Annotated in this window: 54 protein-coding genes and 3 tRNA genes (2 of these 57 cut by a window edge); 31 read left to right on the top strand and 26 right to left on the bottom strand. The window is 55.9% G+C overall.

Annotation, left to right across the window (positions count from 1 at the left end; translation table 11 throughout):
• The 4 genes from MWU64_RS07525 to MWU64_RS07510 form a co-directional block, all read left to right on the top strand.
• Positions 1-300, top strand: the 3' end of a protein-coding gene (locus tag MWU64_RS07525) for a D-alanyl-D-alanine carboxypeptidase family protein (RefSeq protein WP_247063238.1). The gene continues 852 nt to the left of window position 1, outside the view; the window shows 300 of its 1,152 coding nt (coding positions 853-1,152); the start codon falls outside the window, past its left edge; the stop codon is at positions 298-300.
• 43 nt (positions 301-343) lie between these two features.
• A complete protein-coding gene (locus MWU64_RS07520; RefSeq protein WP_247063055.1) occupies positions 344-613 on the top strand; it encodes a DUF493 domain-containing protein in 270 nt (89 codons plus the stop codon).
• Positions 613-1,251, top strand: a complete 639-nt coding sequence (gene lipB, locus MWU64_RS07515) for a lipoyl(octanoyl) transferase LipB (RefSeq protein WP_247063053.1) — start codon at positions 613-615, stop codon at positions 1,249-1,251. The genes MWU64_RS07520 and lipB overlap by 1 nt, the downstream gene beginning before the upstream one ends.
• 151 nt (positions 1,252-1,402) lie before the next feature.
• On the top strand, positions 1,403-2,800 hold the full coding sequence (locus MWU64_RS07510; protein WP_247063051.1) for an AarF/ABC1/UbiB kinase family protein: 1,398 nt from the start codon (positions 1,403-1,405) through the stop codon (positions 2,798-2,800).
• A gap of 2 nt (positions 2,801-2,802) precedes the next feature.
• On the opposite strand, the gene MWU64_RS07505 is transcribed toward MWU64_RS07510, so the two are convergent.
• A complete protein-coding gene (locus tag MWU64_RS07505) occupies positions 2,803-3,228 on the bottom strand; it encodes a YqaA family protein (RefSeq protein WP_247063047.1) in 426 nt (141 codons plus the stop codon).
• 57 nt (positions 3,229-3,285) lie between these two features.
• Between MWU64_RS07505 and MWU64_RS07500 the strand changes: the two genes are divergently transcribed.
• Positions 3,286-5,412: a methyl-accepting chemotaxis protein gene (locus MWU64_RS07500; RefSeq protein WP_247063046.1), complete on the top strand. Its 2,127-nt coding sequence runs from the start codon at positions 3,286-3,288 to the stop codon at positions 5,410-5,412.
• 148 nt (positions 5,413-5,560) lie between these two features.
• Positions 5,561-5,803, top strand: coding sequence for a GrxA family glutaredoxin (locus tag MWU64_RS07495; protein WP_114332937.1), 243 nt, complete (start codon positions 5,561-5,563; stop codon positions 5,801-5,803).
• A gap of 85 nt (positions 5,804-5,888) precedes the next feature.
• On the opposite strand, the gene MWU64_RS07490 is transcribed toward MWU64_RS07495, so the two are convergent.
• The gene (locus tag MWU64_RS07490; protein WP_114332938.1) at positions 5,889-7,151 is read right to left on the bottom strand and encodes a 6-phosphofructokinase; all 1,263 of its coding nucleotides are present in this window, start codon (positions 7,149-7,151) and stop codon (positions 5,889-5,891) included.
• Positions 7,152-7,295: 144 nt separating this feature from the next.
• On the opposite strand from MWU64_RS07490, the gene mpl reads away from it, so the two are divergent.
• The 4 genes from mpl (at position 7,296) to MWU64_RS07470 (ending at position 12,647) form a co-directional block, all read left to right on the top strand.
• On the top strand, positions 7,296-8,690 hold the full coding sequence (gene mpl / locus MWU64_RS07485) for a UDP-N-acetylmuramate:L-alanyl-gamma-D-glutamyl-meso-diaminopimelate ligase (RefSeq protein WP_247063045.1): 1,395 nt from the start codon (positions 7,296-7,298) through the stop codon (positions 8,688-8,690).
• Positions 8,683-9,294 carry a flavin prenyltransferase UbiX gene (locus tag MWU64_RS07480; protein ID WP_247063044.1) on the top strand — a complete coding sequence of 204 codons (612 nt, stop codon included), beginning with the start codon at positions 8,683-8,685 and terminating at the stop codon, positions 9,292-9,294. Before mpl ends, MWU64_RS07480 begins: the two co-directional genes overlap by 8 nt.
• A 133-nt stretch (positions 9,295-9,427) precedes the next feature.
• Positions 9,428-10,567 (top strand): acyl-CoA dehydrogenase family protein, encoded by a 1,140-nt coding sequence (locus MWU64_RS07475; RefSeq protein WP_247063042.1) that lies wholly within the window; start codon positions 9,428-9,430, stop codon positions 10,565-10,567.
• A gap of 142 nt (positions 10,568-10,709) precedes the next feature.
• Complete coding sequence (locus MWU64_RS07470) at positions 10,710-12,647, top strand: hypothetical protein (protein ID WP_247063236.1); 1,938 nt, start codon at positions 10,710-10,712, stop codon at positions 12,645-12,647.
• Positions 12,648-12,787: 140 nt separating this feature from the next.
• Here the strand turns inward: MWU64_RS07470 and MWU64_RS07465 are convergent.
• A tRNA-Leu gene (locus MWU64_RS07465) sits at positions 12,788-12,874 on the bottom strand.
• 253 nt (positions 12,875-13,127) lie between these two features.
• Between MWU64_RS07465 and rnr the strand changes: the two genes are divergently transcribed.
• The 8 genes from rnr to alr all read left to right on the top strand — a co-directional run bounded on the left by rnr (position 13,128) and on the right by alr (position 21,230).
• Positions 13,128-15,575, top strand: a complete 2,448-nt coding sequence (gene rnr / locus MWU64_RS07460) for a ribonuclease R (RefSeq protein WP_247063041.1) — start codon at positions 13,128-13,130, stop codon at positions 15,573-15,575.
• 25 nt (positions 15,576-15,600) lie between these two features.
• Complete coding sequence (gene rlmB / locus MWU64_RS07455; protein ID WP_247063039.1) at positions 15,601-16,338, top strand: 23S rRNA (guanosine(2251)-2'-O)-methyltransferase RlmB; 738 nt, start codon at positions 15,601-15,603, stop codon at positions 16,336-16,338.
• Between the two features lie 233 nt (positions 16,339-16,571).
• On the top strand, positions 16,572-16,988 hold the full coding sequence (rpsF, locus tag MWU64_RS07450) for a 30S ribosomal protein S6 (RefSeq protein WP_199007621.1): 417 nt from the start codon (positions 16,572-16,574) through the stop codon (positions 16,986-16,988).
• Between the two features lie 24 nt (positions 16,989-17,012).
• On the top strand, positions 17,013-17,243 hold the full coding sequence (gene rpsR, locus MWU64_RS07445) for a 30S ribosomal protein S18 (protein ID WP_008937282.1): 231 nt from the start codon (positions 17,013-17,015) through the stop codon (positions 17,241-17,243).
• 25 nt (positions 17,244-17,268) lie between these two features.
• Positions 17,269-18,135 carry a hypothetical protein gene (locus tag MWU64_RS07440; protein WP_247063037.1) on the top strand — a complete coding sequence of 289 codons (867 nt, stop codon included), beginning with the start codon at positions 17,269-17,271 and terminating at the stop codon, positions 18,133-18,135.
• A 20-nt stretch (positions 18,136-18,155) separates the two neighbouring features.
• Complete coding sequence (rplI, locus tag MWU64_RS07435) at positions 18,156-18,602, top strand: 50S ribosomal protein L9 (RefSeq protein WP_199007619.1); 447 nt, start codon at positions 18,156-18,158, stop codon at positions 18,600-18,602.
• 148 nt (positions 18,603-18,750) lie between these two features.
• Positions 18,751-20,157, top strand: coding sequence for a replicative DNA helicase (dnaB, locus tag MWU64_RS07430; protein ID WP_247063035.1), 1,407 nt, complete (start codon positions 18,751-18,753; stop codon positions 20,155-20,157).
• The gene (alr, locus tag MWU64_RS07425) at positions 20,157-21,230 is read left to right on the top strand and encodes an alanine racemase (RefSeq protein ID WP_247063033.1); all 1,074 of its coding nucleotides are present in this window, start codon (positions 20,157-20,159) and stop codon (positions 21,228-21,230) included. The genes dnaB and alr overlap by 1 nt, the downstream gene beginning before the upstream one ends.
• 29 nt (positions 21,231-21,259) lie before the next feature.
• On the opposite strand, the gene MWU64_RS07420 is transcribed toward alr, so the two are convergent.
• Positions 21,260-21,616 carry a hypothetical protein gene (locus MWU64_RS07420; RefSeq protein WP_247063031.1) on the bottom strand — a complete coding sequence of 119 codons (357 nt, stop codon included), beginning with the start codon at positions 21,614-21,616 and terminating at the stop codon, positions 21,260-21,262.
• A 188-nt stretch (positions 21,617-21,804) separates the two neighbouring features.
• On the opposite strand from MWU64_RS07420, the gene MWU64_RS07415 reads away from it, so the two are divergent.
• Positions 21,805-22,677: a sugar nucleotide-binding protein gene (locus MWU64_RS07415; protein WP_247063029.1), complete on the top strand. Its 873-nt coding sequence runs from the start codon at positions 21,805-21,807 to the stop codon at positions 22,675-22,677.
• Positions 22,678-22,696: 19 nt separating this feature from the next.
• Here the strand turns inward: MWU64_RS07415 and fnr are convergent, their stop codons facing one another.
• Together fnr and ylqF are read right to left on the bottom strand one after the other, a co-directional pair.
• A complete protein-coding gene (gene fnr / locus MWU64_RS07410; RefSeq protein ID WP_247063027.1) occupies positions 22,697-23,458 on the bottom strand; it encodes a fumarate/nitrate reduction transcriptional regulator Fnr in 762 nt (253 codons plus the stop codon).
• Positions 23,459-23,597: 139 nt separating this feature from the next.
• A complete protein-coding gene (ylqF, locus tag MWU64_RS07405) occupies positions 23,598-24,527 on the bottom strand; it encodes a ribosome biogenesis GTPase YlqF (RefSeq protein WP_247063025.1) in 930 nt (309 codons plus the stop codon).
• 231 nt (positions 24,528-24,758) lie between these two features.
• On the opposite strand from ylqF, the gene MWU64_RS07400 reads away from it, so the two are divergent.
• Together MWU64_RS07400 and MWU64_RS07395 are read left to right on the top strand one after the other, a co-directional pair.
• Positions 24,759-25,199, top strand: coding sequence for a Spy/CpxP family protein refolding chaperone (locus MWU64_RS07400; RefSeq protein ID WP_247063024.1), 441 nt, complete (start codon positions 24,759-24,761; stop codon positions 25,197-25,199).
• Positions 25,200-25,414: 215 nt separating this feature from the next.
• A complete protein-coding gene (locus tag MWU64_RS07395; RefSeq protein ID WP_247063023.1) occupies positions 25,415-27,466 on the top strand; it encodes a BCCT family transporter in 2,052 nt (683 codons plus the stop codon).
• A 73-nt stretch (positions 27,467-27,539) separates the two neighbouring features.
• Here MWU64_RS07395 and lipA read toward each other — a convergent pair whose 3' ends face one another.
• The 13 genes from lipA to MWU64_RS07330 form a co-directional block, all read right to left on the bottom strand.
• Positions 27,540-28,586, bottom strand: a complete 1,047-nt coding sequence (gene lipA, locus MWU64_RS07390) for a lipoyl synthase (protein WP_247063021.1) — start codon at positions 28,584-28,586, stop codon at positions 27,540-27,542.
• 130 nt (positions 28,587-28,716) lie between these two features.
• Positions 28,717-29,994 carry an aminotransferase class I/II-fold pyridoxal phosphate-dependent enzyme gene (locus MWU64_RS07385; RefSeq protein WP_247063019.1) on the bottom strand — a complete coding sequence of 426 codons (1,278 nt, stop codon included), beginning with the start codon at positions 29,992-29,994 and terminating at the stop codon, positions 28,717-28,719.
• 111 nt (positions 29,995-30,105) lie between these two features.
• Positions 30,106-31,317 (bottom strand): serine hydrolase domain-containing protein, encoded by a 1,212-nt coding sequence (locus MWU64_RS07380; protein ID WP_247063017.1) that lies wholly within the window; start codon positions 31,315-31,317, stop codon positions 30,106-30,108.
• Positions 31,318-31,410: 93 nt separating this feature from the next.
• Positions 31,411-31,845, bottom strand: a complete 435-nt coding sequence (locus MWU64_RS07375; protein ID WP_247063016.1) for a PACE efflux transporter — start codon at positions 31,843-31,845, stop codon at positions 31,411-31,413.
• 109 nt (positions 31,846-31,954) lie between these two features.
• Positions 31,955-32,031, bottom strand: a tRNA-Met gene (locus tag MWU64_RS07370).
• Positions 32,032-32,122: 91 nt separating this feature from the next.
• Positions 32,123-33,214, bottom strand: coding sequence for a redox-regulated ATPase YchF (gene ychF / locus MWU64_RS07365; protein WP_247063014.1), 1,092 nt, complete (start codon positions 33,212-33,214; stop codon positions 32,123-32,125).
• 82 nt (positions 33,215-33,296) lie between these two features.
• A complete protein-coding gene (gene pth, locus MWU64_RS07360; RefSeq protein WP_199007606.1) occupies positions 33,297-33,887 on the bottom strand; it encodes an aminoacyl-tRNA hydrolase in 591 nt (196 codons plus the stop codon).
• A 21-nt stretch (positions 33,888-33,908) separates the two neighbouring features.
• Positions 33,909-34,550 carry a 50S ribosomal protein L25/general stress protein Ctc gene (locus MWU64_RS07355; protein ID WP_247063235.1) on the bottom strand — a complete coding sequence of 214 codons (642 nt, stop codon included), beginning with the start codon at positions 34,548-34,550 and terminating at the stop codon, positions 33,909-33,911.
• Between the two features lie 174 nt (positions 34,551-34,724).
• A complete protein-coding gene (locus MWU64_RS07350; RefSeq protein WP_247063006.1) occupies positions 34,725-35,675 on the bottom strand; it encodes a ribose-phosphate diphosphokinase in 951 nt (316 codons plus the stop codon).
• A gap of 52 nt (positions 35,676-35,727) precedes the next feature.
• A tRNA-Gln gene (locus MWU64_RS07345) sits at positions 35,728-35,802 on the bottom strand.
• A 19-nt stretch (positions 35,803-35,821) separates the two neighbouring features.
• Complete coding sequence (ispE, locus tag MWU64_RS07340) at positions 35,822-36,685, bottom strand: 4-(cytidine 5'-diphospho)-2-C-methyl-D-erythritol kinase (protein ID WP_247063004.1); 864 nt, start codon at positions 36,683-36,685, stop codon at positions 35,822-35,824.
• Between the two features lie 4 nt (positions 36,686-36,689).
• A complete protein-coding gene (gene lolB, locus MWU64_RS07335) occupies positions 36,690-37,316 on the bottom strand; it encodes a lipoprotein insertase outer membrane protein LolB (RefSeq protein ID WP_247063002.1) in 627 nt (208 codons plus the stop codon).
• A complete protein-coding gene (locus tag MWU64_RS07330) occupies positions 37,313-39,061 on the bottom strand; it encodes a tetratricopeptide repeat protein (protein WP_247063000.1) in 1,749 nt (582 codons plus the stop codon). The genes lolB and MWU64_RS07330 overlap by 4 nt, the downstream gene beginning before the upstream one ends.
• Positions 39,062-39,296: 235 nt before the next feature.
• Here MWU64_RS07330 and hemA point away from each other — a divergent pair, with 235 nt between their 5' ends.
• The 4 genes from hemA to MWU64_RS07310 are packed head-to-tail and all read left to right on the top strand — an operon-like array spanning position 39,297 to position 43,273.
• The gene (hemA, locus tag MWU64_RS07325; RefSeq protein WP_247062999.1) at positions 39,297-40,586 is read left to right on the top strand and encodes a glutamyl-tRNA reductase; all 1,290 of its coding nucleotides are present in this window, start codon (positions 39,297-39,299) and stop codon (positions 40,584-40,586) included.
• Entirely contained in the window at positions 40,583-41,671 is a 1,089-nt protein-coding gene (prfA, locus tag MWU64_RS07320; RefSeq protein WP_247062998.1) for a peptide chain release factor 1, read from the top strand. The genes hemA and prfA overlap by 4 nt, the downstream gene beginning before the upstream one ends.
• A gap of 7 nt (positions 41,672-41,678) precedes the next feature.
• The gene (gene prmC, locus MWU64_RS07315; protein WP_281496297.1) at positions 41,679-42,512 is read left to right on the top strand and encodes a peptide chain release factor N(5)-glutamine methyltransferase; all 834 of its coding nucleotides are present in this window, start codon (positions 41,679-41,681) and stop codon (positions 42,510-42,512) included.
• Between the two features lie 14 nt (positions 42,513-42,526).
• On the top strand, positions 42,527-43,273 hold the full coding sequence (locus MWU64_RS07310) for a molybdopterin-synthase adenylyltransferase MoeB (RefSeq protein WP_247062996.1): 747 nt from the start codon (positions 42,527-42,529) through the stop codon (positions 43,271-43,273).
• Between the two features lie 181 nt (positions 43,274-43,454).
• Here the strand turns inward: MWU64_RS07310 and phrB are convergent, their stop codons facing one another.
• On the bottom strand, positions 43,455-44,846 hold the full coding sequence (gene phrB, locus MWU64_RS07305) for a deoxyribodipyrimidine photo-lyase (RefSeq protein WP_247062995.1): 1,392 nt from the start codon (positions 44,844-44,846) through the stop codon (positions 43,455-43,457).
• A gap of 137 nt (positions 44,847-44,983) precedes the next feature.
• Here phrB and MWU64_RS07300 point away from each other — a divergent pair, with 137 nt between their 5' ends.
• The 6 genes from MWU64_RS07300 to MWU64_RS07275 are packed head-to-tail and all read left to right on the top strand — an operon-like array spanning position 44,984 to position 49,599.
• Positions 44,984-45,796, top strand: coding sequence for a hypothetical protein (locus tag MWU64_RS07300; protein ID WP_247062994.1), 813 nt, complete (start codon positions 44,984-44,986; stop codon positions 45,794-45,796).
• A gap of 21 nt (positions 45,797-45,817) precedes the next feature.
• Positions 45,818-46,705 carry a mechanosensitive ion channel family protein gene (locus MWU64_RS07295; RefSeq protein ID WP_247062993.1) on the top strand — a complete coding sequence of 296 codons (888 nt, stop codon included), beginning with the start codon at positions 45,818-45,820 and terminating at the stop codon, positions 46,703-46,705.
• Positions 46,686-47,177 carry a RimK/LysX family protein gene (locus tag MWU64_RS07290; protein ID WP_247062992.1) on the top strand — a complete coding sequence of 164 codons (492 nt, stop codon included), beginning with the start codon at positions 46,686-46,688 and terminating at the stop codon, positions 47,175-47,177. The genes MWU64_RS07295 and MWU64_RS07290 overlap by 20 nt, the downstream gene beginning before the upstream one ends.
• A 2-nt stretch (positions 47,178-47,179) precedes the next feature.
• A complete protein-coding gene (rimK, locus tag MWU64_RS07285; RefSeq protein ID WP_247062991.1) occupies positions 47,180-48,085 on the top strand; it encodes a 30S ribosomal protein S6--L-glutamate ligase in 906 nt (301 codons plus the stop codon).
• 6 nt (positions 48,086-48,091) lie between these two features.
• Positions 48,092-49,159: a succinylglutamate desuccinylase/aspartoacylase family protein gene (locus MWU64_RS07280; RefSeq protein WP_247062990.1), complete on the top strand. Its 1,068-nt coding sequence runs from the start codon at positions 48,092-48,094 to the stop codon at positions 49,157-49,159.
• 14 nt (positions 49,160-49,173) lie between these two features.
• Positions 49,174-49,599 carry a secondary thiamine-phosphate synthase enzyme YjbQ gene (locus MWU64_RS07275; protein WP_247062989.1) on the top strand — a complete coding sequence of 142 codons (426 nt, stop codon included), beginning with the start codon at positions 49,174-49,176 and terminating at the stop codon, positions 49,597-49,599.
• Positions 49,600-49,688: 89 nt separating this feature from the next.
• Here MWU64_RS07275 and MWU64_RS07270 read toward each other — a convergent pair whose 3' ends face one another.
• The 6 genes from MWU64_RS07270 to betB form a co-directional block, all read right to left on the bottom strand.
• Complete coding sequence (locus MWU64_RS07270) at positions 49,689-51,308, bottom strand: alkaline phosphatase (protein ID WP_247062988.1); 1,620 nt, start codon at positions 51,306-51,308, stop codon at positions 49,689-49,691.
• A gap of 56 nt (positions 51,309-51,364) precedes the next feature.
• The gene (gene choV / locus MWU64_RS07265; RefSeq protein WP_247062987.1) at positions 51,365-52,546 is read right to left on the bottom strand and encodes a choline ABC transporter ATP-binding protein; all 1,182 of its coding nucleotides are present in this window, start codon (positions 52,544-52,546) and stop codon (positions 51,365-51,367) included.
• Positions 52,543-53,391, bottom strand: a complete 849-nt coding sequence (choW, locus tag MWU64_RS07260; RefSeq protein WP_247062985.1) for a choline ABC transporter permease subunit — start codon at positions 53,389-53,391, stop codon at positions 52,543-52,545. The genes choV and choW overlap by 4 nt, the downstream gene beginning before the upstream one ends.
• Positions 53,392-53,530: 139 nt before the next feature.
• Complete coding sequence (locus tag MWU64_RS07255) at positions 53,531-54,463, bottom strand: choline ABC transporter substrate-binding protein (RefSeq protein WP_247062983.1); 933 nt, start codon at positions 54,461-54,463, stop codon at positions 53,531-53,533.
• 34 nt (positions 54,464-54,497) lie between these two features.
• Positions 54,498-56,165, bottom strand: a complete 1,668-nt coding sequence (betA, locus tag MWU64_RS07250; protein WP_348645551.1) for a choline dehydrogenase — start codon at positions 56,163-56,165, stop codon at positions 54,498-54,500.
• Between the two features lie 63 nt (positions 56,166-56,228).
• A protein-coding gene (betB, locus tag MWU64_RS07245) for a betaine-aldehyde dehydrogenase (protein ID WP_247062978.1) crosses the window boundary here: on the bottom strand, positions 56,229-56,752 show its 3' end. The gene runs 940 nt beyond the window's last position; 524 of the gene's 1,464 nt are visible here — the last part of the coding sequence; the start codon falls outside the window, past its right edge; the stop codon is at positions 56,229-56,231.

The following is a 56,752-nucleotide window of genomic DNA, read 5'->3' as shown; positions in this document are numbered from 1 at the left end:
CTGATGGCGGCAGATGTCTGGGGCGGTGTGGCTGACCAGGTTTCGGTTGGTATGGCTGAGGATGTCTACGTGACCATTCCACGCGGTTCCCGCGATAAACTGGAATCGACGGTGGACCTTGATTCCGTGATTAAAGCGCCCATTAAGATGGGTCAGGAACTGGGTCAAGTGCGGGTGATGCTTGACGGTGAAACCGTGGTCGAGCAACCGGTTCTGGCGCTGACTGAGGTAGAGCAGGGCGGTCTGTTCAAACGTCTGTGGGATTCCATCAAGCTCTTCTTCATTCAATTATTCAATTAACACCGTGCGGATAGTCCGCAACGACGTGGGAGTACAGGGCGGCATGACTGAGCCGAAAGCACCGAAAATAGAGTTTCCATGCGATTACGTGATCAAGGTGATCGGAGACTCTGCCCCCGATTTCATTGATGTGGTTGCCGCCATTGTCGAGAAACATTCGCCGGGCATTGATAGGGCTGATATAACCGTCAATGACAGCCGCAATGGTCGGTTTTGTTCGGTTCGGGTAAAGATCGTGGCGACCGGGGAACCTCAGCTCAAAGCATTGTTCGAAGAACTGAAGGCTACTGGCCGCGTTCATATGGTGCTGTGATGACAGATCTTATCATCCGCTCTCTGGGGCAACAGCCGTACATGGAAGCGTGGGAGGCAATGAAATCCTTCACCGCCTCACGCGACGAAAACACGGTTGATGAGCTTTGGTGCCTCGAGCATCCGCGAGTGTTTACCCAGGGGCAGGCTGGTAAGGCTGAACATATTCTTTTGCCGGGTGATATTCCGGTAATCCAGGTGGACCGGGGCGGACAGGTTACCTACCACGGTCCCGGTCAGTTGGTTGTCTACCTGCTGATTGATCTGACCCGTCGCAAGTTGGGTGTCCGGGCACTGGTTGATGAGATTGAGCAGGCGATCGTTCGTACTTTGGCTCACTATGACATCGACGCGGCCCCCCGATCTGACGCACCGGGTGTTTATGTCAACGGCGCAAAAATTGCCTCGCTGGGTCTAAGGGTTCGTAAAGGCTGTTCGTTTCACGGCTTGGCTTTGAACGTAAACATGGATATGGAGCCGTTCTCTCGCATCAACCCGTGTGGGTATGCCGGCATGTCGATGTCACAGGTCAGCCATTTTGTGCCGGGTGTGTCGGTGTACGACGTGGAGCAGCATCTGGTTAAAACCCTGATCGCGGGGCTAGACGGGCAGAGCGTCGAGTTCAAACAGGGCTGGTAAAGCGGCACACATTGGCCCGTATAGCCTTCCTGGCGGGGCGGACGGGATAAGCCGTCTGCGCGCAGTGTCGATATAATGTAGCGTGAGAGTTGTTGGGCGGTGCCTTTCACTGACCACAAGTTCGAACACCCCACATTAAGACAGGTTCTTCATGTCTACCAAAAAGCCCGCAAAATCCGTGTCTCGCATCAAGACCGGCAGCTTTGAACGCCGACTGTCGCTGACCAAGGCCGGCTTGTTCGCCGGGACCCGCATGGCCTCCCACATGGCCACTAACTGGTTCAGCAGCAAAGAAAACCGTGATCAGCGCCACCGTGCCATGTTGTCGAGCCAGTCCCGATTTCTGGTAGACGAGCTGGGTAAGCTCAAAGGCAGTGTGGTGAAAATTGGCCAGGTGATGGCGCTGTACGGTGAACATTTTTTGCCGGACGAAGTCACTGAAGCGCTGCACACTCTGGAAGATCAGACTACCTCGCTGGAGTGGCCAGCCATAGAGCGTGTGCTTAAGGCTGAAATGGGCGCTGGCCGGTTGGCAGAGCTGGACGTAGACCCCGAGCCTATCGGGGCCGCGTCTTTAGGGCAGGTACACCGCGCGGTTCGAAAAAGCGACGGGCTGGAGTTGGTGTTGAAAGTGCAATACCCCGGTGTTGCGGATGCCGTAGACAGCGATTTGAACGCCGTGGCCCAGCTATTGAGAGTTGCCCGCCTGGTCAGCTTTGGCCCGGAGTTTAACGACTGGCTGGAAGAAGTCCGGGAGATGATGCACCGCGAGGTGGATTATCGGCTGGAAGCACGCACCACCGAAAAATTCCGTGCCATGCTCGGCGAGGACCCGCGGTTCGTGGTACCCCGGGTGTTGCAGGAATATTCGACCGACCATATCATCGCATCCACCTACGAACACGGCCATTCTGTGAGTTCGCCGGAAGTTGCCGCCTTGCCACAGGCGCGGCGCAGCGAACTGGGCAAAGCGGCTCTGGAACTGTTCTTCAGCGAACTGTTCGATTGGGGCGAAATTCAGACCGACCCGAACTTTGGGAATTATCGAATTCGAATTGCCAACGAGCCGGGTGAAGACAGCGGGCAGGACAAAATCGTATTGCTCGATTTTGGTGCCGTGCAAAGCTATTCCGATGAATTCCTCGCGCCGGTGATTCAGATGATCAAGGCCTCCTATGAGGGTGATCTCGAAGCAGTCATTGATGGTGGTGTCACACTGAACTTCATGAGCCGCGAGTGGCCGGAAGCTGTGCTGGAAAAGTTTGGTTCCGTGTGTATGTCGGTACTGGAACCTCTGGCCCGGGATCGAAGCCAGTGGCCGGATTACGCGGTAAACGACCAAGGTGAATACCGCTGGCGGCAAAGCGACTTGCCGTCGCGGGTTGCCAAGCAAGCCGCTCGTTCAGCCATCAGCCGGTACTTCCGAGTGCCGCCCAAGGAATTTGTATTCCTGAATCGGAAGCTGATTGGCGTTTATACCTTCATCGCGGTGCTGTATTCGGAGTTTAACGGGGAAGATATTCTCCGGCGTTACCTTTACCCTGAGTAGCGTTAGCCGAAGGCTTTCTCAACCGCCCAGATGACGAGGGCGTAGCGGAGGCCTTTGCCGATGCCTACCAAAACGATAAAGTTCAGCCAGGGCACTCGCATCACGCCCCCGATGAGTGTCAGGGCATCCCCGCCCAGTGGTAACCAGCCGAGCAGCAGTGACCACTGCCCGTACCGGTTAAAGCGGTTTCGGGCTTTGTGCAGTTGCATCTCACTAATCGGGAACCAGCGTTTGTCTTTAAAGCGATCGACTTGCCGGCCGATAATTCCGTTAACAACAGAACCCAGTGTGTTCCCAAGGGTGGCTGCGAGCCAAAGCCAGAACAGTGGCAGCCCTTGCTTGGCCAAAGTGCCAAGCAGTATCTCGGAATACGCGGGTAGCAGCGTGGCGGCCGCAAAGGATGTCAAAAACAGGGTGAGGTACGCCATGGGCGCTCCATGTTCTACTATGGGTTTTAACGCTTACTTTAATAGGTTTTGGGTTCTATGAAACACCTTTCGCTCCGTTTCAAGCTATACGGCCTGGTGATCGCACTGCTATTGCTGCTCAGCCTCAGTATCGTATTGACCGCGCAATGGTCACTGGGCGATATGAAGGAACGTCTATCTGCGGATACGCGGGATACCGTGCAGGGTATTGTGATGGACCAACTGGGTGCAACCGCTGGCCAGTACGGGGAGCTGGTGGCCGGGAAGTTTGACGCCGCGTACCAAACACCGGAAACACTCCGGGTTCTGATCAGTCAAAATCTGGAAGACGACAAGTTTGGACGTATGAGCAGGTGGGCGCTGCAAGATACGCTTCGCGCCGTTCTGGCGGAGCAGTCCCAGGTTAGCGCCATTTACGCTCACTTTGAGCCCGACGCCTACGATGGGTTGGATGAGTTTTTCAAAGACGGAGCCGCGGAACACAGCAGTGACGAAGGCACACTGGATATTTCGTATTTCCGGGACCCGCAGGGAGACATTGAGTTCAGCCGCACAGAAGATCCGGCTGAAAAATATTTGGACGCGCGCAACGAGTTTGGTGAGCGCGAATCGGAGTGGTATCTGTGCGCGATGGACGCTCTCCGGCCCTGCCTGCTGGAGCCCTACGATTACGAAATCGAGGACGGGTATTCAGAGCTGATGACCAGCCTGATCGTACCGGTGTTAAGCGAGGGGCAGTTCGCCGGAGTCGTCGGCATCGACATCAACCTCACCACGTTACAGGCCATGGTGAAGCAGGTGAGCAAGGGCCTGTATGACGGCGAGTCGAGAGTGACGCTGTTGAGTGAGCGAGGTCTGATTGCTGCCTCCAGCCATTATCAACAGCATTTGGGGCGGCCGCTTCGGGAGGCCTTGCCCGAACTGGCCGCGACGTTCACCAAACTGCATCAATCGGATGGGCATTTCGATGACGGGCATACGCTTGCGGTTGCGCATCCGGTTAAGGTCACGCTGCCGGGTAGCGAGTGGTCATTGTTGATCGAGCTACCTCGACAGGTGGCCCTTGCCAGTGTGAACGATATCACTGACTTATTGTCGGCAGAGGTGGCGAGTACCGCTGCGCGTCAGGCGGTAGTGGCCGCGATCGTGGTGTTGATGGCCATCGTGTTGTTGGTTCTGTTGGTGCGTTCGGTAACCCGACCGCTGAATGAAATCCGCGACAGAATGCAGAATCTGGCCAGTGCAGAGGGTGATCTGACGCGCGAGCTGGATATTGATACCCATGCGGAACTCATCGATCTCGCGGGCGGGTTTAACCAATTCCTCGCCCGCCTGAGAGAAATGATCAGTGACCTGAAAGAGGTCAATGTCAAAGTGCGAGCCCAGGCCACGGATATGGGGGCGGTCAGTCGCGACATTGATGATCAGACCGGCCAGCAGCACGGGGATATCGATAGTGTGGTTACCGCAATGAATGAAATGTCCGCCGCGGCAGGCGAAGTAGCCGGTTTTGCGGGTGAAGCGGCCGACAATGCCCGTGCTGCCCGTGATGGCATTCAGTTTACTCAGGACACCTTGGGCTCAGCGGTCAAAGAAGTGGATGCGCTGGCCAATGATATGGGGCAGGCTAGCTCGGCGATTGGGCAGGTGGAGCAGCGCAGTGAAGAAATTAACCGGATTATTGAGGTAATTCGGGGCATTGCCGAACAGACCAATTTACTGGCGCTGAACGCGGCCATTGAGGCTGCCCGGGCTGGTGAGCAAGGGCGAGGGTTTGCGGTGGTGGCAGACGAAGTGCGTAGCCTTGCCTCGAAAACCCGAGAATCCACCGATGAGATCAGCGATATGATCGCCGCGTTGAAAGGCGATGTCACGGGCGCTGTGTCGGTGATTCAGTATGGCGTAGACCGGGCTTCTGGCGCGGTGGACGGCACCCGAGAAGCCGCCCATTCTCTGGCTACGGTTGTTGAGCGTATCGGTGGCATCGTGGAGCACGTTACCCAGGTGGCCACGGCGGCGGAGGAACAAAGCTCGGTGAGCGAAGAGATCAACCGCAACCTGACCCAAATCGGGGATGCGGCCACGGACCTGCGCGAGTTGGCACAGCGGGTACGTCAAAGTGGTGAAGCACTCGACGACCAAGTTCAGGTGTTGGATGGCGAGCTGAAACGCCTGAAAACCTGAGCCCGGGCTCTTGCCAGGTATCGGTACTTACTATGAGCACTATGCGCAGGATCAATTTTTAATTTTTTCTGCGCGTGTCATTATTTGTGGCAATTACAGTTTTTGTCTTATTCACCACAAGGCGTAGCCCTTGATGCAGGAGGTTGTTATGGAACAGGTCACGATATACGGTCGCGCAAGTTGTGGTTTTTGTTTGCGAGCCAAAGACCTGTGTGAATCTCAGAGCATTCCCTATACCTGGATTGATATGGTCGAGCAGGGTTTGAGCAAGCAAGATGTGGCTGAGCGGATCGGTCAGCCCGTGCATACGGTACCCCAAATTCTGGTGGGGTCTGAATACGTCGGTGGTTGTGATGAGTTTTTCGCGTACGTGCGTCGTCACGGCGTGTAAAAACAGACTCCGCAGATACGCCTCAGCGGCACAAAAAAGCCCGGTTACTTCTCAGTAGCCGGGCTTTTGCTTTCAGGTCCGCTGATCAGAGTTTGAATTCTGTCTTCAGCTTTTTCTCGACCAATTGGTTTTTCAGCTTGGCAACCTTCGGCAGGCCATTTTCAAAAGGCGGGAAGTTTTCCCCTTCGATCAGCGGCTGAAGGTAGTCGCGGCAGTCCTGAGTAATGCCGAAGCCGTCATCCGTAATGTAATGGATGGGCATTTTCTTTTCCTGGTTCGCCACTTCGCTCAGATTGGCTTCGCCGATCGACCAGCGGTAAGGTTTGGCCTGATCACGCACGATGGTGGGCATCAGGGCCTGCTTGCCAGCGAGGGCCATTTCTACGGCTGCTTCACCCACTGCGTAAGCCTGCTCTACGTCTGTGGCGGATGCAATGTGACGGGCGGAACGCTGCAGGTAATCAGCAACGGCCCAGTGGTACTTGTGGCCCAGAGCTTGTCTGACCATGTTCGCCAGAGCCGGAGCGACACCGCCCAGCTGGGTGTGGCCGAAGGCATCTTTAGCGCCGGCGTCGGCAACAAAGCGGCCGTCGTCGTACTGGGCACCTTCAGAGGCTACAACCACGCAGTAACCGTAGTCTTTCACGCACTGATCAACACGGGCCAGGAACTTCTCGCGGTCGAACGGGATTTCCGGGAACAGGATGATGTGAGGTGGTTCACCTTCTTCCTGACCCGCCAAGCCACCCGCAGCGGCGATCCAGCCAGCGTGACGGCCCATCACTTCCAGAATGAACACCTTGGTGGAGGTTTCGCACATGGACTTGATGTCCAGGCTGGCTTCCAGGGTAGAGGTGGCAATATATTTGCCGACAGAGCCGAAACCCGGGCAGCAGTCAGTGAACGGCAGATCGTTATCGACCGTTTTCGGCACGCCAATACAGGTAATGGGGTAGCCCATTTTGTCGGCCAGCTGTGACACTTTGTAAGCCGTATCCTGGGAATCGCCACCGCCGTTATAGAAGAAGTAGCCGATGTTGTGGGCACGGAAGACTTCGATCAGACGCTCGTATTCGCGCTGGTTTTCAGAAAAGTTCTTCAGCTTGTAGCGGCAAGAGCCGAACGCACCGCCCGGGGTGTGGATCAGCGCCTGAATGTCTTCATCTGATTCCAGGCTGGTATCGATCAGTTCTTCGGTGAGGGCACCGATGATGCCGTTGCGGCCGGCGTATACTTTGCCAATCAGATCCGGGTACTTACGTGCGGTCTGGATAACGCCGCATGCGCTAGCATTGATGACGGCGGTTACTCCGCCAGATTGGGCATAAAATGCGTTTTTGATCGCCATCGCGGGCTCAAGCCTCCTGCTGGTTCAAAGTTGCCGCGAATGATACGCCAAACACGGTCGTTTTTCATGAGGGGATGCCGACTCTTGACCCCGCAGAAAGTATGGTAGAGGCTTGGCAGGATTCAAATCGGAGGCAATACCCTAATGCATATACATATTTTGGGCATCTGTGGCACGTTCATGGGTAGTTTGGCCGTGATCGCGCGGGAATTGGGGCATACCGTGACCGGTTCCGACCAAGGTGTTTACCCCCCTATGAGCACCCAGCTTGAGGCCCAAGGTATCGCGCTGATGGAAGGCTACCGGGTAGAGAATCTGGAGCCGAAGCCTGATTTGGTGCTGATAGGCAATGCCATGTCCCGGGGCAATGTCGAGGTTGAAACGGTGCTTAATCGCGGCATTGATTACATGTCTGGCCCCGAATGGTTGTCTCGGGAAGTGCTGAAGCACCGCTGGGTGATGGCGGTTGCTGGCACCCATGGCAAAACCACAACCACCTCGATGCTGTTGTGGATTCTGGATCAGGCCGGTTTTGATGCCGGTTATCTGGTCGGGGGTGTGCCGCAGGATTTTCCGGTGTCGGCGCGGTTGGGCACCAGTGATTTCTTTGTGATTGAAGCCGATGAATACGACAGCGCGTTTTTCGACAAGCGCTCCAAGTTTATTCACTACCGCCCGAATACCTTGATTCTAAATAATCTGGAATACGATCACGCGGACATTTTCGACAGCGTTGAAGCCATCGAGCGCCAATTCCACCATGTGGTACGCACGGTGCCGTCGCAAGGGCTGATCATTCGCCCCGCCGTGGATAAGCATTTAGACAAGGCGTTGGATATGGGGTGTTGGAGCCCCGTCCAGGACACCGCCATTGGCAGCGAAATATCCCGTACTACCGACTGGCGCGCGGAACTGCTTCGGGAAGACGGTAGCCAGTTTATGGTGATTCACCACGAACAACCGGTGGCAGTGTTGAAGTGGGGGCTGACCGGCCAACACAACGTGCGCAACGCGCTCTCGGCCATTGCCGCAGCGCGCCATGTGGGCGTGACGCCGGATCATGCAGTAGCGGCCCTGTGCCGGTTCTCCGGTGTGAAGCGCCGCATGGAGTTGGTGGGAAAGGTTGGCGGCGTGACCGTCTATGACGATTTTGCCCATCATCCCACCGCGATTACGTCCACTTTGGAAGGGCTGCGGAATCAGGTAGGCGACGAACCCATTCTGGCGATCATCGAACCGCGTTCCAACACCATGAAGCAAGGCGTGCATCAACAAACCCTGATCCCAAGCGCTGAAGCAGCAGACCGGGTGTTGTGGGGTAACCTCAGTGATATGGATTGGTTGCCGGAGCTGGTTGAAAGCTGGCGGGCAGAACACGGCGAATTGGATCACCACAGCGTCGAGAATTCTGTGGAGGCGCTGATCGCCCGAGCATTGGAACAACTGCCGGAAACCTGCCACATTGTCATCATGAGCAACGGTGGTTTTGGTGGTATTCACCGCAAACTGGTCGCCGAATTGGAGAAAGTGCGTGGCTGAGTCACCTCAGGTCGTTAATCTTGCTATCACCGGCGCTTCTGGCGCCCAGTATGCGCTGCGATTGATTCAGTGTCTGGTGGCCAATGGTTGCCGGGTGAACGTGATGGTCAGCCGCGCAGCGCAGGTGGTGATTGCCACTGAAACCGACTTCCGCCTGCCGGGCTCGCCGCCTGCTATGGCCGACGCGTTTACCGCATACGCCGGTGCCGACGAGGGCCAGATTCAGGTGTTTGGCCGCGAAGACTGGTTCTCGGCTCCGGCCTCGGGGTCGGGTGAAAAAGCGCCGCTGGTGATTTGCCCCTGTAGCACCGGGACACTATCGGCGTTAGCCACCGGTGCCAGCAACAATCTCATTGAGCGTGCCGGTGATGTCGCTCTGAAAGAGCGCCGGCCGCTGATTTTGGTGCTGCGGGAATCCCCTTATTCAGAAGTGCACCTCGATAATATGCTCAAGCTTACCCGCATGGGCGCTGTCATCATGCCGGCGAGCCCCGGGTTCTATCACAAACCGCAATCGATTGAAGACTTGGTGGATTTCATGGTGGCGCGGATTCTTGATCATCTGGGTTTTCCGCAAACGTTGGTTCCGCGCTGGGGAGAATAGAAAGCAGAGTAGGGCCATTGCATGCGTTGGTTTTGGCCAAAGCGATTGATGGTTTTCACCATTGAGTGCGCGGCGCCCTCGTCACAGACTGGTTGAAGATAAAAACAAGCCACTCGACACGCGAGGCTCTGCCATGATTCCACGTACTTTGTTTGATGCCGATCTTGAAGGTTTTCGGGATTCCGTTCGTAAGTTTCTCGAGCAAGAGGCGGCGCCTCACCATGAACAATGGGAGAAAGACGGCCAGGTCAGCCGGGAAATCTGGCACAAAGCCGGCGAGCTGGGCTTTCTATGCCCGACATTGCCCGAAGAATACGGTGGTGTTGGGGCAGACTTCCGCTATTCTGCGGTGGTCATGGAAGAAGTGGCGAAAGCCGGTTTGACGGGGATTGGTTGGAGCCTTCACTCAGACATCGTCGCCCCCTACATCTACAACTATGGCACCGATGAGCAAAAAGCCCATTACCTGCCCAAGCTGGCTTCCGGTGAAATGGTAGGGGCGATTGCCATGACAGAGCCGGGTGCCGGTTCCGACCTTCAGGGCGTGAAAACCACCGCCATCCAAGACGGCGATCACTACCTTCTGAACGGTTCCAAAACCTTCATCACCAACGGTCAGTTAGCGGATCTGGTTGTCGTCGTTGCTAAAACCGATCCCAAAGAGGGCGCCAAAGGCACCAGCTTGTTCATTGTAGAATCTGCTTCTGAAGGGTTCGAAAAAGGGCAGAACCTGAACAAAGTGGGCATGAAAGCGCAGGATACCTCCGAGCTTTTCTTTCAGGACGTGAAAGTACCCGCAGAGAATCTGTTGGGTGGCCGAGAAGGGCAGGGCTTTATTCAATTGATGAGCGAGTTGCCGGCTGAGCGCCTGCAAGTGGCGCTCACGGCGGTGGCGGCTTCGGAAGCCGCTTGGCAGTGGACTCTGGATTACGTGAAAGAGCGGAAGGCGTTTGGTAAACCGGTAGTGGCGTTCCAGAATACCCGTTTCAAACTGGCGGAACTGAAAGCGGAGATCACGGCTGCTCGCGTGTTCACGGATCGCTGCCTGGAGCTGCACCTGGAGAAGAAGTTGGACATTCCAACGGCGGCCATGCTCAAACAGCACACCACTGACCTGCAGTGTAAAGTCATGGACGAGTGCGTGCAGCTGCACGGTGGTTACGGTTATATGTGGGAGTACCCGATTGCTCGCGCCTGGGCCGACTCACGTGTACAGCGCATCTATGCCGGCACCAACGAAATCATGAAAGAAATCGTCGCCCGCTCGTTCTAATATCCCTCCAGACGACAGGCTTTGAGTAATCAGGCCTGTCGTTTACCAAACTTTACAATTTGCCAAGCCGGTCAAGGTCTCCGGCTTCGGTATTCCCTACAGTAACGGCACAACCTTCTAACAAGGATAAATGGTTGCCGTGATGAAACCCCTGCTCAGTCTTTCCGTTCCCCTGCTAACACTAGCGCTCGCTGGTTGTGGTGAAGAGTCCGACCAACTACCGGTTGATGGTCGCGAATTTGATGGTGTGAGTTACAGCAAGCCTGCACCTTACTCAGGGCGGGTTATTGACGGCTACCTTCGCAACGCTCGCGTCTGGTTGGATCTGGATGGCGACGGCCAATACAGCAAGGGCCCGCTCGAAATTCTGTTAGCAAACGGTGAAACTTACACGCTGGCAAATGGCGAGCCCACGGCCATGACCGTTGCCGGCGGGCACTTTGATCTCGATATCTCGGAATTCGATGTCCCTAGTGCTTTAGGCAAGGATTTAGACCCCCGGGATTACCCCTTGTATGCGCTGGCGTTGCCCGGCAAAACTCTGGAAGAAACCCGTAACGGTGAGGTTGCCGTTGCGCGGGCTTACCTGATGTCGGCCAGCCCCGGTGTGACCAACGTAACCCCGCTGACGACACTGGCTCGCTACCGCGCTGTGGTGGGTAGCTCGATCAGCCCGGGGCTTGGTGCCGTTTCGTCGGAGCGCTTCGCCGACCTGAACGGGCTGAACTTGCTGAAGGATTACGTGCTCGCCAGCGATGACCGGGCGCATGCCTATGCCCGGGCGTTGGCCCGGTTTATGGCGAGCCAGATCCCGGATGACTACAACGCGTTGCTGGCGGAAGGTGGCAGCGATGGTACAGAGCGCTTTTTGTCAGCCGAGTCAGTGCAACTGCTCGGGATATCGCTGGTTCAGAATGCCGCAGAGGTGATGCAGCTGGTGGATGCAGCAGCATCGGGAGGGAATTACGCCAACGTGGACCCGAATGCACTGGAGTTACCGGTTGTTCCCATTGAGTTAAGTAATCCGGTGCTTGTGACAGGAGTGAATGTTTCGGCACACTCCGATCGTTCCAGCACGTTGCCCGCGAGAGATCTGAGCCCCTCCGCCGAGCTGATGTTTGACTACTCGGAAAGCGGGCGGTTGTTATCCGTTTCGAGTCAGGGCTGTATGGAGCCGTCGTTGCCCGAGGTGATGCGACTGGTGCAAGCCGATGGTTACATGGCGGCACTGAATACGCAGTGGTTGCCGGCTGTGTCTTTGTCCGATCAGGGGCAGGAACTATACGGCCAAGGCGGTATTCATGAGCGTATCGTGTTCGATTGGCCAAATAAACGGGCTTACTTTGACACCGTTACCCAGTGTCATAAGGCGACACAAGGCATTGAGCCTGACAGCACGGAACTGGGCGGAAGTCCGGAGATTGTATGGAGCTGGGCGGATAAAAGTGCCGTGGTTGAAGTTGTTTCTGGGCGAGCAGACCGAGTCCTTTCTCTGGTGGTTGAGAATTCTCCCGCCGAGATGGGAGGTGGCAGTCAGGTTAGTGGATACCGGATTGAACGTGGTGAAACGGTTGAGCGCTCGGTTATCTTCAAAGACGCCGGGGCCGGTGATAGCTGCGCCCCGGTTGGTACCGACGATGAGCCGGTCATTCCAGAAAATGCGTATGTCACGCGGTTGTTTGGAGCCACTCTCTCCGAGGGTGCTAATGAGTACGATCGCGTCTTTGAGTACGACTATCGCAGTTACACCAAACCGGAGGAGCCGTCAGTCGAGTTGGTAGTTCAGCGGCTTGTTAAATACCCGGTACAAAACTCAGTCGTCGCCAACCTGGACCGTGTCGATTCTGTGGATGGCGCGTTCCAATGGCATTTGTCCTACCCGGCACTGAATCAGGCCGATGTGACCGCGGAAACCGTGAACTACCCCCAGCAAGCCGAGTTAAAGCGGGCGGGGGCAACCACGGTATGCGGAGAACCGGTTCAAGAGCGGAACGGCGTCGCGTTCGCGCAGGTGACTTATGCGTATAAGACCCTTACGGAGTATTTGATCGAAGGGTTAGAAGATGAAGTCTCTGACTAGATAGAAAACCGCTGATGTCACAAGCGGTATGTCTGCAAGGCTGCCGCTTTTTTTATCAATGCGAAGAAAGATCAAGCATAAATGCTTGTTAGAGGCTTAATAAATAAGGTATTTGATAAGCCATTTCCTGGGGGAGGAAATGGTGCCGAGGAGAGGACTTGAACCTCCACGGGGTTGCCCCCACTAGCACCTGAAGCTAGCGTGTCTACCAATTTCACCACCTCGGCAGGTGATTTGCAGTTGCGCTGTTTGTTCAGTAAGAATAAGCGTTTCTGCCAAGATTGAAGGGTGCCCCTCAACCGATGGCGCGTACTTTAATAATTCCTTTCTGGCCTGTCAAATGTTTTAGTGAAAAAAGTTTTCACGGTATTTGTGCCTATTAATGTCCCCCTTGTCATGCAGGTTTCAAATGCCAACGTTATACTGTGTGAGTTGATGAATTTTGCCGCAGTGTTTGCGGCCTGAATAACAAGGACCCGAATGGTTTCCAAGAAAAAAAATACACGGGATCCTCACGCGGAACGTGAGGCCCAGAAATACGACAATCCCATCCAAAGCCGGGAGTTTATCCTCAATCACCTGAAAGAGCGTGGTGCCCCTGCCACTCACGAAACCCTGTGCCAGGAATTAGGGCAGGCCTCCGAGGAAGGTATCGAAGCTTTGCGGCGGCGCTTGATTGCCATGTGCCGTGATGGACAGTTGATCTGTAACCGCCGGAATGCATTCTTGCCTATTGAAGAAGCCGCATTGGTGACTGGCAAAATCTCCGGTCATCGAGATGGGTTTGGTTTTTTGATTCCCGACGACGGCAGTTCCGATCTGTTTCTGACTGCCCGCCAGATGCGACAGGTGTTCCATGGCGATCGAGTGGCAGCGCGCGTGGATCGGGTTGATGACCGTGGCCGTCGAGAAGGCGTGATCGTTGAAGTGCTCGAACACCGCACCGAACAGACCGTAGGGCGGTTCTTCAAAGAGAGCGGTATTGCTTTTGTTGTGCCTGAAAATGCGCGCATCAATCACGAGATTTTAGTACCGGATGAAAACATTGGCTCAGCGGTGCACGGCCAGTATGTGGTGGTTGAGATCTTGCGTCAGCCAACGATTCGAACCCAGCCCACCGGGCGGGTCGTTGAGGTATTAGGTGAACACATGGCGCCGGGCATGGAAATCGATGTAGCCATCCGCTCTTATGAAATACCGCACAGCTGGTCCGATGCTGTCGGCGAGCAAGCAGCAGCGATCCCAGCGGAAGTTGAGGAAAAAGACAAAGTAAACCGTGTCGATATTCGAAACATGCGGTTGGTCACCATCGATGATGAGTCCGCTCGAGACTTTGATGATGCGATTTATTGCGAGCCTCGCCCTCGGGGTGGTTATCGCCTGGTCGTAGCGATTGCCGACGTGTCTCATTATGTGCGCGCAGGCTCTCCGCTCGACGAAGAAGCGTTCGAGCGTGGCAATTCGGTGTACTTCCCCGATCACGTTGTGCCAATGCTTCCGGAGAAGCTGTCAAACGGACTGTGTTCCCTGAACCCGGATGTTGACCGTTTGTGTATGGTCGCCGACATGACCATCAGTGCGGCCGGTAACATCAGTGGTTATACCTTCTATCAGGCGGTTATGCGCAGCCATGCGCGGCTGACGTACAACAAAGTCAGTACCATGCTTGAGCACCCGGATACCGAGCAAGGGTATAAACTCAGTGCGCATTACGCCGACTTATTGCCGCATTTGCATAACTTGTACGAGCTCTACAAGCTGCTGCGAAAGGCACGCACCGAACGCGGCGCGATCGATTTTGAAACCACTGAAACCAAAATTGTTTTCGATGCGCAGCGCAAGATTGAAGAGATTGTTCCGGTGCACCGGAACGATGCTCATAAGATTGTGGAAGAGTGCATGCTGTGCGCAAACGTGGCCACGGCCCGTTTCCTGAAAAAGCACAAAATACCGGCTCTGTACCGGGTGCATGAAGGCCCGTCCGAAGAACGGTTGGCGAAATTGCGTCTGTTCCTTGGTGAGCTGGGCTTGCAGTTGGGCGGCGGTGATCGGCCAACATCTGCGGATTATCAGCAGTTGCTTTCCGAAGTCGCTGACCGCTCAGATGCTCACGTCATTCAGACGGTGATGCTACGCTCATTGAGCCAGGCAGTGTATAGCCCGGAAGAAAGTGGCCACTTCGGCCTTGGCTTTGCCAGCTATGCGCACTTTACATCGCCCATTCGCCGGTACCCGGATCTGGTGGTGCATCGGGCTATCAAGTCCTGCATTCACAGCCCGGACGTGCAGAAAGATGTGGTGTCGCCGAAAGAGTTGGACTTGGAACTGGCCGCCTACCCATACGATTACGCGAAAGTTGAACAGCTCGGCGAACATTGTTCGATGACTGAGCGTCGGGCTGACGATGCCACTCGTGACGTAATGGCTTGGCTCAAGTGTGAGTTTCTCAAGGATCACGTGGGCGAGGAATACGAAGGCGTAATTGCAGCGGTGGTGCCGTTCGGTTTCTTTGTTGAACTGGCCGATATTTATATTGAAGGGTTGGTGCACGTCTCGACATTGAGTGGCGACTACTTCCACCATGATGCGGCCAAGCACCGGCTGATCGGCGAGCGCACAGCGGTGAGCTTCCGGTTGGGGGATGAGGTTAAGGTGAAAGTAGTGCGGGTGGGTCTGGAAGATCGCAAGATTGACCTAGAGCTCACCAGCAAACCGCAAAAGCGTACCGCTGACCGGGATGCCCTGGATGTCGCCAAGCGTGAACCGCGCGGTAAAGGTGATCGGGCTGGTAAGGGAGGCAAGCGTGGCAAGTCCGGAAAGCCTGCCAGCGCGAAAGAGCGTCTGGCCAGCGAAGCTGCGCGCGAAGCCTCAAAGAAAGGCGCGAAAAAATCGGCACCGGCCGGTAAAAAGCGGAAAAGCCGCAAGTAATCAGTAACACAGGAATGAATCGCTAGTGTCTCAGGAATATGTATTTGGCTGGCACGCCGTGGATGCAGTGCTGAAGCGGGAGCCGGAGCGTTTGCTGCGCGTGTGGATCCAGACCGGTCGGCAGGACAAACGAGTAAAGTCGGTAACCGAGGCGCTGGATGGTTTGGGTGTGCGCTGGAGTGTTGTCCATCGCCGTGAACTGGATGAGCGCGTGTCTGGCGTGCATCAGGGCGTGGTGGCCGAGGTTGCCGAAAGCCGCGAATGGACCGAGGCGGATTTGTTGGCGCAATTGGCGTCGAGCCACAAGCCTCCGTTTTTGTTGGTGCTGGATGGCGTGACCGACCCCCACAATTTGGGGGCGTGCATGCGTACCGCTGATGCCGTTGGGATTCAGGCCGTCATTGTGCCGAAAGACAAGTCTGCAAGCCTGACCCCCGTGGCGCGTAAGGTGGCCTGTGGTGCGGCTGAAACCGTCCCGTTTGTCCGGGTGACCAATCTGGCCCGCTTTCTGCGCGAGTTGAAAGATCAGGGGGTTTGGCTCATCGGCACGGCGGGCGAGTCCGATGCCAACTTGTTTCAGGCAGACTTTAAAGGGCCGGTGGCGCTGGTGATGGGTGCAGAAGGCAAGGGCATGCGACGCCTGACCCGTGAGCACTGCGATCAGTTGGTGAACATCCCGATGCTCGGCCACGTTGATAGCCTGAATGTCTCGGTCGCAACCGGGGTTTGTCTGTACGAAGCGTTGCGCCAACGAACCGGTTAATCCTTGCACGATACCCCTTGTAGGCATAGAATACGTCACCCCTTTTAGAAGGGGTGGTTTTGTATTGCCTGAATTCAGGGGATCGAAATCTCGCTTTTGATCAGGCGGTTTTATACAAGGCCTTGTCGATAAAGCAAAAAGAAGCCGGCAGCCTAGCTGTCACCTCCTTGCTTTCCATGTTTGGGATCGGTTCGGTCCGAAGCAGAAAGCTGTTTAACCCGTAGGGAGAACTCATGCGTCACTACGAAATCGTATTTATGGTACATCCGGATCAGAGCGAGCAAGTGCCCGCGATGATCGAGCGTTATACCGGCCTCATCACTGAAGATGGCGGTCAGGTACATCGCCTGGAAGATTGGGGCCGTCGTCACCTGGCATACCCGATCAACAAGATTCACAAAGCTCACTACGTGCTGATGAACGTTGAATGTTCACAGGCTGCGATGGACGAGCTGACTCATAACTTCCGCTTCAACGATGCGATCATCCGTGAGCTGATCCTGCGTCGCGACGAGGCTGTTACTGACCTGTCTCCGATGAAAGCCGCTGAGTCCCGTGAGGACCGTCGTTCCGGCGGAGATGATCGTCCACGCCGTTCGGCTGAGTCTGGCGAAAGCCAGAGCACTGAGTCCAAAGGCGAAGAAGAGTAATTCACCGGAGTTAGGAGTTAAGTTATGGCTCGTTTTTTCAGACGTCGTAAGTTCTGCCGCTTCACGGCAGAAGGTGTTAAAGAGATCGATTACAAGGATCTGGACACCCTGAAAGGCTACATCACTGAAACCGGCAAAATCGTGCCCAGCCGTATTACCGGCACCAAAGCACGTTATCAGCGTCAGCTGGCTACCGCTATCAAGCGTGCCCGCTACCTGGCACTGCTGCCGTATACGGACAGTCACGACCACTAAGCACAGATAGACAGGACCCGGGACCATGCGTGCACTCGCACAGTATGTAATGCGCGGTCCCATGCAGGCCGGCGGAGTAGCAGTAGTAGCAACTATTGTTCCTTTGTTGTTCTGGATAGGCGCAGCAGTTACGGCCCTTGTCATCATGAGACAAGGGGTTCGGCAAGGGCTCACTATTGGCCTTTGGGCAGTTTTGCCTGCGTTGGGATGGGCCGTATACGGTCAAAACCCGACAGCGCTGATTGTATTGCTGCAAACGATGCTGGTTGCATCGGTCTTCCGGGCATCGCTGTCCTGGGAAAACGCGCTGTTATCAGGCGCCTTTCTGACGATACTGACGGGCCTTATGTTGCCGGTCATGTATCCGACACTGTTAAACGAACTTGTTCGAATCGGTGTCGAATTTTACGACCAATACAACGCCGAAGTGGTTCAGGCTCTGGGCGGCGATCTGGAGCGGATCATTCGAAGCGCGATGAGCGCCAGCATGGCGGGCTCGGCTTTCGCAATAGCGATTGCCATGGCCATGTTGGCGAGATCCTGGCAGGCAGGGCTGGATAACCCCGGTGGTTTTCAGCGCGAGTTTCATGCCATCCGGTTGTCGCCGGCCATCGCGGTTGTATGCGCTGTATCCATGATATCGGGCCCGTTGTTAGGGCTGAATCCGGTACTCTTGGCATGGGCTGCAGGCACGCCACTTCTGGTGGCAGGTTTGGCTTTGGTTCATGGGGTGGTTGGTCGTAAACAGTGGGGCGGGCAGGCACTGTTCGCGTTTTACATTGTGTTGGGGCTGTTGGGTCTGAATCTAATGATGCTGTTGTTGGTTCTGGCTTTTGTGGATAGCTGGCTGGATATTCGGGAGCGCATCGCGCCAACCGGACCGGCTGAATAAAGCACGAAGAGGTTAACGAGATGGAAGTTATTCTGCTCGAGAAAGTTGCAAACCTTGGCACTTTGGGCGACAAGGTAAACGTTAAGGCCGGTTACGGTCGTAATTTCCTGCTGCCGTACGGCAAGGCTGTGCCTGCCACGGAAGCAAACGTAAAGGCGTTCGAAGAGCGTCGCGCTGAGCTGGAAAAAGCCGCTGCTGAAAAGCTGTCTGCTGCCCAGTCCCGTGCAGAAGCTCTGGAAGGCGCATCCTTCACCATCACCTCCAAGGCTGGTGACGAAGGTAAGCTGTTCGGCTCTATCGGTGTTCGCGACATTGCAGAAGTTGTTTCTGCTGGCGGCACTGAAGTTGAGAAGAGCGAAGTTCGTCTGCCGGAAGGCCCTCTGCGGACCACTGGCGAGTACGACATCGAGCTGCAGCTGCACTCTGACGTTGAAGTTACCATCAAGCTGGCGGTTGTTGCCGAGTAATCGGTTGGCCACAGCAGGTAAGTTCAGCGACCGCTGAGGCTCAGGCTTTTCGCGGTCCATAACAAGCCCGATCCGGAAACGGTTTCGGGCTTGTTTGTTTCTGGTATTCTTGTAGGTCTGTTTTTCATTCCTTACGTGTCTGGTGTCTATGGCAACTCCTTCTCCCCAATCTGTGTCTATTGATTCAGAAACCAGTCGTATCAAAGTCCCACCCCATTCGGTGGAAGCAGAGCAGGCCGTATTGGGTGGTCTGATGCTGGATAATCGACGGTTCGACGAGATTTCAGAAATGATTTCGGCGGCTGATTTCTATCGCCAGGATCATCGTCTGATTTTTGGTGCTGTTGAGCGGCTGGCCAGCGAAAGCGAGCCTTTGGATGTCGTCACCCTGGCGGAGTTTCTCGAACGGGCCGGGGATATAGAAGACGCAGGCGGTCTTGCCTATCTGGCTGAGTTGGCAGAAAAAACCCCGGGTGCAGCGAACATAGCGGCCTATGCAGACATCGTGCGCGAGCGTTCGGTCCTACGTCAGCTTGTTGAAGTGTCCGGTAAGATCTCCGATTCCGCGTTTAATCCGCTGGGTCGAAAAAGTAGCGAAATACTGGATGAGGCCGAGCGCAGCGTGTTTCAGATTGCCGAAGCGCGCACCAAAGAGGGCTCGGGCCCTAAAGCCATCAACCCGATTCTGGCCACCACCCTCAGCCGCATCGAGGAACTATTCGAGTCGGGTGAGCAGACCACCGGTTTGACCACCGGTTTCCGTGATCTGGATGACCAGACCTCCGGTATGCAGCCGGCCGATTTGATTATCGTGGCTGGTCGTCCGTCGATGGGTAAAACCACCTTTGCCATGAACATCGTGGAAAACGCGTTGATCAGTACCGGCACACCGATCCTGGTGTTCAGTATGGAGATGCCCGCGGATGCTCTGGCTATGCGTATGCTCTCCTCGCTCGGGCGAATTGACCAGACCAAGGTCCGGGGCGGTAAGCTTGAGGAAGACGACTGGCCGCGCCTGACATCGGCGGTCAGTTTGCTGAAAGACAAGCCGCTGTATATCGACGATACGCCGGGGTTGAGCCCCACAGAAATGCGGTCACGAGCACGCCGGATTGCCCGGGAAAATGGCGGCAAAATCGGTCTGATCATGGTGGATTACCTTCAGTTGATGCGGGTGCCCGGTAACACCGAAGGGCGAACGGCAGAAATCTCCGAGATTTCTCGATCGTTGAAAGGTATCGCCAAGGAACTGAGTTGCCCGGTGGTGGCACTGTCCCAGCTGAACCGCAGTCTTGAGCAGCGTCCCAACAAACGCCCTGTAAACTCCGACCTCCGGGAATCCGGTGCGATCGAGCAGGACGCCGACGTGATTATGTTCGTGTATCGGGATGAGGTTTATAACGAAGACACTCAGGACAAAGGCATCGCCGAAATTATTATCGGTAAGCAGCGGAACGGGCCGATCGGCACAATCCGGCTGGCCTTTATTGGTAAGTACACCAAGTTCGAAGACTTGGCGCACGGGGATTACGGTGATTACGGTGGTGACTATTAATGCCTCGCGCAACTGTTGCCAGAATTGATCTGGATGCTCTGAAGTACAACTATCAAGTGGCCCGGGCCAAAGCAGGCTCGGCCCAGGCTATGGCTGTGGTCAAGGCAGATGGTTACGGCCATGGCATACAAACTGTTGCAAAGGCGCTGGCCACCGACGCCCGAAAATTTGCAGTGGCGTGTTTGGAAGAAGCGCTTGAAATACGGTCGGCGGGGTTGAGCCAGTCGGTGGTGATGCTTCAAGGCGTGCACAGCCGCGAGGATATGGCGCTGTGTTCACAGCAGGGCTTCGAACCGGTGTTGCACAACAACCAGCAGCTGCAATGGCTGGCCGCCGGCCGCGCTCCGGCGTATTGGCTGAAAGTGAATACCGGCATGAACCGGTTGGGTTTCAGGCCCTCGGAACTCCCTGCTGTCATGGCAAAACTGGAAGAAGGGGGGCAGCGAGCGGAGCTGCAAGGCTTCGTGACTCATTTTGCCTGTGCTGACGACACCTCCAGTCCCATGACTGCCGAGCAAACCCGCATCTTCGAGCAGGCCACACAGGCCTGGCCGACACTGATGCGAAGTGTCGGCAACTCCGCCGCTCACTTCCTGCCTGAGCAGCCGCTTTACGACTGGAGTCGGCCCGGCATCATGCTTTACGGGGCATCTCCCATGATTGGCAAAACCGGGTCTGATTTGGGGTTAAAGCCGGTGATGACGCTCGAAGCACCTTTAATCACTACGAGAACCGTCAAGCCGGGAGAGTCGATCGGCTACGGTTCAACCTGGGTGGCCGAATCGGAAACTCGCATGGGAATGGTGGCGATCGGTTATGGCGATGGCTATCCGCGCCATGCAGGTACGGGAACGCCTGCGGCTGTTCTTGGGCAGCGTATCGGGCTTCTGGGCCGGGTATCGATGGACATGCTGGCCGTTGATCTGACCGGCGTGCCGGAGGCTCAGGAGGGCGACATGGTGGAGCTGTGGGGCAAAACCGTCAGCGTGGACGAGGTGGCTGCCTGTGCGGGGACCATAGGGTATGAGCTGCTGACCGGCGTAACGGCCCGGGTGCCCCGGGACTGCTACTGATGGTCAGTCCCGGGAAGCGGTGATCACTTTTACTGGGCTTCCGGCTCGTGAATGATTTCTTCGATGAACTCCAGGATAGAAGTCAGGCTTCGGTCGTTCAGTTTTTTAAGTACTTTGTGAACCACCATTTTACTGCCCTTGAGCATGCTGCTGATGCCCACTTTGGCCATGCTCATGGTCACGTTGCCGGCATTCAGGCGTCGTAGCGGTTCCAGAAAAAAGAAATCAAGGCCGTTCTCGGTCAGGTCCACAATCAGGTTGTGCAACTGGTCGATGGCTTCCTTGTCGGCTTTGCCGCGCGCTTTCAGCTCGGATACTGTATAAAGCGCACGGGTGCGAAGTTCATCGGGGATAGGAGCAACAATGTGGCTTTGTTGTTTCAGCATGATCAGTCCTGGTGTTGTATGCTCATGGTTGCAGCGCCAAGGTGTTGCTGCGAAGAGCGTGGTTCGTACTGACTAAAGTCAGCGTTTATACGGTGTGATGAATGGTGCAGCAAAACCATTGTTCAGGCCATTGGCCTGAACGTGGATTAGCCTGTCAGATCAGCGAAATTCGGAGGTAGTGAATTCCCGTGCATGTCTTAGTTGTTCACGATTATGGCCCATTAGGCCGGGTGCTTCTTGACCGCTTGCGAGCCTCGCACCTGCGGGTCAGCCCGTTGCTGATAAGCGACCCTGCGCGGGTGGATTTGCATGCACTGGCAAGCTGGATTCCGGACGATACCGATCTGATCGTTAACGCGCTGTGGTTGGGCGATCCCGAACAGGCTGAAGCCGATCGTGAAGCGACTCATGAGGCCGCATTCTCACTGCCTTTGGCGCTTGCCGGTCATGCGCTGGAGCGCGGCATGGCCATGCTCCAGTTGTCGTCGTGCTATGTGTTTGATGGCCGCAAACAAGATGCCTATATCGCGTCTAATCCCGGCCAGCCCATTAATGAATTGGGGCGCTGGCAGTGGGAGTGCGAGCAAGCGTTGCGGAGTCAGTTACCTCGACACATTATTTTGCGTACCGGATGGAGCCTGGCGCGGATTGCAAAGAAGGTTTATCAAAACAGTGCCAACGCAGAGGCACTACCGTTGCCTGATCGTTGTCACGGCCAACCGGTGGCGGTGAAGGATCTGGCACGAGTCATGGCGGCAATCATCATGCAGCTGGATTGCGGCGCAGAAGTCTGGGGAACTTACCAATATGCCGGGGCGGAAGAGATATCCCTTTACGAATTAGGGCTGGCTATCGTCGAGATGCCGGGGATACCGGAAGGCATTAGAGTGGTCGACGAAACGCCAGACTGGGGCCATCTGGAGCCGGTAAACACAACCATGGTGTGCACGAAGATACGCAACACCTTTGGAATTAAACAGTTGCCTTGGCGGCGTTGGCTGGAAGAAGAGTTCTTGATGGCGACTGCAGCCGATACATCCGAGAACGAGCCGGCTCAATAAGCCCGGCTCGCCAAATCGTTCAGGCTTGCGAGGATCGGCAGGCCTGCTTGCTCACTTCGTGAGTGACAGTCTGCAAGGCTTCAACATCCAGAATTTCAACCTCACGCCCTTTTGCCCTCAAAATGCCCTGGCTCTGGAAACGCGTAAATACGCGACTGACGGTTTCAACCGCCAAGCCCAGGAAGTTGGCAATGTCGTTTCTCGGCATGGGCAGGGTAAAGGTTGTGCCTGACATCCGGCGACGGCGGAAGCGGCTGGAAAGAGAAAGCAGCAGCGCAGCGATGCGTTCTTCAGCCGTGTTTTTGCTGAGCAGCATCGCCAGTTGGTGGCTGCTTTGGATTTCTTTGCTCATCAGCTGATACATGTGGTGCTGAAGTTCCGGCAATTTAATGGTCAGCTCTTCCAGTTTGTCCATGGGGAACTCGCACAAGCTGGTGCGCTCCAAAGCTTTCGCTGTGCAGGCGTAATGATCGCTGCCCAAACTGTCTAAACCAACAAGCTCGCCCGGCATGAAAAAGCCTGTGACCTGCTCTTCACCGCTTTCCGTAATGATGGATGTTTTGATCGAACCGCTCTTTACCGCGAAGCAGGATTTAACCGGCGTGCTTTGGTCAAAAATGTGTTCGCCACGGTTGTAGATCTTTCCCTGCTGAACAATGTCCTCCAAGCTATCGAGATCGTTTTCCTCGACCGCAAGGGGCAGGCAAAGATTGCTGAGGCTGCACTGATTGCACGAGGCCTTGAGCGGAGAAACGGAGCGAAGCGGAATTGCCTTAGCCATAACCAAAAAACCTGAAATAAATGGTGTAAACAAGCTGACCAGCGATCGCAGCTTATTGAGCGTTAAACGAGTATACCAAAACAAGATAGCTGTATAACGAATCTTCGAGCTAGCGGTATTTATGCTTAATTTTTAACGCTTAGCGTTTTCGGCCCTTTTGTTTGCGTTCCAGTTCCTCTGCTTCTTTTTGTGCGGCTTCAATTTCCGCCAGCGCTCGGGCCTCTGCCAGTTCTTTTTCGACCATCGCCGGTGTCTCCAGTGAAATTCGCCCAATGGTGCCAGCCCGAAACTCATTGATGAGCACTTCGGAAACCTTGTACAAGTCGGGAACACCGCCACGGCCGAGGAAACGGCGTTTAGCAGCAATCGCGTCCATTAACGCCAGTCCGTCCTGTGGGCGCTCATTCAGGCCGTAACGGGACATGGCCAGTTCCGGGTAGGCGTCGACCAGATAATCCGCCTCAAACATGGCAACGTCTTCAAAATCGAGTACAGCGCTGCGAATGGCGCCACTAACGGCAAGACGGTAGCCGCATTGCTCGGGCGACAGTTTGGGCCAAAGAAAACCCGGCGTGTCGTACAGCAGAACATTGTCCGGGAGTTTGATGGCTTGTTGGGCACGTGTTACTGCCGGTTCGTTACCGGTTTTCGCTGCTGGCCGGCCCGCTAAAGTGTTAATCAAGGTGGACTTACCAACGTTCGGAATGCCCAGAATCATCACCCGCAGTGCACTTTTCTGGCGGTCGTGTTCGGGGGTCATTTCCTCGGCTAGCTTGAGAATGTTCAAGGCTTCCTGGCGCTGGTTATGGGTCAGGGTGATGGCGCGCACCCCTCGTTCCTGTTCAATCCATTCCAGCCATTGGTCGGTAATTGCCGGGTCTGCCAGATCGCGTTTGTTCAACACTTTGATCAGAGGTGTATCGCCACGCAACGATGGCACCAGCGGGTTTTCGCTGCTGAAAGGGAGTCGTGCGTCAACCACCTCGATGATGAGATCCATCTGGGGCATGACTTTTTTGATCTCCTTTCGGGCCTTGTGCATGTGCCCGGGAAACCAGTTAATGGCCATGATGTCTGCTCCGTATGGTGGGTAAAGCCGCCATTATGCAGTGGAATGACTAAATTTTCACATTGTCAAAATGCCGGAGTGGCGCGGGGTGTGGGCCGGTGCCCCCAAAAACTGTACAAAAAGCAGGGGGATCGGGGTGAAATCGCCTGCGGGAATGATTTAGGGTGTAAAGCACTGAAACTTAAATTGACCCTATTGTGGTGAAGTTACCACTCACGTTTGGAGCGTTTTATGAAACTGAAAAAAATTATTGGATCGGCCCTGGTAGCCATTAGTTTGTCGATGCCGGCATTTGCCCAGCAGGGCCAGACAGATCAGGTTGCCCAATTGGCGCAGATGGTGGGCTTGTCGGATGACCAGCAGGCCGAGATTCGCGACATCATCAGCGAGATGGAAGGTGAGTTGGGTGAGCTGCGTCAGGACGCTCAGGGGCTTCAGCGTGAGCTGCAAGGCGAAATCAAAGCGGATTACGACGAAGACAGCATTCGTTCCCACGCCGAGGAGTTGGGCGAAGTGACCGGCAAAATCGCCGCGATTTCTGCCTTGATGCAGGCCAAGGTGGATGCGGTGTTTACCGAAGAGCAGCGGAACGAGCTTGACCAAAAGATGCAGCAAATGCAGCAACAGATGCAGCAGCAAATGCAACAGCGCCAGATGCAACAGCCGCAGTAAGCGCTCGTAATGCTCAGACGCCCCGCCAGAGGGCGTCTGACCCCTTCGTTTTGCTTCATGATTTCTCTCTCACATTTGCCATTCTGAATTCGTTCGAAAATACCATGAATGGACTATTAGCCTTTAGCTTCTATAGTGGTGCTAGGTGCTTCTGTACCTGCATGGACAATCGAAAATCGGAATTCAATATCTAACAGAAGGATGGGTGTCGGTTTATGGCTTCTGACAAGAAAGCGATGCGGTCGACCATACTGGTGCCGGTGTTCATACCGGCCGTCGTGGTGGCGTTGTTACTCGTTATCGGAACAATCAGCAACCCGGAAATGGCTGGCGAGGCGTTCAGCGCCACGCTGAGTTGGATCACGGAGACATTCGGTTGGTTCTACATGCTCTCTGTCGCCATATTTCTGGTGTTTATTGTGTCGGTGGGAGCCTCCAAGTGGGGCAATATCAAGCTTGGCCCGGACCATGCCGAGCCGCAATACACGTTCCCTGAGTGGTTCGCGATGCTGTTCTCGGCGGGTTACGGCATCGCTTTGTTGTTCTTCGGGGTGGCGGAGCCGGTCTTGCATTATGCGGCACCGCCCGCAGGTGCCGCGGAAACCGTCAATTCCGCGAAGCAAGCCATGCAGATCGCGTTCTTCCATTGGGGCTTCCACATCTGGGCTATTTACGGTTTGGTGGGCCTTGTTCTGGCGTACTTTGCCTTCCGTCATGGCTTGCCGCTCTCGATTCGTTCGGCACTCTATCCCTTAATTGGCGAGAAGATCTATGGCCCCATCGGGCATGTGGTGGACGTGTTTGCCATTCTCGGAACCATGTTCGGTATCGCCACAACCCTTGGATTGTCCGTCACTCAAATTAATGCGGGGATTAACTACCTCTGGTCTGACGTCCCGATCAACACCACTGTGCAGATTATCGCGATTGCGGTCATTACCGCTGCAGCCACTGTGTCCGTTGTCGCGGGCATGGACAAGGGGGTAAAACGGCTGTCCATTCTCAATATGGTTCTGGCCATTTCCCTGATGCTGTTCGTGTTTATCGTAGGGCCGACCATCCACATTCTGGAAACCTTCCTGCAGAACACCGGCAGTTACCTGAGTGGCATTGTTGAGCGCACCTTTAACTTGCAAGCCTATACCCGCAGCGACTGGATCGGTAACTGGACGTTGTTCATCTTCGGCTGGACCATCGCCTGGGCCCCGTTTGTCGGGATGTTTATTGCGAAGATCAGTCGCGGACGAACCATCCGGCAGTTTGTGTTTGGCGTAATGCTGGTCCCTTCGGTATTTACCTTCCTGTGGTTCTCCGTCTTTGGCGACACGGCGTTGACGCTCATTATGAATGAGGGGTTGGATACGCTGATTAATGATGTCCAGGCAGATCATGCCGTGGCCTTGTTCAAGTTGTTTGATGTGTTGCCTTGGTCTTTCTTTATCTCATTACTGACAGTGCTGTTGATCGTGACATTCTTCGTAACCTCATCGGACTCCGGTTCGTTGGTGATCGACTCACTCGCGTCCGGTGGTGTGATTGAAACTCCCGCCTGGCAGCGTGTGTTTTGGGCGGTATTGGAAGGTGCGGTTGCGTCGGTCTTGTTGTTGGCGGGTGGCTTGAGCGCCTTGCAGACTATGACCATTGCCAGCGCCTTGCCGTTCGCCATCATCATGCTGATTGCTGCTGTAGGTATGTGGCGGGCCCTGGTGATCGAAGGACACCGTGAAACCAGTCTGCAGGCCCATATGATGACTAACCGGCATATGACCGGCTCCCAGTGGAAGCATCGCCTGGCGGCCATTGTGGAATTCCCGGGCAAGAAGGAAGTGGAAATGTTCATCAAGAACACGGCCATGAATGCTATGCGGGAAGTAGAGCAGGAGCTGAAGGCCAAGGGCTGGGATGCGACCGCCGAGTTTGATTCTGAAAACCAGCGCTCTCACTTGCAGGTGCACCGGGAGCACCACGTCGACTTCATCTACGATGTGCGTCTGACCGAGCACCCGATGCCGGGCTTTGTTTATGGTGAGCTCAAGCGCGACCCGGACAAGCCGGAAGTCTATTATCGGGCCGAGGTGTACATGCGCCGGGGCGGTCGTTCCTACGATGTGTTCGGCTACGATGAGCATGACATCATCAAGGACATTCTCGACCAGTTTGAGAACTACCTGCACTTCCTGGATATCTCGCCGGGCAAACTGCCCTGGGAGATGGATGAGCATGATGACATGATCAACACCGACGACCCGGAGCCAGGCAAGGCCTGATCCGGAATACCATCAAAAAACCCCGCCTGACATCGTCAGGCGGGGTTTTTTTAGTGCCGGCAGCAGTTCCGGATCAGTCGATAGCCTTGACTGGAATCTGCATGGCCTGGTCTGGCGTGGGCACTTCCGGCACGGCCAGCCCGAGGTTGTTCTTGTCGAACACCCGGTCAGCGCGGTAGCTGGAACGCACCATGGGGCCGGAGGGCACTTCCATAAAGCCCTTTTCGAGGCCGATTTCACGGTAGCGGTTGAACTCTTCCGGAGTCACATAGCGTTCCACCGGCAGGTGGTTCGGGGTGGGGCGCAGGTACTGGCCGATGGTGAGGATGTCTACGCCGATGGCGCGCAGGTCATCCATGGTTTCCAGGATTTCTTCTTCGGTTTCACCCAGGCCGACCATCAGGCTGGTCTTGGTGAGCACGTCTGGCCGGTGTTTCTTGGCGTGGGCCAGGACGCTCAGGGTTTTCTCGTATCCGGCGCGGGGGTCGCGGACACGGCTGGTCAGGCGTTTGACGGTTTCCACGTTCTGGGCGAATACATCCAGGCCGGAATCCACGACTTTTTCCACATCGCTCATCACCGCATCAAAGTCCGGAGTCAGGGCTTCAACGGCCACTTCCGGGGTGCGCTGTTTGATGGCAGATACGCAGGCGGCGTAGTGAGCGGCGCCGCCGTCGTCCAGGTCATCCCGGTCGACCGAGGTCAGTACGATGTAACGCAGGCCCATCAGCTCAACAGACTTGGCGGTGTTTTCCGGTTCTTCCGGATCCAGCCAGCCTTTCGGGTTGCCGGTATCAACCGCGCAGAATTTACAGGCGCGGGTGCAAACCGAACCCATGACCATGATGGTGGCGGTGCCGTTGGTCCAGCATTCACCGATGTTCGGGCAGTGAGATTCCTGGCAAACCGTGCTTAAGCGATGCTCTGACACGTTGCGACGTACCGCTTCGAAACGTTCCCCGCCGGGCATGCGCGCTCTCAGCCATTTTGGCTTGCGCTCCAGAGGTTTGTCTTCCGCATTTGAGACTGTTCGCTTTACGCCATCTTTGATGGCGGCGAAACCGTGTTCGTTGCGGAATTTGGAACCACTGGTAATGCGGGGTTTTGCGCTGTCGCTCATGGCGTCGGGAGCTCTCGAATCAGATAAGGTGAGCTCTAAAGGTTAAAGGGCGGGGCGTGCAGTTACAAGGAGGATACGGGCAATCACGAGGGTACCGGGCACGACTTTGGTCGTACCCGGTTGATGAAGATCAGGCCTGGGACTTGTCCAGCGCCTGAGCTACGTCGACAATGATGTCTTCAACATCTTCAATGCCGATGGACAAGCGCACCAAGTCTTCACTCACACCTGCACTCTTCAGTTCGTCTGCATCGAGCTGACGGTGTGTGGTGGTGGCGGGGTGGCATGCCAGGGACTTGGCATCACCAATGTTGACCAGGCGCAGAATCAGGTCCAGCGCGTCGATGAACTTGGCGCCGGCTTCGCGGCCGCCTTTGATGCCGAAGCTCAGAATGCCGCTTGCTTTGCCACCGCAGATCTTTTCGCAGGTGGCTTTGAATGGGCTGTTTGCCAGGCCCGCGTAGTTTACCCATTCAACGGACGGGTGATCCTGCAGGAACTGGGCGACTTTCTCGGCGTTGGAACAATGGCGCTCCATGCGCAGAGCCAAGGTTTCCATGCCCTGCATGATCAGGAAGGAGTTGAACGGCGATAACGCAGAACCAGTGTTACGCAGCGGTACCACGCGGCAGCGACCGATAAAGGCGGCTTCGCCCAGCGCTTCGGTGTAAACCACACCGTGGTAGGACGGGTCTGGCTCATTCATCATCGGGAACTTGTCGGCGTTGCCTTTCCAGTCAAACTTGCCGGAATCCACAACAACGCCCGCTACGGTTGTTCCGTGGCCACCAATGTACTTGGTCAGTGAGTGAATCACGATGTCGGCACCGTGTTCGAACGGACGGCACAGAACCGGTGTGGCGACGGTGTTATCCACAATCAGCGGAATGCCGTGTTTATGAGCAATTTCGGCCCACTTCTGGATATCGACAATGTTACCCGCAGGGTTGCCGATTGATTCGCAGAACAGCGCGCGAGTCTGGTCGTCGATGGCGTTTTCCAGAGCGTCGTAATCGTCGTGAGCCACCATCTTACAGGTGATGCCCTGGTTTGGCAGCGAGTGCGCGAACAGGTTATAGGTGCCGCCGTAAAGCTGACCGGTACTGACGATGTTGTTGCCAACCCGGCAAATAGTTTGCAGGGCGTAGGTGATGGCGGCCATGCCGGACGCAACGGCCAGCGCGCCGATGCCACCTTCGAGGGCGGCCATGCGCTCCTCAAGAACCGAGTTGGTCGGGTTCATGATGCGGGTGTAAATATTGCCCTGAACCTTTAGGTCAAACAGGTCAGCCCCGTGCTGGGTATCGTCAAAGGTGTATGACGTGGTTTGATAAATCGGCGTGGTTGCGGCCTTGGTGGTCGGGTCGCTTTTGAAGCCGGCGTGCAGGGCGAGAGTTGCTGGTTTCATGACAACAGTCCTTGCTGATGATTTGTTCGTTATGGGCTAAAGAAGCCGAGTATGCCACAGGCCGCAATGATCGAATAGGTAGTGTTACGTAATGCGGGCCAGCCGTGTGTTTCAGGTTACGGCGCCATAGACCAGGGCTCTCAATTCTTGCCGGATCGGGTAAGACGATGACGGCATCAGTTGCGTCATAAAGATAACCACCAAGTCCTCGTCGGGGTCCACGAAAAAGCTGGTGCTGGCCAGCCCACCCCAACCAAATTCACCCTCAGACCCGACGGTGTGAGACGCGGCGACATCGGTTTTTACTGAAAAGCCCAAACCGAACCCGCTGCCTTGGTAAGGCGTTTCGCTGAATCCGCCTATCGATAGCGCGGGTAGGTCCTGATTTCCGGGCAGATGGTTCCGGCGCATGAATTCGAGCGTTTTGCGTCCAATAATGCGCTGGCCCTGAAATTCACCGCCCTGACACAGCGCCTGAGCGAATCTGTGGTAATCGTCGACGGTAGACACCAGTCCTCCGCCACCGGACAGAAAACGCGGTGGCTTTAGATACTTTGATCGTTCCGGGTCGTCCTGAAGTTTCATGGTGTCGCCCGGTTGGTACAGGTAGCAGGCGGCAAACCGGTGTTGCTGATCGGCGCGAACGTGAAAGCCCGTATCGGTCATGCCCAGTGGCTTGAAGATGTGATCGTCGAAGTAGTCATCCAGCGACTGGCCAGAGAGCAGCTCTACCAAATACCCGAGCACATCGGTGGATACCGAGTAATTCCAAGCGGTTCCGGGTGAGAATTCCAGAGGCAATTCCGCCAGCCGGTTGACCAGCTTGTCCAGTGTGAGAATGGAGCTGCCATCCAGCTTCAGCTTTCGGTAGGCCGCGTCTACCTCGGTTCTTTCGGTGAACCCGTAGGTCAAGCCGGAGGTGTGGGTCATCAAATCCCGAATGGTCATGGCCCTGCTGGCGGGTTCGGTTTCGAAATCGGGATAGCAGCCGCTTTTATAGACCCGCAAATTGCGCCAGGAAGGAATGTACTTGTGTACCGGATCGTTCATAAGGAATTTGCCTTGCTCGTAGAGCTGCATCATGGCGATCGAGGTCACCGGTTTGGTCATGGAATAAATGCGGAATAGGGTGTCGCGCTGCATCGGGCGGTTGCGTTCAACGTCCATCAGCCCCTGAGCTTGTGCCCAGACCACTTTGCCGTGACGGGCCACGAGGGTGACCGCACCGGCCAGTTTGCCGGGCTGAATGTAGCGTTCATCGAAATGGCGTGTGAGTCGCTCGAGGGCGTTAATGGATAAGCCGGACGCGATGTGTTCAGACATAGCAGCAGATTCCAGAAGGTATAAAACGAAAAAGCCCGATCCAGGAAGGTCGGGCTATACAGAATACTGCGCGCGGAGGTTGGAGTCGAACCGCTATTCGGGGAGGCCCGCCGGTTGATCGTTATCCGGGAAAACGGTGTCATAGCACCACGTGAACACAAAAGCGTAGACTAAGTAGAACACCACAAACGCGATATCAACGATCAAGGCCTCGAGTAGTTCGATGTTCATCCACCAGGCGATGATGGGCAAAAACACCAGCATCAAACCGAACTCAAAACAAATCGCGTGCAGGGCGCGGATTTTCAGAGTTTTTCGGGTGGAGCCAGTGATGTGCTTCAGGCTGTGGTCAAACATCAGGTTGTAGAGGTAGTTCCAGGCTGTGGCGATGGTCGCGCCGATCGCGGCAAGTACGCCGGTCTGCCCGAGATCAAAGTCAAAAACGAAAGCGGCGAGAGGTGTCGATATCAGCAGGCCAATAACTTCAAAGGAGATGGCTTGGCGGATTCTGTCTCTGGTGGTTCTCATAGCAAGGCTGCCATGCAAAGCGGGTCGTCCCGCACGAATCTCCCGGGATGGGTGAGGTCGTCCTCAAAACAGAAAAGGGCCACCGCGTGAACGGTGGCCCTTCGAATACTGGTAGCAAGGGGCGGAGTCGAACCGCCGACCCCAGCATTATGAGTGCTGTGCTCTAACCAACTGAGCTACCTTGCCAAATCGTTTCGGGGATCACCCCAAACGAGGCGCGTATTTTCGGCATTTGGCTTCAAGCTGTCAAGGCTTCCGGGCCAAAATTTCCGAAAAATTACACGTTAAAGCGGAAGTGGATGACATCGCCGTCTTGAACGATGTATTCCTTGCCTTCCAAACGCCATTTGCCGGCTTCTTTTGCACCGGCTTCGCCGTTGTATTGCACGAAATCGTCGTAGCTGATCACTTCGGCACGGATGAAGCCGCGCTCGAAATCGGTGTGAATAACGCCAGCGCCTTGAGGAGCCGTTGCGCCAACGCGAACGGTCCAGGCGCGCACTTCTTTCACGCCAGCGGTGAAGTAGGTCTGCAAGTCCAGCAGCGCGTAGCCGGCGCGGATAACGCGGTCGAGGCCCGGTTCTTCCATGCCCATTTCATCAAGGAACATGGCTTTTTCGTCGTCTTCCAGCTCGGAGATTTCAGCTTCGATCTTGTTGCAGATGGGTACGACCACCGCATTTTCAGACGCAGCAATGTCACGGACAACGTCAAGGTGAGGGTTGTTCTCGAAACCGTCTTCGCTGACGTTGGCGATGTACATGGTCGGTTTGATGGTGAGCAGGCACAGCTCACGAATCAGCGCCAATTGATCGTCATCGAGGTTCATGCTGCGAACCGGCTTGCCTTCGTTCAGCACCGGCAGCAGTTGTTCGAACATCTCGAGTTGGGCTTTGGCTTCTTTGTCGCCGCTTTTGGCAACACGCTGCACACGTTTGATGGCTTTCTCAACGGTGTCGAGGTCGGCAAGGGCGAGCTCGGTGTTGATAATTTCAATGTCAGAAGCCGGGTCAACTTTGTTGGCAACGTGGATGACGTTGCTGTCTTCAAAGCAACGAACAACGTGTGCGATGGCGTCAGTCTGGCGGATGTTGGCCAGAAACTGGTTACCCAGGCCTTCGCCTTTGGATGCGCCGGCAACCAGGCCGGCAATGTCTACGAACTCCATGGTGGTTGGCACCACGCGTTCAGGTTTGACGATCTCGGCCAGTTTGGTCAGGCGCGGGTCGGGCATGGCGACTACGCCAGCGTTCGGCTCGATGGTGCAGAACGGGAAGTTCTCGGCGCCAATACCGGCTTTGGTGAGTGCGTTGAACAAAGTTGATTTGCCGACGTTTGGTAGGCCGACAATGCCGCAGTTAAATCCCATGGAATGCCTCTGCTGGAACTGATAATTTGCGCGGATTATACCGGTGTATCGGTATAGGTGCGAGTAAGGGGTTGTGACCTGTTCAGGCCGTAGGCTTGAAGCTGTGCAGGCGGTTCATAGCCGCTGCAAGTTTGCCGGTGGCGGCGTCGGGCAGTACGCGCATGATTTCTGCGGTGACGGCATTGAGTTCTTCGGTTTCTTTTTTACCGAGACGGCCGAGCACGTAGCCGGTTACCTTGCGACTGTCGCCGGGATGGCCGATGCCGATGCGAAGGCGTTGGAAGTCTTTGGTGCCCAGATGTGCGATAGCGTCGCGCAACCCGTTGTGGCCGCCGTGGCCGCCGCCTTTTTTAAGCTTGGCTGTGCCGGGGGCGATATCGAGCTCGTCGTGGGCAATCAGGATGTTTTCAGGCGCGATCTTGAAGAAGTCTGCGAGCGCCTTGATGGCCAGGCCGCTGCGATTCATGAACGTGCTGGGGTTGAGCAGGTGCAGGTCGAGGCCCTGCCAATGGATGCGAGCGTAAAGCCCGTGGTACTTCTTTTCGGGGCGGAGCGTCTGACCCGCATCGCGGGCCAGCGCTTCGACGAACAGGGCGCCGGCATTGTGGCGGGTATTCTCGTAGTCGGCACCGGGATTACCCAAGCCAACCACCATGACAATATCCTGTGCCATATGCCAGTCCCTCCGGAGTAATTACTCCTCGCCGCCTTCCTCGGCTTCTTCCGCGTCTTCGGCGTCATCAGCCTTGGCGCCTTTCGGCTTCTGGATAGACACAACAGCCTGGTCGTGCTCAGAATCGTGCTGCAGAGCCGGGATACGAACGCCTTCTGGCAGTTTCAGGTCGCTCAGGTGAACAACTTGATCCAGTTCCACGTCGGTCAGATCGATCTCGATGAACTCTGGCAGATCTTTAGGCAGACACGCTACTTCAACTTCAGTCAGCAGGCGGAAAGCCACGCCACCAAAGGTCTTGATCGCAGGAGCGGTGTCTTCGTTCACCAAGTGAACCGGAACCTGAACAACGATTTCGTGGTCTTTGTCTACACGCAGGAAGTCAGCGTGGATCAGGCGCAGCTTGTACGCGTGACGCTGCAGATCCTTCAGGATAACGCTTTCTTTCTTGCCTTCCAGATCGATGGTCAGGATCTGAGAGAAGAAAGATTCGTTTTCCAGAGCTTTTTTCAGCTCGTTTTCCCAGATGGAGATGGAAACGGCATCTTTGCCTTCGCCATAGATGATTGCTGGGATTTTCTTTTCCTCACGACGCAGGCGGCGGCTCGCACCTCTCCCCTGATCGTCACGAGGAAATGCTTCAATAACAAATTCCTGGGACATGATATGTACCTCAATCGTCATCTGAACCGCCCGCGACCAGGCTTTTGGACAGATGATGTTTTTTGAATAGCCGGAGAATTATTTCTCAGGCTGACTAAAAGAGTCGGGAGCCTTGTTAGGCTCCCGACTCTGATACGGTATCAGCGTGATAAAACGTTTTTCGGGGGTTCCGAATTACACGTTCTCAAACAGCGCGCTGATTGATTCTTCGTTGCTGACGCGGCGAATAGATTCCGCAAGCAGGCCAGCCATACTGAGGACGCGGATTTTATCACAATTCTTCGCTTTGTCACTCAGCGGGATCGTGTCGCAGACGATCAGTTCGTCCAGCTCAGATCCGTTAATATTCTCGATTGCCGGGCCAGACAGTACCGGGTGGGTAATGTAGGCAACAACGCGTGAAGCACCACGATTTTTCAGCGCTTCAGCGGCTTTGCACAGAGTGCCGGCGGTATCCACGATGTCGTCTACCAAGATGCAGGTCTTATCGGCAACATCACCAATGATGTGCATAACCTGGGATACATTGGCTTTCGGGCGACGTTTGTCGATGATGGCCAGGTCGGCATCGTCCATGCGCTTGGCAACAGCACGTGCGCGAACTACACCGCCAACGTCGGGGGATACCACAACAAAGTTTTCGAAACGTTGCTTCTCAATGTCTTCCAGCATCACAGGTGTTGCGTAGATGTTGTCTACCGGAATATCGAAGAAGCCTTGAATCTGGTCAGCGTGCAGGTCAAGCGTCAATACACGATCCACGCCGATGCTGGAGATCATGTCGGCGACGACTTTAGCGCTGATGGCGACTCGTGTTGAACGAACACGACGGTCCTGGCGTGCATACCCGTAATAAGGCACAACCGCGGTGATTCGTGATGCAGAGGCGCGACGCAGGGCGTCAGCCATCACGATCAGTTCCATCAGGTTGTCATTGGTTGGGTAGCAGGTGGGCTGAATGATGAAAACATCATGGCCACGTACATTCTCATTGATTTCAACGGTGGTTTCGCCATCGCTGAAGCGGCCAACAGTGGCTTCGCCCATGGGAATGTGGAGTTTCTTTGCGATTGCTTCGGCAAGCTCAGGATTGGCGTTGCCAGCGAAGATCATCAGTTTTGACACGACGGCATCCTTCTCGGTATCGGCGGTTGATTCAGAAGAAGCGGGAGAAAGGTGGCTGGGGTGGCAGGATTCGAACCTGCGCATGACGGGATCAAAACCCGTTGCCTTACCACTTGGCGACACCCCAGTATCGTGCTTTTTTGGCATCATCTTAGCTCTGTTAGCTTTGTGTGAAGTGGTGAAATGTTCACCCCTTTAGCTACGAACCCCTTGATGCCGGAGGGTTTGCTTTCCCAGATGATCCGCGCTGCGGATTCTGTAGGGAAACGTCCAAAAATGCAAGCCCCGGTTCCGGTTAATCTTGCAGGTCCGAATTGTGCAAGCCATTCCAGGCTTCGGTCAACCTCAGGATACAGTTCACGAACTACATCCTCGCAGTCATTTCGGTACCTCGAGGCGTCTCCCTCAAAAGCGGGGCGTATTTTCAATTTTGGGGTGTCTCTTGTCAACCCTTTTTCTGAAAAAATCTTTCCGGTATTAATTTTACAGTTTGGTTTTAGTACCAGAAACCAGTCCTGGGGCGGGTTTGCGGGGGTCAGGATTTCTCCCACACCTTCACCGATGGCTGCCTTGCCGCGAACGAAAACGGGCACGTCGGCACCCAGTGTCAGGCCGATGTCGGCCAGTTCGTCTTCACTCAGGTTCAAATTCCAAAGATAGTTCAAACCGAGAAGGGTGGTGGCGGCATTGGAGCTGCCTCCGCCCAACCCGCCACCCATAGGTAGGCGTTTGTTCAAATGAATGCTTACACCGGGCAGGGGTTCTGAACTGCGCGGCGCCAGTGCCCGGGCGGCCCGGATGATGAGGTTCTGGTCGTCCGGGACGCTTTCGATGGAGTTTTCCAGGCGCACCCCCGGCTGCTGCGGGGTCAGTGTGAAAGTTAACTCGTCGCCGTAGTCCAGGAACTGGAACAGGGTTTGAAGTTCGTGATAGCCGTCCGGGCGCTGGCCGGTGATGTGCAAAAACAGGTTTAGCTTGGCCGGCGAGGGCAGGGTAATGCGGGTTGTCACTGGGTTAGTCCTCACGTTGCCAGCGGCTGATGACCACGCGCACGCGTTTGTCGCCTTTCAGGGCGGTGATTCGGGCGGGTAGTTCGGGCAGGGTTTCTATGAACGGTTGCCAGCGGTCGTACCGGATTTCCCAGCCGTCTTGTTCAAGAATGGCCAGTTTGTTCTGCTCATCGAACAGCAGGCGAAAGTCGCCGTCAGGGGCGGGCAGGCCTTTGATCCACCAGGTCAGATTGTCGATGGGCAGTTGCCAGCCCGTGGCTGCCTGAATCAGTTTCTCCGGTTCTGAGGACTGGTAGTGGTCGCCGTTCGGCATCGTTAGCTGGATGTATCCCGGCACCCCTTTTAGCTGGGTGCTGCCCATGCCCAGAAACGACGACGACAACGCCAGTTCGTAGCTTTCGTTGCGCTGTTGCCAGCGGTTGATCACGGCAGTCCCGCTGTCAGAGGGTTGTTTCACCGCCAGCTTGCCCGACAGCAACCAGTGGTTGAATCGGGTTAGTTTATCCGAGTGGGCCGCCCACTCGGCGGGTGGTTGTTCAGTCATGCCCTCGGGCAGCGGTTCGAGCTGTATGGTGGTACAGCCCGTTATCGAGAAAAGCAGTGCCAACAAGGGGAGCGTTCCGCGAATCATTCTTCGTTCCCTTCGTTGGTCAGGCGCTCAATGGTTTCGAGCAGAATCTCGTGATCGGGGTCTTTGTCGAGACCTTCTTCCCAGATAATGCGAGCTTGTTCTTCTTCGCCGATGCTCCACAGTGCTTCGCCGTAATGGGCCGACACTTCAGGATCTGAATAGGCGCCCCAGGCTTCTGACAGGTACTCCAGCGCTTCCATCGTGCGCCCTTGTTTGAATAAGACCCAGCCCATGCTGTCCAGAATGGCAGGGTTGTCGGGGTCGAGGGCTAGGGCGCGCTCGATATAGCCCTGTGCTTCCTGCAGGCGATCGGTTCGTTCGGTCAGGATGTAGCCGAGCGCGTTGAGAGTGATCGAGCTGGCGGGCTCTATGTCGAGAATGGCTTTAAGGTCTTGTTCCGCCTGCTCCGGATTACCCTTCGCATCATGCAGCATGGCGCGTGCATAGCGAGCTTCAACGTTGTCGGGATGTTCTTCAAGAGCCCGATTGGTGGCAGTCAGAGCACTGGCTTTCTGGTCTTGATCAATCAGCAGGTTGATTTCCAGTAGCCAGAACTTTTCGGCTTGTTCCGGGTTGTTGGCTCTCAGCGATTGGATATGGCTGAGCGCTTCATTCAGCTCGCCTGCCTGAGCTTGCAGTTCACTGGCGCGGGATAGGGCAGGGAAGTAGTAATTGCCCGATTCCACGCTCTGGTAGTGATTGATGGCCAGCTCGGTGTTTCCGGCTTCTTCTTCAATGCGGCCAAGGTAATACCTGGCTTCGTTCGTGTGGTGGCCCTGCTCAACTAGCGCGTTAAGATCGGCGCGGGCGGTATCGAGTTGCTGGTTTTCCAGTGCCACCAGAGCGTGGGACAGTTTCAGTCCCGGTGTGTCCGGATGGCGTTTGACCAGTCGCTGGAACTCGTCCTGAGCCGCTTGCAGCTTTTTCTCGTTAATGAGGATTCGGCCGTAAAGTGTGCCCATCTGGCGATTGTCAGGGAACCGGCGGGTATTGCTGGTGAGGTGATTTAGTGCCGCTTTCGTCTGCCCGGTTTGATACAGCAAATCGCCTTTAAGTGTAATGGCCGGCTGAAAGTTCGGGTGCGCGCTGATTAACGGTTCCAGTCGCTCCAGGCCAGATTGAGGGTCGCCGGAGACTTTCATCAGCAGCGCAATGCCGTATTCCAGATCCGGGGTGTTCGGGTGGCGTTCGGCTAACTGCAGGTACAGAGTCAGTAACTCTTGTTGCTGGGCAGGCGGTAGTTGGGTCGCCATGGCGGCGAGGCTGTCAAAATCAGCGTCTTCGCCCTGATCCATGATCTTTTCCATGTGATACAGCGCCGTTTTCAGGTTTTGCCGTTTGACGGCCTGAATGGCTGCTACACGGTGGGCCTGAATGTTTTCCGGCGACTTCTCGAGCCACAAATCGGCCAGTTGTTGTTGGGCATTGTCGGCATTCAGGGTTTGGGCAATGCGCATGGCTCGTTCGATCACGCCATCGTCTTCGGAGGTTTTTGCCGCCTGAATATAGTTCACCAGAGTCACATCGTAGCGACCCCGTTGCGCCGCGATTTCTGCCGACAAGAGCTGATAAAGCACTTCGGGTTCGAAGTCTGCGTACTCAATCTCTGTTTGCTCGGGTGCCGGGGTGGCAATGGGTTCGGGGGCCGGTTGTGTTGATGACCCTGAAAAACTTGAGCAGCCGGATAAGGTGGCGAAGCTAATTCCCAGCAGGCAGGTGGCCAGGTATGGTGCGTTTCTTTGCATGCAGCGTCCTGTGAGCTCGAGGCTGTGTTTCAGAATGACCGTTCTTTACCTGAAAAAAATTGAGGCAGATCGGATCGTGGTCAAGGCCGAGCGCCTATAATGGCATAAGCGCTTGAAGTTGCCCAACATGTCCGCAGTTGCCGAAGCCCGGGTGTTTTCAGGTGGCAGGCGCGAGCGGGCGCCGGTAGAATGAGGCTGCTTATCTTTTACTGGACTGAGGTGTTTTGAGCTCACCATGGCATTGCTGACACTGGGAATTAATCACCGCACTGCGCCCGTGGAAATCCGCGAGCGGGTCGCGTTTACGCCTGAGCGGATGGCCGAGGCCTTCTCCGAACTGCGGGCGGCGACGGGTGCCAGTGAAGCCGGCATCTTATCGACCTGTAACCGCACGGAACTCTATCTGGCGGGCGACGACGATTGCGCGCCAGCGCTGTTGCGCTGGTTGGCCGGGTTCCACGATCTGGACGCGGCGGATCTGGAAAACGTGATCTACGTGCACCGAGATTCCGATGCCGTGCGGCATATGATGCGTGTGGCGGCTGGCCTTGATTCCATGGTGCTGGGTGAACCCCAGATTCTTGGCCAGCTGAAAGATGCCTACGCTCTGGCGCGGGAACACAACGCCACTGGCGCTTTCTTGTCTCGCCTGTTTGAACACACCTTTTCCGTTGCCAAGCGGGTCCGGACAGAAACGGCGATCGGCGAAAACCCGGTGTCGGTTGCTTACGCGTCAGTCAGCATGGCGCATCAGATTTTCGCGGACATGTCCCGCAACAAAGCACTGTTGATTGGTGCCGGTAAAACCATCGAACTGGTGTCTCGCCATTTGGCCGATGCCGGTGTGCGTGATTTTCTGGTCGCCAACCGGACGCTGGAGCGTGCCCAAACGCTGGCTGAGATCCACGGCGGAAAAGGCATTGTCCTTTCCGAAATTCCGGATCATTTGGCCGATGTTGATATCGTCATCTCCTCAACCGCCAGCCCGCTGCCGATTCTTGGCAAAGGCGCTGTCGAGCGCGCTTTGAAAAAACGTAAACATCGCCCCTATTTCATGGTGGATATTGCCGTACCCCGTGATATTGAGCCGGAAGTGGGCGCTTTGGCGGATGTATACCTCTATACCGTTGACGATTTGCGCCAAGTGATAGAAGAAAACGTACGCTCCCGGGAAGGCGCTGCCCGCGAGGCCGAAAACCTGATTGCCAGCGGCGTTCAGGATTTTCTGGACCAGCTGCGCGCGCTAGATGCCGTGTCGACATTGAAAGTGTTCCGTTCACGGGCGGAATCGCTGCGCGACGCGGAAACCGAGAAAGCGCTCAGGGCGCTGCGCAATGGTGCCGACCCGGAAACCGCTCTCCGAAGCCTGGCGCGGGGCCTCACAAACAAACTTCTGCACCAACCATCTACTCAGGTTCGTAAAGCCATGGCGGAAGGGCGTACCGAAGTTGCGGACTTCCTGCGTGAGCTTTATCAACTTGAAATGTTGGATGCTGACGAGCCCACCACCACGGAAAAACTATGAAGTCATCGATTAAATCCCGCCTTGAACAATTAGTAGAGCGGTTCGAGGAGGTGAATGCGCTGTTAAGCGATGCCTCAGTGATTGCCGACCAGAACAAGTTTCGTGATCTTTCCAAAGAGTACGCAGAGATCGAACCTGTGGTGAAGTGCTTTCAGGCATGGCAGCAGTCTCTGGATGATATCAGCGAGGCGAAAGAGTTGGCCAAAGACGGCGATGCCGACATGCGCGCCATGGCCGAAGAAGAGCTGGCCGACGCCCAATCTCGCAGCGAAGAACTGGATGCGGAACTGCAACGGTTGATGTTGCCGAAAGACCCGAACGACACCAAAAACGTGTTTCTGGAAGTCCGTGCCGGTACCGGTGGTGATGAAGCCGCTATTTTTGCCGGTGACCTGTTCCGCATGTATTCCCGTTACGCAGAAAAGCGCCGCTGGCAGGTTGAAATACTCAACGAGAACGAAGGCGAACACGGCGGTTATAAAGAAGTCATTGCCCGTTTGTCGGGTGAGGGCGTGTACGGCGCCCTTAAATTCGAATCCGGTGCACACCGGGTTCAGCGAGTGCCGGAAACTGAATCTCAGGGCCGTATTCATACCTCGGCGTGTACTGTGGCCGTCATTCCTGAAGCAGACGAAGCAGAAGCCGTTGATATCAACAAAGGCGATTTGCGCGTCGATACTTTCCGGGCCTCCGGTGCCGGTGGGCAGCACGTAAACAAGACCGACTCGGCTATCCGCATCACTCACCTGCCCACAGGGTTGGTGGTGGAGTGCCAGGAAGAACGGTCGCAGCACAAAAACCGCGCCAAAGCCATGAGTTTGCTGGCCTCGCGGCTGCAGAATGCCGAGCTGGAAAAACAGCAGCAAAGCATGGCCGAAACCCGGAAAAGTCTGGTGGGTAGCGGTGATCGCTCAGAGCGCATCCGCACCTACAACTTCCCGCAAGGCCGGGTGACCGATCACCGCATCAACCTTACGCTGTATAAGCTGGATGAAGTGGTTGGTGGTGATCTGGATGCGGTGGTGGTGCCGCTGCAACAGGAACACCAGGCGGAATTGCTGGCCGAACTGTCACAGGATCAGTAACCCCTTGTTGACCTGCGAAGCTCTGATAAAAGAAGCCGCGGCCCGAATCGGTGGTGATTCACCCAAGCTGGATGCCGAATTGCTGCTAAGCCACATCAGTGGCCTGAGCCGCACCAGCTTTCGGGCCTGGCCCGAGCGGGAAATCCCGGCGGCGCAGGCGGAACAGTTTTTCGAACTGGTCGCCGAGCGGGTTGAGGGCAAGCCCGTTGCGTACCTGCTCGGCCAGCAGGAATTCTGGTCGTTGCCTCTGACAGTGTCCACGTCCACCCTGATACCTCGCCCCGACACCGAATGCCTTGTAGAAACCGCTTTATCGCTTGAGTTGCCTGAAACCGCGAAAGTTCTGGATTTGGGCACCGGCACGGGCGCGATTGCCTTGGCGCTCGCCAGCGAGAAGCCCGATTGGCAGGTCACCGCCACCGACCGCATTGCCGAAGCGGTCGAACTGGCCCGCGAGAACAGCCAGAATCTGAACCTTCCCATCACCGTGCTTCAGAGCCACTGGTTCGACGACATCCCGGCCGACACCTTTGATTTACTCATTTCCAACCCACCCTATATCCCGGCCAGCGACCGCCATCTCAGCGAGGGCGATGTGCGCTTTGAACCGGCATCCGCTTTGGTTGCCGGCGACGACGGGCTGGATGATATTCGCTTGTTGGTTACCCAAGGGCTGGCGTGGTTGAACGGCGATGGTTGGATGATGCTGGAACACGGCTACGACCAAGGTGAGGCGGTTCGGGAGTTGTTTGCCTGTGCCGGTTGGCGCAACATAGAAACCCGCAAAGATTACGGCGGTAACGACCGCATGACCCTGGCCCGCAAGCCAGCCAGTGACTAACTGCGAGATTTCCTATGCTCAGCGATGACGAACTGCTCCGCTACAGCCGCCAAATTCTGATTCCTCAATTTGATATCGCCGGCCAGCAAAAGCTGAAAGAGGCCCGGGTGATGATTCTGGGCTCCGGCGGCTTGGGTTGCCCGGTTGCGTTGTATCTGGGTTCGGCTGGCGTGGGGCAGTTAACGCTGGTGGATGACGACCAGATCGAATTGGCTAATCTTCAGCGCCAAATCGGTTTCCAGCAAAGCTGGCTTGGCGACTCCAAAGCCGAACGCTTGGCCGAGCGTGTTCGCGCGATTAATCCCGAAATTACCGTGACTGCCGTTAATCGCCGTGTGGATGGTGATGATCTTCAACAGCTGGTCTCGGAAGCAACGTTGGTGTTGGATTGCACCGATAACTTCAACACCCGTTTCGCCCTTAACCGTGCATCCGTTGCTGCTGGGGTTCCGTTAGTGTCTGGTGCGGCGATTCGGGGGGAAGGGCAGATATCCGTATACGACCCTCGAAACCCTGAAAGCCCCTGCTACCACTGTTTGTACGAAGAGCAGGGCAACGAGGATCTGACCTGCTCGGAAGCGGGTGTTATCGCGCCCTTAGTAGGCATGATTGGTTCAGCTCAGGCGATGGAAGCGATAAAAGTGATAGCCCAGGTGGGTAGTCCTCTAATGGGCCGGCTGCTCATTTTGGATGCCTGGCAGATGCAGTGGCGAGAAATGAAGCTATTGAAAGATCCTGACTGCCCGGTCTGTTCGGCCTGACTTTGGAGTAGGGCCGGGTTGGGGATGCCTTTCCAAAAACCGCTCCTTCGGCACGTCCATGTGACGCTTCTGCTCCGCCATCCATGGCTACGCACATTTTTGGAAAGGCATCCCCAACCCAGCCCGTCAGCTTGTGAAGTGGTTCTCTGATAGCCGCCCCAACCCTGACCGGAAAAGATACTCAGTCCTTCAAAGCCTGAAACCGCGCAATCGCCTCCTTCCGGCTTTCTTTCAAATCCACGATAGGCCGTGGATACCCTTTCGGAATAACCCCACCTTTAGACGGATCGTGAATCCGCTTGTTATCCAGCTTCGCCAGCTCTGGCACCCAGTTACGGATGAACTCGCCTTTGGGGTCAAAACGTTCGCTTTGGGTGACCGGATTAAAAACCCTGAAGTAGGGTGCTGCATCTGTGCCGGTAGATGCACTCCACTGCCAGCCGCCGTTGTTCGAAGCCAGAAACCCGTCTACCAGATTCTGCATAAACCAGGCTTCACCCAGCCGCCAGTCAATGAACAGATTCTTAGATAAGAACATTGCCGTGATCATCCGCAGGCGATTGTGCATCCAGCCGGTGGCTTTCAGCTGACGCATGGCAGCATCCACAATGGGAATGCCCGTTCGGCCTTCTTTCCAGGCTTCGAAGTGCTCGCCCGGATCGTTCCACTTCAGAGCTTCTGTTTCCGGTTTGAAGGCGCGGTGCATGCTGAGCCGTGGGTAGTGATAAAGAATGTTTATGTAGAAGTCGCGCCAGGCAATTTCGTTGATCCAGGTTTCAATGCCTTCGCCGGAGCTGCCGGTTTGTTGAGCGGCGATCAAGCACTGTCGGCCCGACAAAACACCGTTAGCCAGGTAGGGCGACAGCAGGCTGGTGCCGTCCAGCGCGGGGAAGTCCCGGGTGTCGTTGTAGCTGGCGGCGCGCTCTGAGAGAAATTCATCCAGTGCATCGTGGGCGGCGTCTTCGCTGGTTTCCACCAGAGGCTCCGGAGCATTCTTGAACGGGGCGGGCAGGGTGTCGGTGCGTTCCGGTGTGACTGTTGAACCGATCGCAGAAGGTATCGGATAAAGAGTGGGGCGTGTTTCTTCTACCCACACGCGCCACCGGCGAGAAAACGGGGTAAAAACGGAATAGGGCTCGTCTTTCTGGGTGAGAATTTGCCCGACCGGCGCCACGGTTTGGTCTCGGTATTTTTTCACCGCTACATCCAGCGAAGATAGCCTGTCCCGGGCCTGCTTATCGCGCTTTCGCTCGTTGGCCCCATATTCCTCGTTGAAATGAAGATGGCTAATGCTGTGCTGGCGGCAGTGCTGTTCCAGTACGTCCACGCTGGAATCAAAGGTATCGGCATGGAGGAAGTTGAGCGTAATGCCAAGCTTGGCCAGTTGTTTTGACAGCGCATTGGCGTGTTCCAGCACAAACTGAACTCGCGCGGCTGACCAGTCGTGCTCCCGCCATTGTTCAGGTGTGACGATAAAGCACGCCCGCACGGGGCGACCGCTTTTGCAGGCGGCGGTCAAAGCCGCGTTGTCAGCGGTGCGGAGGTCGTTTCGAAACCAGACCAGTTCAGCCATGAGCAGGTTTACCTCGTGCTGTGAAGTAGGGGTAATTACAGGCGAGAAATCATTAACTTATATATTCGCTGACCTTGCCTGATTGGATTATAGTTAAACAATAATCCCCGTCAGGAAAAAGGAGTTTTTTCCACGGTATGACAGAGCAATTCGAAAGCCCCCGCGATGGTGTCTGGGTGCATCCTTATCAATTGGCTTCCGGCCAGACGCAACAGCATCAACTTGGTCATACCCGGTTGTGGATTACCTTGCTGGATTTGGAATGGCAGATTCGCGAGCAAACATCCAAGCAAGGCACAGACCCGGAAAACTGGTACGAATCGACGGGCCATACGCTGCCGTCGGCCGATGTGAAGGTTCAGCGCTTCGTGCGCACAAAGGACGACGGAGTGCTCTGCCTTGTACCCGCCATGGCTAACTTGCCGACGGTCATTCGTCCGTTCCAGCCGCTAACCATTCCCGCGGGAGCCCGCTGTGTGCTGTATGTGGGTACAACGCTTTGGATGAAAGTGTGTGTGGGGGCGGCGCGTACCGAGCTGGCCGAGTTTCCGTTGGCACCGCCGTCTTTGACCTGGTTGGGGAAAAATACCCGGGAAGGTGAGCTGTGCTATGCCTCGTCCAGTTATGGCCGGCTGGCACTGGAGGCGGTGCCGAAACGGCCTTGGCGCGCAGTCACACCCGTGACCATTATCAATGAACGGGAAAAGCCCTTGCTGCTGGAACGGTTCAGTTTACCAACACCGCTATTGGCGATTTACCGGAACGAACGAGGTCAACTCTGGACCTCGGGTGTTACGGTAAAGTGTGAAACCGATATGAGTTCAGCCAGTTTGCACATCGACCATGCGGTTGTCACCGAAGCCGGTCAGTGTGAAGCCATTGCCCCGGCCCGGGAAAAGCTAGCCCGGGGGCGAAGATTAGTACGTGCCGTGGATAACATCTTTGGCTGATAGCCGAACAGGAGTAGTGCTTTGTTTGATTCGATACAGCAAACAATCGCCGAAATCGGCAACGGCATCGCATGGGGGCAGTGGTTTTCCGCGGCGTTTCTGATGCTTCTGGGGGCAGTGCTCGGCACATTGTTCGCCCGAAGTGTCGGCCGGTTGGTGGGGGATCGGGTTTCCCGCCATCATCAGGTGATGATTCGCCGCTTGTGCTTCTATCTGGTGTTCATGCTGTTTGCGGTCGCGGCGCTCCGTGAAGCGGGTTTCTCGTTGGAGGTGGTGCTGGGCGCTGCCGGCATCCTGACCGTCGCTATTGGCTTTGCTTCTCAAACATCAGCCTCGAATATTATCAGCGGTTTGTTTTTGGTGATGGAAAAACCCTTTGAAATTGGTGATGTTATCGATGTAGATGCCACCATAGGTGAGGTGGTGGCAATCGATTTGCTGAGCGTGAAGCTGCGCACCCCTGACAACCTGTATGTGCGCATCCCCAACGAAACCCTGATTAAAACGCGGGTGGTGAACCGGTCGCGGTTTCCCATCCGGCGCATCGACCTGGCGCTGGGGATTGCCTACGCTGAAGATGTTGAACGCGTCAGCGAGTTGCTGCTGGAGCTGGCGGAAGAGAATGCCGCCTGTCTGGAAGAGCCAAAAGCGTTCGTACAGGTTACTGGTTTTGGTGCATCCTCTGTGGATTTACAGTTTTCGTTTTGGGTGCCCAAAGATCGTTTTCTTGAAGGCCGCAGCAGCATGATGATTGCCGTGAAGAAAATGCTCGACGGCCACGGCATCGAAATACCGTTTCCTCATACCAGCATCTATGCCGGTAGTCATTCAGAGCCATTCCGGGTGCAGCTGTTGGCACCGGAGCAACATAAAAAAAAGGGTGTCCCGGATGTCGATAAGCACGACTGAAACAATAGAAACTACGCCACTAACCACCGTTGAAAACAGAGTCGGACTGGGTTGGCGTGAATGGGTAGGGTTACCGGAACTCGGTATTGACCGGATGAAAGCCAAGGTCGACACAGGGGCTCGCACCTCGTGCCTGCATACGTTTCGCACAGAGCCCTATACTGAGAATGGAGAACGCCGGGTGAAGTTTTGGGTTCACCCGGTTCAGAACGAAATGAAAGACGTGGTCGAGTGCGATGCGAAAGTGCTGGACGAACGCACCGTGACCGATTCCGGCGGCCACAAAGAACTGCGTCTGGTGATTGAAACCGTGGTCACCGTGGGCAATGAAAGCTGGCCGATTGAAATGACGTTGACCAACCGGGATACCATGCGGTTCCGGATGCTGTTGGGGCGTACCGCCATGTCGGGCCGCGCCGTTGTGTACCCTGAAGCTTCTTATCTTGCCGGCGAACCGGCACCAAGGATCTGATCATGAAAATTGCGATTATGTCGCGCAATCGTCACCTGTATTCGACCCGGCGCTTGATGGAAGAAGGCATCAATCGCGGCCATGAAGTGAAGGTTATCGATTGCTTGCATTGCTCGATGAACATCACGTCGGCAGACCCGAGGATCCATTATCACGAAGAGGTGTTAGAAGACTTCGACGTGGTGATCCCGCGGATTGGTGCTTCCGTCACCTTCTACGGCACGGCCGTACTGAGGCAGTTCGAAATGATGGGCGTATTCCCGCTGAACGAATCGGTCGCGATTACCCGCTCCCGGGATAAGTTGCGTTCGCTACAACTGCTGGCACGCAAAGGTGTGGGCATGCCGGTAACAGGCTTTGCCAACAAACCGGATAACGTGCCGGAACTGTTGAAAATGGTGGGTGGCGCGCCGGTGGTGATCAAGTTGCTGCAAGGCACCCAAGGAATCGGCGTAGTGCTGGCGGAAACCCGAAAAGCGGCCGAAAGCGTGATCGAAGCCTTTATGGGCCTGAAGGCCGATATTCTGGTGCAGGAGTTCATCAAGGAAGCTGGCGGTGCCGATATTCGCTGTTTCGTAATTGGCGACAAGGTGATTGCCGCCATGAAGCGCCAGGGGGCCGAAGGCGAGTTCCGGTCCAACTTGCACCGTGGCGGTACTGCCTCGTTGGTGCGCATTACACCGGAAGAGCGGCGCACCGCCGTTACCGCCGCGAAAGCCATGGGCCTGAACGTAGCCGGTGTCGACTTGTTGCGTTCCAGCCGCGGGCCGCTGGTGATGGAGGTGAACTCCTCGCCGGGACTGGAGGGCATCGAGAACGCCACCGGTAAAAACGTCGCAGGCATGATCATTAACTGGACCGAGAAAAATTATAAGCCCTGGAAAACCAAAACCAAGGGCAGAGGCTAACCGTTTATGGCAAGAGCACCGTTTGAGATTGCCGGCGTTCAGATAAAGGCCGGCACCCGCGAGACTGTGGAAGTGCCGGTGGCAAAACTCTACACCCATACCCCACTGCACATTCCGGTGGAAGTGGTACACGGCCGCCGGGACGGCCCGGTATTAATGGTGTGTGGCGCGATCCACGGCGACGAGATCAACGGTGTTGAAATCATCCGCCGGGTATTGAAAAACTCAGCGCTGCGTCACCTTCGGGGCACCCTGGTAGCCGTGCCCATCGTCAACATATTCGGTTTTGTGCAGCGCACTCGTTACCTGCCCGACCGCCGTGATCTGAACCGGTGTTTCCCCGGCTCGGAAACCGGTTCGTTAGGTGGTCGCATCGCCTATTTGTTGCGCACCCTGATCATGGAGAAGGTGACCCACATCATCGACTTGCACACGGGTGCTGTACACCGTTTTAACCTGCCACAAATCCGGGCCGAACTGAAAAACCCGGAAACAACCCGCATGGCCGAAGCTTTCGGTGCCCCGATCATTATCAACGCCGGGCTGCGGGACGGCAGCCTCCGTGCCTACGCAGATTCCCTCGACATACCCGTCGTTACCTTCGAAGGCGGTGAAGCCTTGCGTTTTGATGATGTGGTGATTGCCAGCGGCGTAAAAGGTATCATCCGCGTGATGCGCGAGCTGGAAATGGTACCCGCCAAGAAAGGCCCCAAGGCTCCGAAAAAACGCTCGGAAACCGCCGCGAACTCCCAGTGGGTGAGGGCGGACATTGACGGCATCATGCGCCAAGTGGCTCGTTTAGGCCAGCGGGTACGCAAAGGACAAAAGCTGGCCATGGTGGCAGACCCTTTCGGTGAAACCGAAGTTGCGATTACATCACCTTGCTCCGGCATTGTGATCTGTGTGAACAATTTGCCGCTGGTGAACGAAGGCGAAGCGATTTATCACATCGCCCGCTTCGATGAGCTGGGTGAGGCTGAAAAAGCCATGGACCACTTTCGCAGCTCTTATGAAAGTGAAGTGCCGGAAGATGTCGCTGTGCCTGTTCATCCCTGGGATGACCTGCAGAAATAGAGGGTGGAGAGACTATGATCTGGCATCAGAACATCATTGAACTGCCGCCGTACCCGCGGGGCTTTAATTTGGTGACTGACGACATCCTCGCCCGGGCACCGGAAATGACCAACTGCGAAGTCGGCCTGCTGAACCTTTTCATCCAGCACACCTCGGCATCCTTGGCGATCAACGAAAACGCAGACCCGGATGTTCGGGGCGATCTGGAGCGCCACTTCAATGTTATGGTGCCGGAAGACGCGGATTATTACGAACACACATTGGAAGGTCCGGACGACACCACCTCCCACATCAAGAATGTGATCATCGGGCCGTCACTGACTATCCCCATTACCCACGGCCAGCTGGCGCTGGGCATTTGGCAGGGTATTTACCTGTGCGAACACCGGAACTATGCGGGCGGTAGAAAGATTGTGGCGACCTTGCAGGGGCGCTGGTGAGAGAAGAATAGAGGAATGGAATATTGCCGGAACAGGTTGCGCCTGCCCCGGTAAAACCTACCAAGGACAGGCGCATTTCGAAGTAAGTCCTAGTCGTTCATCGCTTCAATGGCGTGTTGACCCACGTCAGTGTGGTGCAACACTTTACCGAAAGGTGCGGTAGCGTTTGCCGGGCCCTGCGTGAACACCAATACGGGCGTGTTGGTGTGCGTACCGGTAGACCAGACGACGCTTTGCTGCTCAGCCACTTCGCGGGCCAGCAGGTTTTGGCGGTTGTCATCGGTCTGGTAAACGAAGAAGGCTCCGTTAACGTCCATTTTCGGCACGGTTTTGGTGCCCAGGTAGGAGTGGCCTTCGGTATAGAAGGGGTTGTCCTCTGTGGCCAGAACGCGCGCGGCCTGTTCTTCGGTAATGTTGAAACGGGTTTCAGCATTAACAATGCGAGCCAAGTTGGCCGGTGTTTGTTCTTCTGCGCTCAGGCTGTCGAACTGGCTGTAGAAAATATCCCCGTAAGAAGATTGTTGCTCGTACAGCTTATCCAGCGTTGAAACGTCGCCAAAGTTGAAGCCAGGCTTGAACTGCTGCTCTTTGAACACATCGCCCGGTAGGTCGCGCCCGTGGGGCAGGTCGTTCGCTGAGTAGCTGAAACCGAAGCCGCCGGTTTCGTGGTCAGCGGTCACAACAATCAGCGTGTCGTCGCGGCCTTCAGCCCAGTCCAGCACGTAATTCAACGTTTCGTTCATGCGCAGCATTTCGTGCAACATGGTGCCCGTGTCGTTGTAGTGGCCAGCCCAGTCGATCTGGCCGGCTTCGATCATAAGGAAGAAGCCTTTGTCATTCTGCGACAGCGTGTTGATGGCTTTTTCAGACATCTCTTTCAGCGTGGGAATGGTACGGTCCGGGTCGTTCTTGGTCTGGTTTTCTACGATAGCGTTTGGCAACGATGAGTAGGCGAACAAGCCAAGAACCTTGCCGTCGGCCTGGTTCATTTGGTCAAGGTTGAACGCCAGATCGTAGTCTTTTTCGAGCGCTTCGGCGATCAGGTTGCGATCGTCTTTGCGTTTCGATTTGATGCGTACGGAGCCTTCCGACAGCGTTTCCAGTTGCTGGCGCGCATCGGATTGTTCGTCGTTAGCGGATGCCGGAATCCAGTAACGCAGGCCGCCAGACAGCATCACGTCTACGTCGTTGTTCAGAAGATCTACGGCAATTTCGTTTTCAAGGCTGCGATGGCTCTGGTGAGCGGCAAAGCCGGCCGGTGTTGCGTGGGTGATGCGGGTGTCAGAAACCAGCCCGGTAGATTTGCCCAGTTTCTTTGCTCGTTCCAGAATGCTCTCGGCGGTGTTGCCGTCTTTGTTGGCTCCGATCATTTCTGCACCCGCCAGCTGGCCGGTGGCCAACTGTGTGGCTGAGGCCGCTGAATCCACCACCAGATTGTCATTGGCGTGGGTCATGGAGATACCCATGCTGCCGTTCTCGGCGATGCGGTCAAAGGCGGTGTAGCCGTCGGCAATCACCGAGTTAGGTGCTTGCTTTGCATACGCCAATAGCAGGCCTATCTGTTGCGGGCCCATGCCGTCGCCAACGATCATGATGACGTTTTTGGTGTGTTCCGGTTCAGCAGGTGTCTGCTGCATGGGGGCGCAAGCGGCCAGCATCAATGAGGAGGCAATCAGACCAGCGCCGGCCTTGAATGTCCGGATCTTCATAAACATATCCTTTCGTGAGTTCTATTTAGAGTTATTGAGAGGGCGAAAAGCTCGCCCTAGTTGTCGTCCAGATGCTTACCAAGCATGGCGTGGTAAAGTTCACGGTCACCGATGGCACCCGTGATTTGTCCGCCTTCTTCAACCAGCAGGCTGTGGCCGGTGAAGTAGCGGATTTCGACGGCATCGCGCAGCGGGGTATCCGGAGCGATGCGCGTGGGCTGTTTGGCCAGACTTTCGATGGTTTGACCTTCTTGCCAGGACTGGGTTTGGAACGTTTGGCCGTTGCTGGTTACTACGGCCTGTTCAGCCACGTCGGGCGTGTGCAACCAGATGTCGTAGCGCTTGTTCAGGCAACGGTTGCCGCTGGCGTCTTCCTGAATTTCCCCGATGGGCAGGGCCAGTGAACGGGCCGCCAAAACATTGAGCGGGTTGGTGCTGGCCACGAAGCTCTTCACGTAATCGTTTTCAGGGTGCAGCACGATGGATTCGGGCTTGCCGTGCTGAACGATCTGGCCATCTTTCATGATCGCGATGTGGGAGCCCAGTTTGAGGGCTTCGTCCAAATCGTGGCTCACAAAGACGATGGTTTTCTGCAGCTCTTCCTGCAGGCTCAACAATTCGTCTTGCAGCTGGTGGCGAATCAGTGGATCCAGTGCCGAGAAGGGTTCGTCCATCAGCAGGATTTCGGATTCGGTGGCCAGTGCCCGGGCAAGCCCCACACGCTGGCGCATACCACCGGAAAGCTCGTCCGGGCGGCACTTGGCCCACGCCGAAAGGCCGACCAATTCCAGTTGGCGAGCAACTTTCTTCCGACGCTTGGCTTTGCTCATGCCCTGCAGTTCCAAGCCCAAGGCCACGTTGTCTTCAACGGACAGCCAAGGCATCAGAGCGAAACTCTGGAACACCATGGAAATGCGACGGGTACGGATGTCGCGCTGCACTTTTTCGCTGGCTTGGGTGAAGTCCACCATCTCGCCGTCGTGTTGGATGCGAATGGCGCCGCTGGTGACTTCGTTCAGGCCGTTTACGCAGCGCAGCAAGCTGGATTTACCGGAACCGGAAAGCCCCATCAGCACGCAAATTTCGCCCTTTTTTACGCTCAGGTTGGCGTTTTGAACGCCCACTACCAGGCCGGTTTGCTCGCGAATCTCAGCCCGATCAAGACCCTGTTCAATAAGAGGCAGTGCCTGCTTGGGCTGTTTGCCGAAGACGACGTTAACGTTTTCGAATTCGATCATTGTGTGGGCTCCCCAGCGTTACGTTGGCGGAAGAAACGGTCCATCCAGATAGCCAGCAATACAATGGCCAGGCCGGCTTCGAAACCTTTACCGATGTCTACAGTGTTCAGTGCGCGTACAACGGGCACGCCCAAACCATCAGCGCCGACTAGCGCGGCGATCACCACCATCGACAGCGACAGCATGATGCACTGGGTAATACCGGCCCCTATGGAACTCATGGCGGCAGGTAGCTCGACTTTCAGCAGTAGCTGGCGGTTGGTACATCCGAAGGCCTTGCCGGCTTCAAGCAGTTCCGTTGGCACTTGGGATATGCCCAAGTAGGTCAGCCTGACCGGAGCCGCAATAGCGAAGATGACGGTGGATATAACGCCGGGCACCACGCCCAGACCAAACAGAGTGAGGGTAGGGATCAGGTACACAAACGGTGGAATGGTTTGCATCAGATCCAGTACGGGTTGCAGGAATTTGTAGAGCCACTGGCTGTGGGCGGCATAAATGCCCAGAGGGATGCCAATCACGATGCACAGCAGGGTGGCGTAGAGCACCAGAGACAGGGTGGCCATGGTGTCTTCCCAGTAGCCGATGTTCCAGATCAGCAAAAAACTGAAGGCTGTGAAAAGGGTGAGGCCCCAACGACGATGACGCAGGTGGGCGGCCACGGTGAACAGTAATACGAGGGCGGCGGGCGGTATCCAGAGTAGGCCGTCGGTCAGCCCGTGAATCATGCTTTGTAAGCCTTCGGATACAGCGTCAAAAAAGCCGCTGAAATTGATGACTAGAAAATCAACAACGTCTTCCATGAAGTCGCCGAAAGGCAGTTGATGCTCAGTTATCCAGTTCATGGTTTTCTGTCTTTTTGGGTGCGGGCAATGCCAGCACGGGATGTGAATGGTATCGGTACTTCAGATCAAGCGCCCCGGGCATTAGCCCGGGGCGTGCTTGTATAAGCGGCGGTGGTGTTGGTTTAACACCCCGGGAGCTTTACTGCTTGAGGTAGGCTTTTACCGCAGGCAGTGCGTCTTCACCGTTCAGGGTGGTGACGCCGTCCAGCCAGCCGGTCAGTACGTCGGGGTTGTTGGACAACCAAGCGTTGGCTGCATCACGCGGATCTTCGCCGTCGTTCAGGATGGCGCCCATCACTTCGTTCTCCATGGTCAGAGAGAACTTCAGATTGTTCAGCAGGGTGCCGACGTTCGGGCACTCGTTCAGGTAGTTTTTACGAACGTTGGTGCGAACCGTTGCGCCACCGTAGTTGGGGCCGAAGAAGTCGTCACCGCCTTCCAGATACGCCAGATCGTGGTTGGCGTTCATCGGATGCGGCTCCCACGCCAGGAAGACCACCCACTGATTGCGGCGAACCGAGCGGCTGACTTGCGACAGCATGCCGGCTTCACTGGATTCCACCACGCGGAAGTCGCCCAGACCGAAGGCATCCTGATCCACCATTTCCTGAATCAGGCGGTTGCCGTCGTTGCCGGGCTCAATGCCGTAGATGCGTTCGTTGAACTCATCCGCGTGCTTGGCAATGTCAGCAAAGCTGGTTACGCCCGCGTCGTACACAAACTGAGGTACGGCTAAGGTGTATTTCGCGCCTTCCAGGTTGGTGATGACGTTTTCAACGTCACCGCTTTCCAGATACGGGCGCACATCGCCTTCCATGGTGGGCATCCAGTTGCCCAGGAATACGTCGATGTCTTTATTTTTCAGCGAGCGGTAGGTGACAGGTACAGACAGAACTTTTGCGCTGGGCTCGTAACCCATGCCTTCCAGCACTTCGGAGGCGAGTGCGGTGGTGGCGGTGATGTCTGTCCAGCCAACGTCGGCGAAACGAACGGCTTTACATTCGGCGTTCGGGGCTGCCGCAGCAGCTCCGCTCATAGCGAGGCCAGCACAGGCTAGCATGATCTTTTTCATAGTCTTTCTCCTTTCTTGGTTTCTTGTCACGTCGTTATCGTTGTGCGTTTTTCCAGTCAGGGTGCTCCCACACGGGGGCTGACGAGGGTGGCAGCAGTTCGCGACCGAGAATGTGGTCGGCGCATTTCTCGGCCAGCATGATGGTTGGCGCGTTCAGGTTACCGCTGACCACGCTCGGCATGATGGAGGCATCTACCACGCGTAGGTTGCTCACGCCGTACACCCGGGCTTCCTCATCGACAACCGCCATGGGGTCGTCGGCTGCACCCATTTTGCAGGTGCAGGAAGGGTGGTAAGCGCTGTCTGCGTATTCCCGGACAAAGGCATCGATGTCTTCGTCGGTGGTGGCGCTGGCTCCGGGGCGAAGTTCTTCTCCCCGGAACGGATCAAAACCGGCTTGGGCGAAAATCTCCCGGGTCAGTTTGATACTTTGTCGCATTTCCCACCGGTCCCGCTCGGTGCTGAGCAGTTTTGGATCGATGATCGGGTGATCGGTCGGGTTGGCGGATTTCAACTTCAGGAAACCGCGACTGGTCGGGCGCATGGGGCCTACATGAGCTTGATAGCCATGGCATTCTGCGTCTTTCCGGCCGTGATCGATAACCTGAGACGGCAGGAAGTGATATTGGATGTCCGGGTGCTGTACGCCCGCTTCGGAACGAATAAATCCACCGGCTTCCAAATGCGCTGTGCGGCAGGCACCCCAATCGTGATTCAGGAACCACTTCACCCCGGCAATGGTCTTGCCCGGCTGGGTGGTGTACTTGTACAGCGTGACCGGCTGGGTGGATTTATGCTGCACGTAGATTTCCAGGTGATCCTGCAGGTTTTTACCCACGCCCGGGCGGTCGGCCACAACCGGAATGTTGTGTTCTTTCAGTTCGTCGGCTGCACCAATGCCCGAGAGCATCAACAGTTGTGGCGAGTTGATGGCTCCGCCGCTGACGATGACTTCCTTGCGGGCCGCTACACGAATGGTTTTGCCATTCTGGATGTATTCCACGCCCACGGCTTTTTCGCCTTCAAACAGAATGCGGGTGGTCATGGCGCCGGTTTCGGCGGTCAGGTTCGGGCGGTTGAGTGCCGGGCGTAAATAAGCCTGAGCCGCACTCCAGCGTTTGCCTTTGCGAATGGTCATGTCCATTTCGCCAAAGCCTTCCTGCTGGTAACCGTTCATGTCTTCGGTGTAGGGGTAACCGGCCTGTTTGGTGGCTTCCAAAAACGCGCCGAACAGCGGGTTAGGCTCGTCGCCGGTATGGACGTTCAGCGGGCCGTTGCCGCCACGGTAGTCGTCGGCACCTTTTTCCCGGCTTTCAGCTTTGCGGAAGTAGGGCAGTACGTCCTGATAGCGCCAGCCTTTGGCACCTTCGTCGTGCCAGCGGTCGTAGTCGTAGGCGTGGCCGCGGATGTAAACCATGGCGTTCAAGGTAGAGCCGCCACCCCAGACCTTTCCCCGCGGCCAGTACAGTTTGCGGTTGTTAAGGTACTCTTGCGGTTCGGTGTGGTAGTACCAGTTGTACTTGTCGTCCATGAGGTTGTACATGAGGGCGGCCGGCATGTGGATCTTCCAGGTGTCGTCGCGACGCCCCGCTTCCAGCACCAATACCTGGTGCTCACCGCTTTCGCTCAAACGGTTCGCCAGCACACAGCCGGCAGAGCCGGTACCAACAACCACATAGTCAAATTCGTTATCAAACTTCAAAGCTGTCTCCTTCATACGGATGCGGGCGAGACGCCCGCAGCGATACTCGTGGGAATGGCGGGGTCAGAACGGTGCTTCAAGCGGCGCCATGCCAACGTATACAGATTTAGTCTGGGTATAGTGGGCGAGGGTTTCGCGACCGTTCTCGCGGCCCAGACCGGAGAGCTTGTAGCCGCCCACGGGCATTTCAGCAGGGGAGGCGCCAAAGCTGTTGATCCAGCAAATGCCGGCTTCGAGCTGGTGGATCACGCGATGAGCGCGGGTGGTATCGGTGGTGAATACCGCCGCTGCCAGGCCGTAGTCGGTGTCGTTGGCACGCTTGATCACCTCTTCTTCGGTATCAAACGGCAGTACCGACATCACCGGGCCAAAGATTTCCTCCTGCACGATGGTCATGTCGTCGGTGCAGTCGGCAAACACGGTGGGTGCTACAAAATAGCCGCCTTCAAAGCCAGCAGGTTGCAGGGCTTTACCGCCGGTGAGCAGTCGCGCGCCTTCGGCTTTGCCGCTGTCGATGTACTTCATCACCAAGTCGCGATGCTTGGCGCTGATCAGAGCACCGAAGTTGGTGTCTGGATGTTGAGGAT

Source organism: Marinobacter sp. S0848L (assembly GCF_023016065.1).
In the GTDB taxonomy this organism is placed as follows: Bacteria; Pseudomonadota; Gammaproteobacteria; order Pseudomonadales; family Oleiphilaceae; genus Marinobacter.
Note: the sequence above shows the minus strand (reverse complement) of the source record. Positions and strands in the feature narration are given on the sequence as shown.

What these genes read in the sequence shown, in the direction of transcription:
- MWU64_RS07520 (WP_247063055.1), top strand. Translation starts at nt 344, where the DNA reads ATGACTGAGCCGAAAGCACCGAAAATAGAGTTTCCATGCGATTACGTG.
- lipB (WP_247063053.1), top strand. Translation starts at nt 613, where the DNA reads ATGACAGATCTTATCATCCGCTCTCTGGGGCAACAGCCGTACATGGAA.
- MWU64_RS07510 (WP_247063051.1), top strand. Translation starts at nt 1,403, where the DNA reads ATGTCTACCAAAAAGCCCGCAAAATCCGTGTCTCGCATCAAGACCGGC.
- MWU64_RS07505 (WP_247063047.1), bottom strand. Translation starts at nt 3,228, where the DNA reads ATGGCGTACCTCACCCTGTTTTTGACATCCTTTGCGGCCGCCACGCTG.
- MWU64_RS07500 (WP_247063046.1), top strand. Translation starts at nt 3,286, where the DNA reads ATGAAACACCTTTCGCTCCGTTTCAAGCTATACGGCCTGGTGATCGCA.
- MWU64_RS07495 (WP_114332937.1), top strand. Translation starts at nt 5,561, where the DNA reads ATGGAACAGGTCACGATATACGGTCGCGCAAGTTGTGGTTTTTGTTTG.
- MWU64_RS07490 (WP_114332938.1), bottom strand. Translation starts at nt 7,151, where the DNA reads ATGGCGATCAAAAACGCATTTTATGCCCAATCTGGCGGAGTAACCGCC.
- mpl (WP_247063045.1), top strand. Translation starts at nt 7,296, where the DNA reads ATGCATATACATATTTTGGGCATCTGTGGCACGTTCATGGGTAGTTTG.
- MWU64_RS07475 (WP_247063042.1), top strand. Translation starts at nt 9,428, where the DNA reads ATGATTCCACGTACTTTGTTTGATGCCGATCTTGAAGGTTTTCGGGAT.
- MWU64_RS07470 (WP_247063236.1), top strand. Translation starts at nt 10,710, where the DNA reads ATGAAACCCCTGCTCAGTCTTTCCGTTCCCCTGCTAACACTAGCGCTC.
- rnr (WP_247063041.1), top strand. Translation starts at nt 13,128, where the DNA reads ATGGTTTCCAAGAAAAAAAATACACGGGATCCTCACGCGGAACGTGAG.
- rpsF (WP_199007621.1), top strand. Translation starts at nt 16,572, where the DNA reads ATGCGTCACTACGAAATCGTATTTATGGTACATCCGGATCAGAGCGAG.
- rpsR (WP_008937282.1), top strand. Translation starts at nt 17,013, where the DNA reads ATGGCTCGTTTTTTCAGACGTCGTAAGTTCTGCCGCTTCACGGCAGAA.
- MWU64_RS07440 (WP_247063037.1), top strand. Translation starts at nt 17,269, where the DNA reads ATGCGTGCACTCGCACAGTATGTAATGCGCGGTCCCATGCAGGCCGGC.
- rplI (WP_199007619.1), top strand. Translation starts at nt 18,156, where the DNA reads ATGGAAGTTATTCTGCTCGAGAAAGTTGCAAACCTTGGCACTTTGGGC.
- dnaB (WP_247063035.1), top strand. Translation starts at nt 18,751, where the DNA reads ATGGCAACTCCTTCTCCCCAATCTGTGTCTATTGATTCAGAAACCAGT.
- alr (WP_247063033.1), top strand. Translation starts at nt 20,157, where the DNA reads ATGCCTCGCGCAACTGTTGCCAGAATTGATCTGGATGCTCTGAAGTAC.
- MWU64_RS07420 (WP_247063031.1), bottom strand. Translation starts at nt 21,616, where the DNA reads ATGCTGAAACAACAAAGCCACATTGTTGCTCCTATCCCCGATGAACTT.
- fnr (WP_247063027.1), bottom strand. Translation starts at nt 23,458, where the DNA reads ATGGCTAAGGCAATTCCGCTTCGCTCCGTTTCTCCGCTCAAGGCCTCG.
- ylqF (WP_247063025.1), bottom strand. Translation starts at nt 24,527, where the DNA reads ATGGCCATTAACTGGTTTCCCGGGCACATGCACAAGGCCCGAAAGGAG.
- MWU64_RS07400 (WP_247063024.1), top strand. Translation starts at nt 24,759, where the DNA reads ATGAAACTGAAAAAAATTATTGGATCGGCCCTGGTAGCCATTAGTTTG.
- MWU64_RS07395 (WP_247063023.1), top strand. Translation starts at nt 25,415, where the DNA reads ATGGCTTCTGACAAGAAAGCGATGCGGTCGACCATACTGGTGCCGGTG.
- lipA (WP_247063021.1), bottom strand. Translation starts at nt 28,586, where the DNA reads ATGAGCGACAGCGCAAAACCCCGCATTACCAGTGGTTCCAAATTCCGC.
- MWU64_RS07385 (WP_247063019.1), bottom strand. Translation starts at nt 29,994, where the DNA reads ATGAAACCAGCAACTCTCGCCCTGCACGCCGGCTTCAAAAGCGACCCG.
- MWU64_RS07380 (WP_247063017.1), bottom strand. Translation starts at nt 31,317, where the DNA reads ATGTCTGAACACATCGCGTCCGGCTTATCCATTAACGCCCTCGAGCGA.
- MWU64_RS07375 (WP_247063016.1), bottom strand. Translation starts at nt 31,845, where the DNA reads ATGAGAACCACCAGAGACAGAATCCGCCAAGCCATCTCCTTTGAAGTT.
- ychF (WP_247063014.1), bottom strand. Translation starts at nt 33,214, where the DNA reads ATGGGATTTAACTGCGGCATTGTCGGCCTACCAAACGTCGGCAAATCA.
- pth (WP_199007606.1), bottom strand. Translation starts at nt 33,887, where the DNA reads ATGGCACAGGATATTGTCATGGTGGTTGGCTTGGGTAATCCCGGTGCC.
- MWU64_RS07355 (WP_247063235.1), bottom strand. Translation starts at nt 34,550, where the DNA reads ATGTCCCAGGAATTTGTTATTGAAGCATTTCCTCGTGACGATCAGGGG.
- lolB (WP_247063002.1), bottom strand. Translation starts at nt 37,316, where the DNA reads ATGATTCGCGGAACGCTCCCCTTGTTGGCACTGCTTTTCTCGATAACG.
- MWU64_RS07330 (WP_247063000.1), bottom strand. Translation starts at nt 39,061, where the DNA reads ATGCAAAGAAACGCACCATACCTGGCCACCTGCCTGCTGGGAATTAGC.
- hemA (WP_247062999.1), top strand. Translation starts at nt 39,297, where the DNA reads ATGGCATTGCTGACACTGGGAATTAATCACCGCACTGCGCCCGTGGAA.
- prfA (WP_247062998.1), top strand. Translation starts at nt 40,583, where the DNA reads ATGAAGTCATCGATTAAATCCCGCCTTGAACAATTAGTAGAGCGGTTC.
- MWU64_RS07310 (WP_247062996.1), top strand. Translation starts at nt 42,527, where the DNA reads ATGCTCAGCGATGACGAACTGCTCCGCTACAGCCGCCAAATTCTGATT.
- phrB (WP_247062995.1), bottom strand. Translation starts at nt 44,846, where the DNA reads ATGGCTGAACTGGTCTGGTTTCGAAACGACCTCCGCACCGCTGACAAC.
- MWU64_RS07300 (WP_247062994.1), top strand. Translation starts at nt 44,984, where the DNA reads ATGACAGAGCAATTCGAAAGCCCCCGCGATGGTGTCTGGGTGCATCCT.
- MWU64_RS07290 (WP_247062992.1), top strand. Translation starts at nt 46,686, where the DNA reads ATGTCGATAAGCACGACTGAAACAATAGAAACTACGCCACTAACCACC.
- rimK (WP_247062991.1), top strand. Translation starts at nt 47,180, where the DNA reads ATGAAAATTGCGATTATGTCGCGCAATCGTCACCTGTATTCGACCCGG.
- MWU64_RS07280 (WP_247062990.1), top strand. Translation starts at nt 48,092, where the DNA reads ATGGCAAGAGCACCGTTTGAGATTGCCGGCGTTCAGATAAAGGCCGGC.
- MWU64_RS07275 (WP_247062989.1), top strand. Translation starts at nt 49,174, where the DNA reads ATGATCTGGCATCAGAACATCATTGAACTGCCGCCGTACCCGCGGGGC.
- MWU64_RS07270 (WP_247062988.1), bottom strand. Translation starts at nt 51,308, where the DNA reads ATGAAGATCCGGACATTCAAGGCCGGCGCTGGTCTGATTGCCTCCTCA.
- choV (WP_247062987.1), bottom strand. Translation starts at nt 52,546, where the DNA reads ATGATCGAATTCGAAAACGTTAACGTCGTCTTCGGCAAACAGCCCAAG.
- choW (WP_247062985.1), bottom strand. Translation starts at nt 53,391, where the DNA reads ATGAACTGGATAACTGAGCATCAACTGCCTTTCGGCGACTTCATGGAA.
- MWU64_RS07255 (WP_247062983.1), bottom strand. Translation starts at nt 54,463, where the DNA reads ATGAAAAAGATCATGCTAGCCTGTGCTGGCCTCGCTATGAGCGGAGCT.